The organism is Variovorax sp. J31P179, assembly GCF_030316985.1.
Classification (GTDB): Bacteria; Pseudomonadota; Gammaproteobacteria; order Burkholderiales; family Burkholderiaceae_C; genus Variovorax; species Variovorax ginsengisoli_B.
Genome location: NZ_JASZYL010000023.1, coordinates 1 through 57003 on the forward strand (window position 1 = coordinate 1; position 57003 = coordinate 57003).

At 61.6% G+C, this 57003-nt stretch carries 53 protein-coding genes (1 of these 53 only partly in view); 26 read left to right on the forward strand and 27 right to left on the reverse strand.

The window, feature by feature from the left end; translation table 11 throughout:
- Positions 1 to 839 precede the first annotated feature (839 nt).
- The 4 genes from QTI17_RS32745 to QTI17_RS32760 all read left to right on the forward strand — a co-directional run bounded on the left by QTI17_RS32745 (position 840) and on the right by QTI17_RS32760 (position 4897).
- Positions 840 to 1811: a Bug family tripartite tricarboxylate transporter substrate binding protein gene (locus QTI17_RS32745; RefSeq protein WP_286538164.1), complete on the forward strand. Its 972-nt coding sequence runs from the start codon at positions 840 to 842 to the stop codon at positions 1809 to 1811.
- Complete coding sequence (locus tag QTI17_RS32750; protein WP_286538165.1) at positions 1808 to 3037, forward strand: CaiB/BaiF CoA transferase family protein; 1230 nt, start codon at positions 1808 to 1810, stop codon at positions 3035 to 3037. The genes QTI17_RS32745 and QTI17_RS32750 overlap by 4 nt, the downstream gene beginning before the upstream one ends.
- 69 nt (positions 3038 to 3106) lie before the next feature.
- Positions 3107 to 3916, forward strand: a complete 810-nt coding sequence (locus QTI17_RS32755; RefSeq protein ID WP_286538167.1) for an enoyl-CoA hydratase-related protein — start codon at positions 3107 to 3109, stop codon at positions 3914 to 3916.
- Positions 3917 to 3997: 81 nt separating this feature from the next.
- Positions 3998 to 4897 carry a LysR family transcriptional regulator gene (locus QTI17_RS32760; protein ID WP_286538168.1) on the forward strand — a complete coding sequence of 300 codons (900 nt, stop codon included), beginning with the start codon at positions 3998 to 4000 and terminating at the stop codon, positions 4895 to 4897.
- Between the two features lie 365 nt (positions 4898 to 5262).
- Here the strand turns inward: QTI17_RS32760 and QTI17_RS32765 are convergent, their stop codons facing one another.
- The 10 genes from QTI17_RS32765 to QTI17_RS32810 form a co-directional block, all read right to left on the reverse strand.
- Complete coding sequence (locus QTI17_RS32765; RefSeq protein WP_286538170.1) at positions 5263 to 6591, reverse strand: sulfatase family protein; 1329 nt, start codon at positions 6589 to 6591, stop codon at positions 5263 to 5265.
- Complete coding sequence (locus tag QTI17_RS32770; RefSeq protein ID WP_286538171.1) at positions 6592 to 7572, reverse strand: Bug family tripartite tricarboxylate transporter substrate binding protein; 981 nt, start codon at positions 7570 to 7572, stop codon at positions 6592 to 6594.
- Between the two features lie 28 nt (positions 7573 to 7600).
- The gene (gene iaaH / locus QTI17_RS32775; RefSeq protein ID WP_286538173.1) at positions 7601 to 9073 is read right to left on the reverse strand and encodes an indoleacetamide hydrolase; all 1473 of its coding nucleotides are present in this window, start codon (positions 9071 to 9073) and stop codon (positions 7601 to 7603) included.
- Positions 9064 to 10284 carry an alpha-hydroxy-acid oxidizing protein gene (locus tag QTI17_RS32780; protein WP_286538175.1) on the reverse strand — a complete coding sequence of 407 codons (1221 nt, stop codon included), beginning with the start codon at positions 10282 to 10284 and terminating at the stop codon, positions 9064 to 9066. Before QTI17_RS32780 ends, iaaH begins: the two co-directional genes overlap by 10 nt.
- Positions 10284 to 11207, reverse strand: a complete 924-nt coding sequence (locus tag QTI17_RS32785) for a carbon-nitrogen hydrolase family protein (RefSeq protein WP_286538177.1) — start codon at positions 11205 to 11207, stop codon at positions 10284 to 10286. The genes QTI17_RS32780 and QTI17_RS32785 overlap by 1 nt, the downstream gene beginning before the upstream one ends.
- 9 nt (positions 11208 to 11216) lie before the next feature.
- Positions 11217 to 12203, reverse strand: a complete 987-nt coding sequence (locus QTI17_RS32790; protein WP_286538179.1) for a Bug family tripartite tricarboxylate transporter substrate binding protein — start codon at positions 12201 to 12203, stop codon at positions 11217 to 11219.
- Positions 12204 to 12756: 553 nt separating this feature from the next.
- Positions 12757 to 13713, reverse strand: coding sequence for a Bug family tripartite tricarboxylate transporter substrate binding protein (locus QTI17_RS32795; protein WP_286538180.1), 957 nt, complete (start codon positions 13711 to 13713; stop codon positions 12757 to 12759).
- A gap of 48 nt (positions 13714 to 13761) precedes the next feature.
- Complete coding sequence (locus QTI17_RS32800; RefSeq protein ID WP_286538181.1) at positions 13762 to 15726, reverse strand: alkyl/aryl-sulfatase; 1965 nt, start codon at positions 15724 to 15726, stop codon at positions 13762 to 13764.
- 81 nt (positions 15727 to 15807) lie between these two features.
- Positions 15808 to 17250 (reverse strand): NAD-dependent succinate-semialdehyde dehydrogenase, encoded by a 1443-nt coding sequence (locus QTI17_RS32805; protein WP_286538182.1) that lies wholly within the window; start codon positions 17248 to 17250, stop codon positions 15808 to 15810.
- On the reverse strand, positions 17247 to 18005 hold the full coding sequence (locus QTI17_RS32810) for an SDR family oxidoreductase (RefSeq protein WP_286538183.1): 759 nt from the start codon (positions 18003 to 18005) through the stop codon (positions 17247 to 17249). The genes QTI17_RS32805 and QTI17_RS32810 overlap by 4 nt, the downstream gene beginning before the upstream one ends.
- Before the next feature lie 159 nt (positions 18006 to 18164).
- On the opposite strand from QTI17_RS32810, the gene QTI17_RS32815 reads away from it, so the two are divergent.
- Positions 18165 to 19061 carry a LysR substrate-binding domain-containing protein gene (locus tag QTI17_RS32815; RefSeq protein ID WP_286538184.1) on the forward strand — a complete coding sequence of 299 codons (897 nt, stop codon included), beginning with the start codon at positions 18165 to 18167 and terminating at the stop codon, positions 19059 to 19061.
- 462 nt (positions 19062 to 19523) lie between these two features.
- On the forward strand, positions 19524 to 20450 hold the full coding sequence (locus tag QTI17_RS32820) for a LysR family transcriptional regulator (RefSeq protein ID WP_286538186.1): 927 nt from the start codon (positions 19524 to 19526) through the stop codon (positions 20448 to 20450).
- Here QTI17_RS32820 and QTI17_RS35175 read toward each other — a convergent pair.
- From QTI17_RS35175 to QTI17_RS32840, 5 genes are all read right to left on the reverse strand, one after another.
- Complete coding sequence (locus QTI17_RS35175; protein ID WP_353506752.1) at positions 20333 to 20620, reverse strand: hypothetical protein; 288 nt, start codon at positions 20618 to 20620, stop codon at positions 20333 to 20335. The genes QTI17_RS32820 and QTI17_RS35175 overlap by 118 nt on opposite strands.
- A 324-nt stretch (positions 20621 to 20944) precedes the next feature.
- Positions 20945 to 21745: an enoyl-CoA hydratase/isomerase family protein gene (locus QTI17_RS32825; protein ID WP_286538188.1), complete on the reverse strand. Its 801-nt coding sequence runs from the start codon at positions 21743 to 21745 to the stop codon at positions 20945 to 20947.
- Between the two features lie 20 nt (positions 21746 to 21765).
- Entirely contained in the window at positions 21766 to 22983 is a 1218-nt protein-coding gene (locus QTI17_RS32830) for a CaiB/BaiF CoA transferase family protein (protein WP_286538191.1), read from the reverse strand.
- A gap of 6 nt (positions 22984 to 22989) precedes the next feature.
- Complete coding sequence (locus tag QTI17_RS32835; RefSeq protein WP_286538193.1) at positions 22990 to 23952, reverse strand: Bug family tripartite tricarboxylate transporter substrate binding protein; 963 nt, start codon at positions 23950 to 23952, stop codon at positions 22990 to 22992.
- A gap of 14 nt (positions 23953 to 23966) precedes the next feature.
- Positions 23967 to 24884, reverse strand: coding sequence for an alpha/beta hydrolase (locus QTI17_RS32840; RefSeq protein ID WP_286538195.1), 918 nt, complete (start codon positions 24882 to 24884; stop codon positions 23967 to 23969).
- Positions 24885 to 25137: 253 nt separating this feature from the next.
- On the opposite strand from QTI17_RS32840, the gene QTI17_RS32845 reads away from it, so the two are divergent.
- Entirely contained in the window at positions 25138 to 27477 is a 2340-nt protein-coding gene (locus QTI17_RS32845; RefSeq protein WP_286538197.1) for an acyl-CoA dehydrogenase family protein, read from the forward strand.
- A gap of 12 nt (positions 27478 to 27489) precedes the next feature.
- Here the strand turns inward: QTI17_RS32845 and QTI17_RS32850 are convergent, their stop codons facing one another.
- From QTI17_RS32850 to QTI17_RS32870, 5 genes are all read right to left on the reverse strand, one after another.
- Positions 27490 to 28425, reverse strand: coding sequence for a LysR family transcriptional regulator (locus QTI17_RS32850; RefSeq protein WP_286538199.1), 936 nt, complete (start codon positions 28423 to 28425; stop codon positions 27490 to 27492).
- A gap of 398 nt (positions 28426 to 28823) precedes the next feature.
- A complete protein-coding gene (locus QTI17_RS32855) occupies positions 28824 to 29573 on the reverse strand; it encodes an SDR family NAD(P)-dependent oxidoreductase (protein ID WP_286538200.1) in 750 nt (249 codons plus the stop codon).
- Between the two features lie 32 nt (positions 29574 to 29605).
- On the reverse strand, positions 29606 to 30277 hold the full coding sequence (locus QTI17_RS32860; protein WP_286538201.1) for an EthD domain-containing protein: 672 nt from the start codon (positions 30275 to 30277) through the stop codon (positions 29606 to 29608).
- A 52-nt stretch (positions 30278 to 30329) separates the two neighbouring features.
- Positions 30330 to 30998, reverse strand: coding sequence for a hypothetical protein (locus QTI17_RS32865; protein WP_286538203.1), 669 nt, complete (start codon positions 30996 to 30998; stop codon positions 30330 to 30332).
- Between the two features lie 3 nt (positions 30999 to 31001).
- Positions 31002 to 31760 carry an SDR family NAD(P)-dependent oxidoreductase gene (locus tag QTI17_RS32870; protein WP_286538206.1) on the reverse strand — a complete coding sequence of 253 codons (759 nt, stop codon included), beginning with the start codon at positions 31758 to 31760 and terminating at the stop codon, positions 31002 to 31004.
- 238 nt (positions 31761 to 31998) lie between these two features.
- Here QTI17_RS32870 and QTI17_RS32875 point away from each other — a divergent pair, with 238 nt between their 5' ends.
- From QTI17_RS32875 to QTI17_RS32935, 13 genes are all read left to right on the forward strand, one after another.
- Positions 31999 to 32853: an IclR family transcriptional regulator gene (locus QTI17_RS32875; protein ID WP_286538208.1), complete on the forward strand. Its 855-nt coding sequence runs from the start codon at positions 31999 to 32001 to the stop codon at positions 32851 to 32853.
- A gap of 416 nt (positions 32854 to 33269) precedes the next feature.
- Entirely contained in the window at positions 33270 to 35018 is a 1749-nt protein-coding gene (locus QTI17_RS32880; RefSeq protein ID WP_286538210.1) for an FAD-dependent oxidoreductase, read from the forward strand.
- Positions 35019 to 35037: 19 nt separating this feature from the next.
- Complete coding sequence (locus tag QTI17_RS32885) at positions 35038 to 35799, forward strand: SDR family NAD(P)-dependent oxidoreductase (RefSeq protein WP_286538212.1); 762 nt, start codon at positions 35038 to 35040, stop codon at positions 35797 to 35799.
- Between the two features lie 72 nt (positions 35800 to 35871).
- Positions 35872 to 37065, forward strand: a complete 1194-nt coding sequence (locus QTI17_RS32890; protein ID WP_286538214.1) for an ABC transporter substrate-binding protein — start codon at positions 35872 to 35874, stop codon at positions 37063 to 37065.
- A gap of 54 nt (positions 37066 to 37119) precedes the next feature.
- A complete protein-coding gene (locus QTI17_RS32895) occupies positions 37120 to 38043 on the forward strand; it encodes a branched-chain amino acid ABC transporter permease (protein ID WP_286538216.1) in 924 nt (307 codons plus the stop codon).
- Entirely contained in the window at positions 38040 to 39842 is a 1803-nt protein-coding gene (locus QTI17_RS32900; RefSeq protein ID WP_286538217.1) for a branched-chain amino acid ABC transporter ATP-binding protein/permease, read from the forward strand. The genes QTI17_RS32895 and QTI17_RS32900 overlap by 4 nt, the downstream gene beginning before the upstream one ends.
- 12 nt (positions 39843 to 39854) lie before the next feature.
- Positions 39855 to 40565: an ABC transporter ATP-binding protein gene (locus tag QTI17_RS32905; RefSeq protein WP_286538218.1), complete on the forward strand. Its 711-nt coding sequence runs from the start codon at positions 39855 to 39857 to the stop codon at positions 40563 to 40565.
- 34 nt (positions 40566 to 40599) lie between these two features.
- Positions 40600 to 41559, forward strand: coding sequence for an MBL fold metallo-hydrolase (locus QTI17_RS32910; RefSeq protein ID WP_286538219.1), 960 nt, complete (start codon positions 40600 to 40602; stop codon positions 41557 to 41559).
- A gap of 32 nt (positions 41560 to 41591) precedes the next feature.
- Positions 41592 to 43262 carry an FAD-dependent oxidoreductase gene (locus QTI17_RS32915; RefSeq protein WP_286538221.1) on the forward strand — a complete coding sequence of 557 codons (1671 nt, stop codon included), beginning with the start codon at positions 41592 to 41594 and terminating at the stop codon, positions 43260 to 43262.
- A gap of 10 nt (positions 43263 to 43272) precedes the next feature.
- On the forward strand, positions 43273 to 43476 hold the full coding sequence (locus QTI17_RS32920) for a DUF2783 domain-containing protein (protein ID WP_286538222.1): 204 nt from the start codon (positions 43273 to 43275) through the stop codon (positions 43474 to 43476).
- A gap of 109 nt (positions 43477 to 43585) precedes the next feature.
- A complete protein-coding gene (locus QTI17_RS32925; protein WP_286538223.1) occupies positions 43586 to 43768 on the forward strand; it encodes a CoA-transferase in 183 nt (60 codons plus the stop codon).
- On the forward strand, positions 43765 to 44964 hold the full coding sequence (locus QTI17_RS32930; protein ID WP_503011157.1) for an MFS transporter: 1200 nt from the start codon (positions 43765 to 43767) through the stop codon (positions 44962 to 44964). The genes QTI17_RS32925 and QTI17_RS32930 overlap by 4 nt, the downstream gene beginning before the upstream one ends.
- Entirely contained in the window at positions 44961 to 45878 is a 918-nt protein-coding gene (locus QTI17_RS32935) for a DMT family transporter (protein ID WP_286538225.1), read from the forward strand. The genes QTI17_RS32930 and QTI17_RS32935 overlap by 4 nt, the downstream gene beginning before the upstream one ends.
- A 128-nt stretch (positions 45879 to 46006) precedes the next feature.
- Here the strand turns inward: QTI17_RS32935 and QTI17_RS32940 are convergent, their stop codons facing one another.
- Positions 46007 to 46957, reverse strand: coding sequence for a LysR family transcriptional regulator (locus tag QTI17_RS32940; protein WP_286538226.1), 951 nt, complete (start codon positions 46955 to 46957; stop codon positions 46007 to 46009).
- 97 nt (positions 46958 to 47054) lie between these two features.
- Here QTI17_RS32940 and QTI17_RS32945 point away from each other — a divergent pair, with 97 nt between their 5' ends.
- From QTI17_RS32945 to QTI17_RS32960, 4 genes are read left to right on the forward strand one after another with little or no spacing between them, the layout of a single operon-like run.
- Positions 47055 to 47669, forward strand: a complete 615-nt coding sequence (locus tag QTI17_RS32945; protein WP_286538228.1) for an NAD(P)-dependent oxidoreductase — start codon at positions 47055 to 47057, stop codon at positions 47667 to 47669.
- Between the two features lie 2 nt (positions 47670 to 47671).
- Entirely contained in the window at positions 47672 to 48376 is a 705-nt protein-coding gene (locus tag QTI17_RS32950; RefSeq protein WP_286538229.1) for a flavin reductase family protein, read from the forward strand.
- 11 nt (positions 48377 to 48387) lie between these two features.
- Positions 48388 to 48567 carry a hypothetical protein gene (locus tag QTI17_RS32955; protein ID WP_286538230.1) on the forward strand — a complete coding sequence of 60 codons (180 nt, stop codon included), beginning with the start codon at positions 48388 to 48390 and terminating at the stop codon, positions 48565 to 48567.
- A gap of 2 nt (positions 48568 to 48569) precedes the next feature.
- Entirely contained in the window at positions 48570 to 49556 is a 987-nt protein-coding gene (locus tag QTI17_RS32960; RefSeq protein ID WP_286538231.1) for an NAD(P)H-quinone oxidoreductase, read from the forward strand.
- A 107-nt stretch (positions 49557 to 49663) separates the two neighbouring features.
- On the opposite strand, the gene QTI17_RS32965 is transcribed toward QTI17_RS32960, so the two are convergent.
- From QTI17_RS32965 to QTI17_RS32990, 6 genes are read right to left on the reverse strand one after another with little or no spacing between them, the layout of a single operon-like run.
- Positions 49664 to 50674 carry a carbon-nitrogen hydrolase family protein gene (locus tag QTI17_RS32965; protein ID WP_286538233.1) on the reverse strand — a complete coding sequence of 337 codons (1011 nt, stop codon included), beginning with the start codon at positions 50672 to 50674 and terminating at the stop codon, positions 49664 to 49666.
- A 6-nt stretch (positions 50675 to 50680) separates the two neighbouring features.
- Positions 50681 to 51709 (reverse strand): branched-chain amino acid ABC transporter permease, encoded by a 1029-nt coding sequence (locus QTI17_RS32970; protein ID WP_286538235.1) that lies wholly within the window; start codon positions 51707 to 51709, stop codon positions 50681 to 50683.
- Positions 51709 to 52578: a branched-chain amino acid ABC transporter permease gene (locus QTI17_RS32975; protein ID WP_286538236.1), complete on the reverse strand. Its 870-nt coding sequence runs from the start codon at positions 52576 to 52578 to the stop codon at positions 51709 to 51711. Before QTI17_RS32975 ends, QTI17_RS32970 begins: the two co-directional genes overlap by 1 nt.
- 2 nt (positions 52579 to 52580) lie before the next feature.
- Positions 52581 to 53273 carry an ABC transporter ATP-binding protein gene (locus QTI17_RS32980; RefSeq protein ID WP_286538237.1) on the reverse strand — a complete coding sequence of 231 codons (693 nt, stop codon included), beginning with the start codon at positions 53271 to 53273 and terminating at the stop codon, positions 52581 to 52583.
- Positions 53260 to 54003, reverse strand: a complete 744-nt coding sequence (locus tag QTI17_RS32985; RefSeq protein WP_286538239.1) for an ABC transporter ATP-binding protein — start codon at positions 54001 to 54003, stop codon at positions 53260 to 53262. Before QTI17_RS32985 ends, QTI17_RS32980 begins: the two co-directional genes overlap by 14 nt.
- Positions 54004 to 54007: 4 nt before the next feature.
- Positions 54008 to 55327: an ABC transporter substrate-binding protein gene (locus QTI17_RS32990; protein ID WP_286538241.1), complete on the reverse strand. Its 1320-nt coding sequence runs from the start codon at positions 55325 to 55327 to the stop codon at positions 54008 to 54010.
- Positions 55328 to 55561: 234 nt separating this feature from the next.
- Between QTI17_RS32990 and QTI17_RS32995 the strand changes: the two genes are divergently transcribed.
- Together QTI17_RS32995 and QTI17_RS33000 are read left to right on the forward strand one after the other, a co-directional pair.
- A complete protein-coding gene (locus tag QTI17_RS32995; RefSeq protein WP_286538242.1) occupies positions 55562 to 56563 on the forward strand; it encodes an AraC-like ligand-binding domain-containing protein in 1002 nt (333 codons plus the stop codon).
- A gap of 317 nt (positions 56564 to 56880) precedes the next feature.
- Positions 56881 to 57003 carry the 5' end (the start) of a fumarylacetoacetate hydrolase family protein gene (locus QTI17_RS33000; protein ID WP_286538244.1) on the forward strand. Its footprint extends 858 nt past the window's final position, so the window shows 123 of its 981 coding nt (coding positions 1-123); the start codon lies at positions 56881 to 56883; its stop codon lies off the right edge, out of view.

Below are 57003 nucleotides of genomic sequence, written 5' to 3' on the forward strand. Positions count from 1 at the left end.
GCCGCATCGACGAACTGCTTCCGCACAACTGGCACCCCGCGCGCTGAGCACGTCGCCGCTACCGCGGCGATCCTCGTCCGCCCGTCAACTATGGGACGGCCAGCCGCTTACGGTGTGCCCGAGGAGCGCCGATTCGAATGCCTCCCTGAATACCTGGATCTCTCGACCTTCCTCCCACCCCGAATCTCCCCGCGATAAAACCACGACGGGGCGTTGGCGTGCTGCGGTAGCGCGCGCGGCCGCCGCATTGGCCAGGTCGGCGTGTGCCGGATCCCAAACAAGCAGCGGCGCATTGCGAGCCATGCACCGCCCAGCGGCCATCGATGTTCAGGAACCGCGTGTAGTTGCCCGCGGCCCCGCCGTTCCTGTCAAGCTCCAAGGCAGCTGAACGGTGATCAGAAAGGGTGAGCAGAAGGTACTGGCGCGGAGGCATCGGATCGCATGGGCAAGACAGTGAAGACTCGATTGTCCACGCTCATTGGCCGCTACCCGCCCTTCTCAGTTCCGGCGGGCTCCCCCGTTCAAAGATTTCAAGAATCGACAGACCGCGACTCCACGGCCGCGCGTTTGCCTTCAAACCTGTCTACAAGCTGTGCAAATTGGCGATTGCGATATGGCCCTGTCGGCGGCCCTATGAATCCTTCTGCCTTCCGCCGCTGAGCAGACAGAACTGCGTTGAGCGCATCGGCCGCTGGCGACCCAGCTATGCAGCTGGCGAGGCAACCATTCGCAAATGCTTCCGACGCAGCAAGGATTTTGAATTGGACTCCCGGGCTATGGGCATCCTACAGTGCCTATGCCGGCATCCCTTATCCAACAAGCAGACAGGAGACAGTCACATGAAGCATTTCGCCCGCATGGCAACAGCCGTCGCGGCATTTTCTGTCGCGGTCGCCGCAATCGCAGAAACATACCCAAGCCGGCCCATAACGATCGTCGTTCCGTTCGCGGCAGGAAGTGCCACAGATGCGCTCACGCGCGTCATAGGTAAAAGATTGTCGGAACGTCTCAACCAACCCATCGTGGTGGAGAACCGCGCAGGAGCGAATGCTCAAGTTGGAGCTCAATACGTCGCTCAAGCGAAGCCTGACGGCTACACACTGCTCATGGCGACGAACACTTCACATGCAGCAAATTCAAGCTTGTACGCGAAGCTTCGATATGACCCGGTAAACGATTTCTCGCCAATCGCTCGAGTGGCCCAGTGCCCATTTGCGCTTGCAGTGAACCTGGATGTGCCGGCGAAGACGGTCAAGGAGTTCATCGAGTACGCGAAAGCGAACCCTGGTCGGCTTTCCTATGCGACGCCGAATAGCACATCCCAGGTGGCTTCGGAGACGTTTCGAACCATGGCGAACCTGAACATCACTGGCATACCATACAAGTCCAGTCCGCAGGCCATGATCGACCTGATGCGTGGAGACGTGCAGATGTACATTGCAGATGTATCCAGCGGCATGTCGATGTTCAAGGCTGGCAAGGTCCGCGTCCTCGGCATGACCACCTCTGAAGCATTTGCGCAGTTGCCAGGCGTTCCCCCGATCTCCGAGACTTTGCCAGGCTTTAACCTAACCTCTTGGCACGGGCTGCTTGGGCCGGCGAAGCTGCCCGCAGACGTGGTTAGGAAGCTTAGTGCGGAAGTCTCGAGCGTGTTGGCAGAAGCCGAAGTTCAAACTGCGATCGCCCAGATCAACTACAAGCCTTGGCCCACGCAATCTCCCGAGGAATTCGGCAACTTTATCCGTGAGCAAATCGTTTACTGGAACGGACTGGTGAAACGGGCCAACATCAAGCCGGAGGGCGAGCAGTGAGCAGCGAACGAACCGCGGGCCGCGGACCACTTGATGGAGTTCGCGTCTTGGACTTCACCTCTGTCGTCATGGGACCTTACGCAACACAGCTGCTCGCTTCCCTCGGTGCGATCGTTACGAAGGTCGAACCTCCTGGCGGTGACACCATGCGACACGTGGCCCCGATGCGCAACGCCGGGATGGGGCAGATCTTTCTTCAGGCGAATCAAGGTAAGCGGAGCATTGTTCTCGACCTTAAGCAGAAGGCGGCGCAGAGCGTAGCGCTGCGGCTGGCTTCTGAGACTGACATCCTGATAAGCAACGTCAGGCCGCTGGCGATGGCGCGACTCGGGCTGGACTACGAAACGGTGCGAGCGACCAATCCTCGTCTGATCTACATCAGCTGCGTAGGCTTCGGCCAAGATGGCCCGTACTCTGCACGTCCGGCGTACGACGACCTCATACAAAGCGCTGTTGGTATCCCTGGGCTTATGAAGCAATATGGCGCTGAAGCGCCATGCTACGTTCCCCTTACGATCTCCGATCGAGTTGCGGGTCTGCACGCGGTCTATGCAGCCACAGCCGCCCTTTATGAAAGAGAACGTGACGGCGGGATCGGGCAACAGATCACGGTGCCAATGTTCGAGGTCATGACACAGTTCGTCTTGGGCGACCATCTTGGTGGCCACACCTTTGTGCCATCCGAGGGAGATGTTGGCTACGCCCGTCTGTTGACGCCCAACCGTCGCCCCTATCAGACGAAGGATGGACTACTTGCCGTAATCATCTACAACGACAAGCAGTGGAGCAAGTTTTTCGAAGCTATTGGGCAACCAGGAAGAATCGAAAGCGACGCAAGATTTTCATCGCATCGCGCCCGTTCTGAAAACATCGACGAGGTCTACCTAGAGGTTTCCAGGCTGATGGCCACGCGCTCGACCGCCGAGTGGCAAAAGTTGCTGGACTTGGCAGACATCCCGAACATGCGCGTCAACACTCTGTACGATGTTCTTGAGGACCCTCACCACAAGGCGACCGGATTCATCAAGCAAGTGCGGCATCCCACTGAAGGCGACATCCGGGTGGTATCACCACCTGTCAAATGGAGCAAGAGTTCGGTTGCCGCTGAGGCCATCCCCGCGCCACGACTCGGCGAGCATTCGGTCGATATCCTTCGGGAAGTCGGCTACTCCGCCTTGGAGATCGCCACCATGCAAGAGCTAGGGGTGTGCTATGCCGCAAAGTAGGATTTGCCTTGTCGTTCGCCTCACGAGCGAGAGGGCGGTGGCCATCTACGAAACTGATGAACGAGTGGAATGAATATGCATCGATACATACAGCTGGACACAGTGCAGTGCGATACGGGAACCGTAGCAAGGGTGACCATATGTAATGCCGCAGAGCACAATTCGCTTCCGGCGGAGGGGCGGGCCGAGCTTGCCGATCTGTTCGGTGAGGTGTCGCGCCTGGCCAATCTGCGCTGCGTGGTGTTGACCGGCGACGGAAATAAGGCATTCATCGGTGGGTCCAACATCAACCAGATGGCCGCGTTCAAGACGCCCGCTGAAGCGCAAGCGGCAAGCTACAACACCCATTTGGCATGCGAGGCGATCAGGCGTTGTCCTGTCCCTGTTATTGCACGTATCGATGGCTACTGTCTCGGCGCTGGGATGATCATTGCAGCATCGTGTGATCTACGTATCGCGAGCGTGAAATCCAAGTTTGGGATGCCAGAAGTCAAGTATGGAATTCCGTCAGCGATGGAGACATGCCTCCTTCCACGGTTGGTCGGGTGGGGGAAAACGATGGAGATGATCTATACCGCGAACTTCATGGACCACGAGGATGCGCATCGGCTTGGCTTTGTGCAGCGCGTCGTGCCTGTGGAGAGCCTGGACGAATGCGTCGATCAATGGGTCCAGTCAATCTTGGCGGTGGCACCGAACGCAGTGCGGCTGCAGAAGAAACTGGTCCACGATTGGGAGCGTATGAGTCTCTCCGATTCCGTGCAGGCAGGCGTGCTGGCAATCGGAGCGGCTCACGAGTCAGGTGAGCCTAAGGAGCGAATTCGAGCCTATCTCGAAGAAAAAAAGCAACGCGTGCGGTTGCCCGTGGCCTTGGGTTAGCAATCTGGTCCACGCCTAATACCACCCTTCGCGCCAAGAGCCCAGTGAGGTCGGCAAGATGGATCGACTATCGTTGGCAACATGATCAAGACCCACCTGCTGAGATACTTCATCGTGCTGGCCGAAGAGATGCACTTCGGGCGGGCTGCAGCACGCCTCTCGATTTCTCAACCGCCTTTGAGTTCGGCGATCAAAGCGCTGGAAGAGGAGCTGCAAGTCCGGCTCATCGAGCGCGACAGCAAGCGATTTTTCTTGACCCCGGCGGGAGCGTCTTTTCTGAGCGATGCACGCGAGATTTTGGAAAGGGTGCACAAAGCCAAGCTCTCGACGCAGGCCGTCGCATCAGGCTCAAAGGGGAGCCTCGACATCGGGTTTACGGCATCAAGCATCTACCGCCTCATTCCTGAGATAGTCCGGAGCTTCAGCCAATTTGCGCCGCAGATCGAGGTAACGCTCAAAGAGGTCTCTTCGACCGATCAACTCCATCAGCTGCTAGCTGGGCAACTGGACCTCGGCGTGGTGAACGTTCCAACAGTACGATTGGATCTCGATTACTTGCCATTAATCAAGGACCAGATGATTATCTGTCTGCCTGCGGACCATCCCCAAGCTGGTCAGTCGGAGGTCGAACTCCCGCTCCTGCGGGAGGAGACCTTTATTATGCCGGCGCGAGACGTCTCGCCAACCCATTACGACAACGTGGTCTCGATCTTCAACGGCTGCGAGATTCATCCACGGGTTCGTCATGCAACCCGACAGTGGATGAGCACGATCGCATTAGTATCCAAAGGTATGGGCGTTGCCATAATGCCTTCCTCGCTTCGTCAGTCGGGCCTAGCCGGCACCAAATTCCTGCCGATCAAAGGTGTTGACGTCGATGCGCCGGCCGGTTTCGTCTGGAACAAGCAAGTGCGCAAGCCGGCGGTGACTATGTTCGTTGCTCACGCGAAGCTGATGCTGAGCCCGATCCAGACCAACTGAAAAACCAAGGTTGACGGATCTCCCTATTCGCGGTTCGAATGCTTTCGGCGAGCTGAGTCCTACTTTTCAAGGTCTCGCGCGGTTCAGCTTGCGAAGGCGACGGCGAGCCTGCCAACCATTCCGAGATCAAGTTTCCGTCGGCGCAGTGCGTCATGCAGTGTGTCGCCGGCAACCGCACCGGCCGTCGGCGAAGAATCATATGCGACCGTGAAATGTTTCTCGCCTCTACTGAGTCTGATGGACACGCGCACAGTAAGTCTCCACATCCGTGACCTTCGAATCGGCTCGACGATCTTCCGACCCATCCTCACCGAATCGCCTGTCGTAGGTCAGCCTTTGGACGAATGCGCCCTGCGAGCCCATGCTCACCGAGATGGCATGTCCTTCTTTGCATAGCCAACACTGACCCCGGCATCCTCGGGAATGGCAGGGATGGTCTGACTCCACTCAAGCCACTCCTCGCGCATGGCCGCGAGGCGCTCGGGGTGACGGTGCACCAGGTTCGCCCGTTCCCGTTCGTCTGCACTGAGATCGAAAAGGTATTCGAATTCGTCGACCTTGAGATACTTCCAGACACCCCTGCGGAGGGCACGTTGCTGACGGTGGTTCATCCGCCAGTACAAGGGTCGATCGAAGGTGTCCGATGGGGTGCGAAGTACCGATGCGAGCGAGACTCCATCCAAAGGAAAGTCGACGCTGGGCGAACCACCGCCGAGTTCCAGCATCGTCGCGGACCAATCCATCGTCATGCAGAGCTGCGAGCTCAATTGGCCGGGCGCGATCACCGATGGCCAATGGGCAATCCACGGAACGCGGATGCCGCCCTCCGTCAGGTCCATCTTCCCGCCTACGAGGGGCCAATTGTCCGAGAATCGCTCGCCGCCGTTGTCGCTGGTGAAGACGATCAACGTGTCGTCCAGCAAGCCCTCCCGCCGCAATGCATCGACTACCCAACCGATCCCTTCGTCCATGTGGTGAATCATCTTGCGATAGGTCTCAACGTTGCCGCCGTCCAGATGGAAGAGATTCTTTGCTACGTCCGAGGCGATTGCAGCGTCCTCACGCGTCTCCCAAGGCCAGTGCGGAGCGGTGTAGTGCAGACTCACGAAGAAAGGATGTCCGCTCCTGCTCGCCGCAGCGTTCTTTTCGACATAGTCGACGCAACGCCGTGAGATCAGATCGGTAAGATAACCCTCTTCCCGATGCTCCTCTTCGCCAAGGAAGAGATCGTGGTCTCCGCGACCGGAGCAATGCGAGAAGTAGTCGACGCCGCCGGCCATGATTCCGTAAAACTCGTCATAACCCGAGCGCAACGGACCAGATGCCGGCGGATAGCCGAGATGCCACTTGCCTATGAGCGCGGTCGCATAGCCAGCCTGTCGCAGGAGCCCAGGCAACGTGGGGACTTCGGGTGCCAGGCCGAGTGTGGTATTCCCCTTGCTTGCGGTGCTGATGGGTTCTTCCATGCCTCCGCGTGTTCGGTACTGGTATCGCATCGTCATCATGGCGAAGCGCGTGGGAGAACAAACTGGGGCGTTGGCGTAGCCCTGGGTGAAACGCAGACCCCCGTCTGCGAGTGCGTCCAAGTTTGGGGAAACCGCTCCGAAATCGGCTGGACGACCCCCGTAGCATCCGAGGTCTGCGTAACCCAGATCGTCGGCAACGATATAGATGATGTTTGGTTGCTTCACCATTCACTCCGCTTTCAGCTCCAGACGCCGAACGATCGGTTCCCAGCGGGTCATTGCCACGCGTAGCTCTCGCTGCGCCTGTGCTGAGGTCCCACCGACAGCCACTAAGTCGAAACTCTTTAGCCGCTCTTCCACTTTAGGGTCCTTCATGATCTCTTCAGCTGCTCTCTCGATCTGTTGAAGAATTCCCGCTGGGGTGCGGCTCGGGGCCTGCAACACGAGCCGAAAGGTCGCATCGAGCTGTGGCTGCTTCAGCGCGGACGCGAGAGTTGGTACCGTAGGTGCCAACGGAGACGGCGTTACAGACGATACAGCCAAGGCGCGTAGCTTGTCAGCATTGACGTGGGGGATCACGGTCGGGGCTGCAAGAAACCCGCAATCCACTTCGCCGGCAAGGACGGCTTGTGTCGCCGGTGCGGGACCGCGGTACGGAACATGCTGCATCTTGACTCTTGTGGCATCCAGGAACATCTCTGCGGCAAGGTGACCAGGCACGCCCGATCCACCCGATGCATATGTGAGTTGGGAGCTGCCTGCCTTCCCTACCAGCTCTTGCACTGTCCGCACACCGACCTTGGGGTGACAGACAAGCATCTGGCTGAAGCTCGCGAGAATCGACACGTTCACGAGATCACTTCGCACATCAAAGCCCGTGTTTCGGTAAACGTGCGGATTCACGGTCAGCACGGTATCTGGGCTGAGAACGAGCACGTGACCGTCCGCATCTGCCTTCGCGACAATGCCTGCGGCGAGGTTGTTGCCGGCCCCCGAGCGATTTTCGACGACCACAGGTTGCCCGGTTCGCTTGCTCAGCGCGTCGCCAAAGAGGCGCGCCGTAATGTCGGAAGGCGCTCCTGGAGGTGAGCCCACGACGATCCGGACCGGCTTTGACGGCCAGGCCCCTTGTGTCCAAGCGGGGTTCGGAAGAAAGCACGCCCCGCAGATCAGGGCCGCAGTGACGTGGCGTTGAGGTAGTAGGCGCATTTTTTGTCTCCGTCTAAGTCTATGAACTTCACTGGCGTGGCCATTTGGGGGGCGGCATCTCGCACTTCACGGTGTTCTGCTTCGAAGGAAGGCTCCCTCGTAGACGCGCCGGTGCAGGCAGCACCGACTGAATGGACGCGGCAGCAGCCAGGAGCTTCTTGTCGCTGCCCGGAAGACCGTCCAATGCTAGGCCGACCGGCAGTCCACTATCCAATCCCGCAGGAAGGGAGATCCCCGGCAGTCCCGCGATGCTTCCAGGTTCGGTCTGCCGGATGAAGGTGGGGAAAGTGGGAACTGCCCGACCATTGAGCATCATGGTGCGGTCCTCGCCGATCGACGAGGCTGTTCGCACTGTCGTGGGAAACACAAGCGCTTCGACGCCGTGCCTTTGGAATGCCACTTGATACAGCGCCCGGAGCTCCGCTCGATCCGCAAGCGCTTTGTGATAGTCGGATTCCGATATCTGCAGATGCGATTCCGCGAACGTGCCGACGATGTCACGAACGTCTGGGCTCAGTGTTGAAGCAATCACGTCCTCAAAGGTGACCCGTCGACCTGCGGTGGCGAGATACCTTCTCATGTCGCGCGCGAATTCATACCGAGTCACCGGCGCGCTCGCTTGCGCGGCCAGTTCCAGCAGTCCGGCGATGTTGATTTCGACCAGGATGGCACCGGCGCGCGCCAGCCCCTCCAGCGTGGCCTCGAGGATGTCGGCGACGCCCGAAGCGAGGTCCTGCCACAGCGCAAACCGAGGCACGCCAAGACGCAAGCCCTTGAGGTGCACCTGCGGCGGGGTCGCGAAGTCGCCCGACATAATTTGGTCTATCAGCACGCAATCTTGGACAGCGTGCGCAAGAGGTCCCACGGTGTCTCGGGTGGACGAGATCGGGACGATGCCGTCGCCGGGGATGCGTCCTACGGTCGGTCGAAATCCGGTGACGCCGCAAAGAGCGGCCGGCACCCGCACGGAGCCACCCGTATCGGTGCCGATTGAGGTCGGGACGAGCCCAGCAGCAACGGCAACGCCCGATCCGCCGCTGCTCCCACCAGGAATGCGCAGATGATCCCAGGGATTGCGAGTCGGCCCGGTCACGGAATTGTTGTTGCTGACCCCAAACGCAAGTTCGTGCATGTTCAGCTTTCCCGCGATCACAGCCCCTGCTGCGCGCAGACGTTGCACAACCGGAGCGTCTTGGCTGGGGTAGGACGTCGAAAGTGATCGGGTCCCGGCAGCGCAAGGGTATCCCACGACATCGATGTTGTCCTTCAAACCAATGGGAATGCCCAGCAGAGGCAAGCGCTCGCCCTTGCGCAGACGGTCGTCTGCACGAGCGGCCTCTGCACGGAGGACGTCTGGAAGAAAGGAAGCGAAGGCGTTCAGGTTCGCGGCGGCAAACGTTCGGGCTATACATTCCTCTGCCAATTCCGAACTGCTCACCTCGCCGGCATCGAGCAACTCGCGCAGCCGACGCAGCGTAAGGTCCAAGTTGTTCAAATGCATGAAACAACGCCTCCAGTCTGGCATGCCGATGTCGCGCCGAGTGCCAAGGAGCGGCTTGGCCCAGCTTGCGCCGCGCCGCGCCCTAACCATGAAAGATTTTCGGGCCCGAGCGCCTGGACCGACGGCACTCCGAGATTCGCCATAGTGACCCGCACCTCCTCCTGTAGAAGCGACAGGGCACGCATGACGCCTTCCTCTCCCGCCGCAGCCAGGCCATAAAGTAGCGCTCGCCCAAGCATGACGCCGCCAGCGCCGGCGGCGACGGCCTTGACAATATCGCTGCCTCGACGAACTCCACCATCCAACATGAGGCGCGGCTTCCAGTCCTTTGGCATTGCGTGCAGAGCTTCGATTGGCGCGATCGCATCGTCAAGCTGACGGGCGCCGTGATTTGAAAGCACGACGCCGTTCACACCAAGATCGAAGCATCGCTGCACGTCGACGACATGCAAGACGCCTTTCACCACCAAGTCATGGGGCCAGAGGTCGCGCAGCCAGGCAAGGGAATTCCAGTCGAAGGAGGCATCCATTCGCCTCCGAAGTAGCGCTCCCTGCTTCTCAACGGAACCGGCGACAGAATCGACGAAGTTTGCCAGTTGCGGTGTGCCTCCCCGCAACAGGCCCAGGCTCCATCGAGGATGAAGCAGGCCGTCGACGAGCGTTCCCGGCGAGTATCGGATCGGCAGCCCGAAGCCATTGCGTAGATCTCGTTCCCGCTTGCCGTTGACCGGGACGTCCACCGTTAGCACCAGTTTGCGGTAGCCAGCAGCAAGCACTCGGCGGACAAGCTGGGCGCTCGATTCACGCGTCAGTACGTACAGCTGAAACCATAGGTCGCCCCCTGCCTGCTCCGCCACAGCCTCGATTGTCTGGTTGGACGCCGAAGACAGAACGAACGGGATCCCCACGGAGCTCGCGCACCGCGCGAGAACGACGTCCCCCAGCGGCCACAGCAGGCCATTCAAACCCGTGGGTGCGACTACCGCCGGCAAGGAGGCCTTGCTCCCCAGGATACAAGTACCAGGGTCCACTCGCGACACGTCCACGAGGCGACGGGGGTGAAAGCCGATCCGAGACCAGGCGGCACGGTTACGCGCCAGTCCGCGTTCGTCCTCCGCGCCACCGTCTAGGTAATCGAACACCATCTGTGGCAATCGTCGTCGTGCCGCTTGGCGAAGCTCAGCAATCGAGTGCATCTTGTCGAGGTTCATCAAGAAGCTCGCACGGAGAACTCGAAAAGATCCTTGCGTCCATAGTGGCCTGCCACATCGCATGCCACCTTCGCTGCGCGAAGCAACTCGGGGTCACATTCCGCAGTCAGGATCGTCTCCCCCACCCCGGGGCCGACGATGACCTCTCCGCGCGGGTCAATGATGTAGCTGTCCCCCGTCGTATCGCGAATTTGGAGGTCGACGAACTCCTCAGGCACGTCCTGTTTAGTGCGAAGGCCACCGACACACACGACGTAGCTCGCGGCCTGCGAGGCAAAGGCGCGGGAAAGTAGCAACTGGCGCGAGTAGAGCGCCTCAGGTGCGGCGGGCGCCGTCGCCTGCTCTCGTCCGGGCCAGAGGGCGAAGTGCACCTGCGTCCCCTGTGCCATCAGCGCGTAGCCGGGCAAGACGCTGTTGTGCTCCCAACAGTTCAACGCGCTGATGCGCCCGTAGGATCGCTCGTGCACAACGAGACCGCGTGCATCCCCGTCGGCCCAGATCGCGCGTTCCACCAGCGTCGGGCGAGTCTTGCGATGGCGCCCGAGAATCTTCCCTTCGCGACCGATGAAAAGGATGGTGCAGTATGCCGATCCTTGCGTGGTCGAATCGCGCTCCACGACGCCGATCACGACGTCGATGCCTGCATCACGGGCAGCCGCACACAACGCATCCGTTTCCGGACCTGGTACTTCGATCGTGGCTTCGAGGTATCGTGCCGCGGCGCGCCACCATTGCCGGTCGAGTGCGGAAAATAGAAAGAACGGAAAGCCGGGCAGCCACGCTTCGGAGAATGCGGCCACGACGGCACCAGTTTGCGCAGCGCTCTTGATCAGCGCGCACGCCTTATCCAAAGACGCTTGAACGTCCATGTAGCAAGGCGCCGCCTGGATGGCCGCGACACGAAAGGAAGTAGAGGGGGCCATCGGTTCGCTTCAGTCGGCCTTGAGGGAAATCGTGCGACCGAACTGCACGAGCGTGGCTTGCTCGGACACGAGCAGTGCCTTGCTCTCCGCAATGGACATCGGCTTCGGTTCGAGCGACACGCCGGCAAGCTTTTCCTGCACGCTGGGCGAGGCAAGTGCCTTGTTCAGCTCTGCATTCAGGCGCTGCACAATGTCCGGCGGCGTGCCGGTCTTCGTTGTCAACATTTCAAAGGCTCGCACTACGAAGCCAGGGTAGCCCTGTTCCACCATCGTCGGCACATCAGGGAGCGCGGGTAGCCGGCGTGGGCCGCTCGTCGCGAGCGCGCGCAGCTTTCCTCCTGCGATTTGCGGGACCGCGGCCGATGCCGTGAGGAACATGAAGTCGACCCGGCCGGCCATGACGTCCGACAACGCCATGCCAATCTGGTTGTACGGTACGTGCATAGCTTGCGAGTTCAAGTGCCGAGAGAGCATCTCGCCCGCCAGATGAGCCGGGGTTCCGTTGCCAGCCGAGGAAAAACTGATTTGACCGGGGCTGTTCTTCACAGCGGCCGCCAGGTCTTTCGCGTTCTTATACGGCTTCGACGGGGACGTGACGAGGACGTTGTAGCTGAACACGACCGTTCCAACGGGTGTGAGGCTACTCTGCAGATCCACCTTTATGGCGGGGTAGAGCAATGGCATGAGCAAAGCGCCAGGGGCGCCGAGCATGAAGAGCGTGTAGCCATCCGCGGGCTGTCGCAACAATTCGCTCAGCCCGACAGTGCCGCCCGCCCCTGGCCGGTTGTCGACGACGATCGGCTGGCCGAGGGCAGTAGCCATGCTTTCCGCAATCAATCGTCCGGCGACGTCTCCCGGAGTGCCGGGCGCCCACGCCACGATCATGCGAATGGGCCGAGACGGGAACGTCTCGGCAGGTGCCGAGGTCGCTGCAAAGACCATGGCAGACAGAGCGAAGAAGCCGACAAGTCTGCGGCGCCATGAGAACGTGATCATCGTTTCCTCCGAGGTTTGTGAACGAGTCCATTATTCGGAGACGCGGGCGCTCGCAACAAATCAGGAAGTTGCAGTTGCCCATACCGCCGCTGGTATGAACCGCAGTGGTGCCTCAGATGGCTACGAGATCGTGCGGGGAACGCACCAAAGTCAGGCACGCAAGGTGCCCGAAGTTGGCCGAGATTGGTTGAGTTACGGAACTCAGCGACTACACAAGCCTTGCAAACTCCATGTGTGGTCTGCGCTTGCGCGATGACACTGCCGTGAGACGTGCCTCGGCACTCCGTAAAGCATGCCGCAGTGCTTTGCCCGTTCCAGCGCCAACAGGAAAAAGTCGGCTTCAACGTCTCTTGCATACTTGTCCGCCCTGTTTATGGATCGCAAGTACCGGTTGCGTCGCGAGAAGCACCTCTGACGCTGCGACTCAGGTTGAGCCCTCTGCTCAGCGCGATCATGAGCCGCAGGTGTCGCAGCGATAGGCTGCGATGCAGTGGGCCCGACGGCATGGTCACGGCTGCTGGAGACGAGGCCTAGTGGCTTGGGGTTCGACGCATCAATCGGCCTTGAAGCCCGACTTGGCCACGATGGGCGCCCACCTCAGCGAGTCATCCTTCATGGTCTGGACCAGGTCCTTAGGCGATCCTCCGCCCACTTCCAATCCCAGCGCCAGAAAGCGCTCTTTGATCTCGGGTAGCCCCAAGACCTTGTTGAGGGCCTTGTTGAAGGTCTCGACCTGCTCAGCGCTGGTCTTCGGCGGCGCGTACATCGCCATCCAACTCAGCCCGACGACCTGGGGATAGCCCTGTTCTTTGAACGTCGGCACGTCGGGCATCACAGGACTGCGGGTGGCGCCCGAAGTGGCGAGCACCCGTACCTTGCCGGCTTTGGCATTCTGAAGCCACTCGAAGACGACATCGATGCCGGCCGGAACATGATTGCCCAACACCGCCGACTGGAGTGCAGCACCGCCGTTGAATGGCGCATGCACCATCTGGACTCCAAGGGCGTCTCCGATCATCACGCCAAAGAAATGCGGCAGGCTGCCGGCGGCTGGCGAGCCGAAGCTGGCCTGCTGCGGATTGGCTTTCAGCCACGCCGCGTATTCCTTGAGGTTTTTCACCGGCGAGTCGCCCGGCACCGCGAGCGCAAACCCGAAGTCGCAGATTCGCCCGACGGGGGTGAAATCCGTATTCGGGTCGTAGTTCAGCTTGTTGAACACCAGAGGCGCGAGCACCGGCACAACAATCGGCGCGATCATCAATGTATTGCCGTCGGGAGGCGCATTCTTCAGCAGCTCGGCGGCAAGACGGCCGCCAGCGCCGGGCCGGTTTTCAACGATGACGGTGCGCTTGAGCTCTTCGCGCATCTTCTCGGCGATGATGCGCGACACGACATCGACGGCCACGCCCGCCGGAAACCCGACAAGAATTCGCAGCGGCCGATCACTTTGCGCGTGGGCCATGAAGGGATGAAGCAGACCGGCGAGGGCGACGCTTGAGGCGCCCTTCAAGAGTTGTCGTCTGTGGGTCACTGTCGATGTCTCCTACTGTTGGAATGACTAAGGAACCGAGGGGTCGGCGGGCGCCACGATCGGAAAAACGCTCGGGAAGGTATCCAGCGCATCGACGATGCCAAGGAAGGAACCTTGCCCCCTGGTGATGCGAATGCCTCCGGACTCGACCGCTGAACGGAAACTGGCGCGGCCCATGGAGATCTCGTCGAGGACCCCGCGGGTGAGCGTCAGATCAATCTCGGCGTCAGGGTTCGCGGCGCCTGGGTGAGCGCTCAGGGTTCGATTTGACAGTTCGACGACCCAGTTCACTGCGAGGTCCGTGAATCGCCAGTTCGCAAGCAGCGCTTCGTCTCCCACTTTGCTCGAATCCAGCCTCACTCCGAGATAGTCGAAATACAACTCGAGCGGCATAGCGCGGACAATGTCGGGTCGCCCACCCGGGCCCGCAGGCAGCTTGGGCATTCCCAGCCGCAGCTCTCTCGCCCCCTGGAGGTAGGAATTGCGCACTGTTGGGCTTTCTGCCTGGTAGCCCAGTTGCTCGAGAGCGTCTGCGCCAAGAACCCGCGCAGCGGCGTTGCCGGGGTCAAATAGAAGAACTTGATGGGCCACCTTGGCGATCCAACGATATTCCTCACGCGCAAAGTCCGACCGGGCCCTCGCCAGCACCGCGTCAACGCCACCCATGTAGTCGACGGCCTTGCGGGCCTCCTCGACGGGAGGCAGCGGGTCGAGGTGAACAGGATTTCCGTCGTACCAGCCGACGTAACGCTGGTAGATGGCCTTCACATTGTGTTTGACGCTGCCGTAGAAGTCGTGGGTGGACCAATCAGCCCGTAGCGTAGCGGGGAGCACGATGCGCTGCGCGATGTCGTCAGGCCCCAGCCCGTGGTTCATCAGCCGCAGAGTCTGGTCGTGCACGAACTTGTACATATCGCGCTGATGCCCGAGGAATCTCGAGACGTTCTTGCGACCCCGGACGGGCCAGTGGTGCTGCATGATCACAACTTCTGCAACCCCGCCGTAGTCACGAAGCGCCTGACCGATGTGCCGGGACCAGTTCCGTGCGTCGCGCACCATCGCTCCGCGAACGGGCAAGAGGTTGTGCATATGCCGGCTAGCCACCTCGGCCGTGTTGAGGACGGCGAACTGGGGGTAGAACATGATCATCTCGGAGGGCGCCTCCGAATCCGGCACGAGTTGGAAGACCATGTCGATTCCGTCGATTCGGTGCTTCTCCTGCTCACGCTCGATTGAGCGCGTCGGCGCGATCAGGGTAACGGTGCCCCTGGAAATTGACTTTCCGAGGCCCGCATCGACATGTTCCCGCTCGCTCCTCGGCAGCAGGCCGCCAAACTGGTAGTGTCCACGCCGTAGCATCACCGGGCCCGCCATGACGTTCTCGGAAAGTGCAGCCGCCATGAAGCCGGCCGGCGCGATCACCTGGACCTTGCCTGCAAGCACGTCCGCTTCGTCGACCACGCCGCGCACACCGCCAAAGCGGTCCGCGTGACTGTGTGTGTAAACGACGGCAACGACCGGTCTGTCTGGACGATGGCGCCGGTAAAGGTCCATGGCAGCACGGGCGGTTTCAACCGAGAGCAAGGGATCGATGACGATGAGCCCAGTGTCACCTTCCAAAATGGTCATGTTCGAAATGTCCAGGCCCCGGACCTGGTACACGCGGTCAGATACTTTGAAGAGGCCATTGCGCAAGTTCAGGCGTGCGTGCTGCCAGAGGCCGGGATGTACCGAGTTGGGAACGTCGGCGGCGGCAAGGAATTCGTACCCTCCGAGCGACCAGATCGGCTGTTGGGCCGCGTTCAAAATGGGCGCGACGCCAAACTCTGCGACCAGCCCCCACTCGGCGTCCGCGATCGCCTCTTCGGACAGAGGAGGCAGTTCTGAAGCCGCTCCGCGTTGAATTGCTCGAGTTACCTCGGTGGCCGGTTGAGGTAGCCGCGAAGGGTCCGGGCCTTGCGCAGTCGCGGGGGTCGTCGATGTCAGCGCCATGATTGCCATCCCGAATGTCGCAATTCCGAAGCGAAAGAGTGCCTTTCGAGCTGTCTCGTGGTTTCGGGTGCGCATGCTGCCCTATGACCAGTGCATGAACTTCGTTTCAAGATAGCTCTCCATTCCTTCAATTCCGGATTCCTTCCCAAACCCGCTGTCCTTCACGCCGCCGAAGGGTGCCTCCGGCACGGATACTCCGATGCCATTGACGGCGAGACTGCCTACCTCCAGTCGTTCGGATACGGCGCGAATCGCGCGCGCCGAATCGGTGAAAAGGTAGCCCGCCAATCCGTAGGGGTTGGCGTTCGCACGCGTGATCGCCTCGTCAAGTGAGTCGAACGGGGCGATCAGGGCCAGTGGTCCGAACGGCTCTTCGAGCAAGGCCGGGGCGTCTGTGGGCAGGTCCGAGATAACCGTGGGTGCCATGAAGAAGCCGACGTCCGGGGCTCGTCCCACAGATAGGCGAGTAGCCGGCGTCATCGACCGTTCGACCAGATCCCGCACCGCACTCAGGCGGCGCCCACTGGCCAGTGGGCCCATGCCTACGTCGGGTTCCAATCCGCAACCGACCCGAATCGAGCTGGCAAATGCTTCGAAGGCTTCAACGAAATCACGGTACAGCGGGCGTGCGACAAAGAAGCGGGTGGGAGCCAGACAAGCTTGCCCCGCATTGCGAAACTTGTGTGCGGCCAGGAGCGGGACGGCCGTTTGTAGATCTGCGTCCTCGCACAAAAGAACTGGCGCGTGACCGCCCAGTTCTAGCGTGATCGGCTTGAGGTACCGCCCCGCGAGTTGCGCCAGCGCGCGCCCAACCGCCACTGAGCCCGTGAAGGTGACCTTGCGAATTACCGGCGACGCGATGAGCGTGGCTGACACCTGGGCCGGGTCTCCGTAGACCAACTGGACGGCGCCCGGGGGAAGCTCCTGCGCCAGGCAGTCGACCATCGCCGCGACGCTTGCCGGCGTCTCCTCCGCCCCCTTTAGGATGATTGAGCATCCTGCGGCGAGCGCGCCACCCAGCTTTCGGGCAGATAGGACGAGCGGGAAATTCCAGGGTGTGAACGCGGCCACTGGCCCCACAGGCCCCTTGAGCACATCCATGCGGCTCCCGCGGGTGCGCGCCGGAACGATACGTCCATAGGTTCGCCTCGCCTCCTCCGCATACCACTTGATAAGGTCGGCGGCCATGTGGCACTCGGCCCTCGCTTCGGCCAGCGGCTTGCCCTGCTCGAGCGTCAGCAGATGGGCGATCACGTCAGCCTGCTCGCGCATCCGTGCCACTGCAGCCTCCATTCGACTACAACGATCATGAGCCGGGACCCATCTCCAACGCTCGAATCCGGCTTCCGCCGCCCGCAATGCGTCGTCGAGGTCCTCGGCGCTGGCGAGGGCGAGTTCATCGAGAGGTTGTTCGTCAGCGGGATTGACCACCGCGACCACCTCTCCTGACCTGCCCTTTCGCCACTGTCCGTCGATCAACAGACCTGGCGCCCGATAGGCAGTGACATGCTGGCGAGGGCTCATATGTGTCGTCCCCCGTCCACGTCGAGGCAAACGCCCGTGAGGTAATCGGCCTCGTCGGAGGCCAGGAAGGCGACGGCCGATGCAACGTCCTGCGGTCGAGTAAAGCGGCCGAGGGGGATTCGCGCAAGAAAGCGTTGGCGGTTCTCCGGCGTGTCCGGCATTCCCATGAAGTCAGCCAGCATCGCAGTCTCGCCGATCATCGGATTCACCGCGTTTACGCGCACCCCATGGCGGGCAAACTCCAGCGCCAAGCCCTTGGTCATGTTGAGCATGGCCGCCTTGCTCGCGCTGTACCAAGTCAGACCAGGTCCCGGCCGGTGGCCCGTGGCAGACGCGACGTTCACGATGCAACCGCTGCCTTGCTCGACAAACCCGGGCATGGCGGCGTGCACCGACCAGTAAACGCTCTTCAGATTCACACGGAACACCCGGTCGAAGTCTTGCTCGCTCACTTCCAAGGCGGGCTGGTTTCGGTGGGTCGTGCCTGCGTTATTGACAACGATGTGAAGACCACCCCACTCACGCTTGGCAGCGTCGACCGCAGCCTGAAAGTCAGCTTGCTTCGAGACATCGCATTTCATGGCCATGGCCCGTAACCCCGTTGACGTGAGTTCATCCGCGACTGATTGAGCGCCTTCGACATTGATGTCAGCCAGCAGCACAGCCACGCCGCGCTGACAGAGAGTGCGTCCGATCTGCGCTCCGAAGCCGGATGCGCCGCCGGTCACGATGGCCACTTTGTTGTCCTGCACCATGGAACTCCTCATCCTGGCGCTCCGCCGCCGCCCGGATGGGCTCGCGAGGCGGAACGCATGTCATGCTAAGTTCCGCCTGTGCACCGCCGCGAGCGCTTAATCACGGGGGTGATCGGCTCCGGCGTTCTCCGGGAAAACCCGCAAAGACTGCAACCGTCCATGAAGCTTCAGACCCTCCAAGCCCTCATCGCGGTTGAAAACCTGGGCAGCATTCGGGCAGCGGCGACCCATCTTCATGTGTCCCAGTCGTCGCTGACGGCGGCGATTCAAGCGCTAGAGGAAGAGCTCGGGGCCCCGCTTCTGGCACGTTCCCAGCAGGGGGTGTCCCTCACAAACTTCGGGCAGGCCTTCATGCGGCATGCTCGGGTGATCGTCGCCGAAAGCCAACGTGCCCAAGAAGAGATTGCTCAGATGCGTGGCCGTTGGGAAGGGAGCGTTCGTTTCTCGACATCGCCCGCTGTTGCGCTCGACGTGCTTCCGCGTGCCCTGCGCTTCTTCACTCAAAAGTACCCGGATGTGAGAATCGAATGCCGCGACGGGCTCTATCCGGGCGTCAGTCCTGCCCTAAGAGACGGCTCGCTCGACTTTGCGATAAGCCCGGTGCATCGGCGCGAAATCGATTCAGCGCTGGTCGCCGAACCTCTGTTCGTCAGTGACATCGTGGTCGTCTCGGATCGTTCACACCCCCTGTCGCGCGCGAAGTCGCTTTCGGAATTGGTCGACTGCGGGTGGGTGATGTCCAGCGCCTCACGGGGACCCGGCGCAGTCATCGAGGAGGCATTCGCAGACTGCGGGCTTCCGCCGCCCCGGGTGGGAATGGTGTGCGAGTCGTTCCTTGGCCTTCCAGGCATACTCGCGGGCTCGTCGTGGATGGCAACCATGCCGCGAGTATTGTTCGAGAAGAATCCCTATGCAGCCTCACTGTGCATCGTCGATGTGTCGGAGCGCATCCCCACCCCGACAGTCAGCGTGCTGCGGCGACAAGATCTGCCTCTTACGCCGGCGGCGCAGCACCTGGTCCGGTGGATCCAGCACTGCGCTGTAAGGTCTGACTGAGCTGGCCAAGGCGCTTGGTGCGCTCGCGCGCGAGCACGATGTTCTGCCGATAGCCGCCGACGCCGGGCATTCGCCGGACCAGTTCCCCGTGCAACCGCCACTCCCGACGAAAGTCCCCTTCGTTGGTGGTGTCGGACGCCACTTGAAAGTCGGCATCCCGAACTGCGTCTGAAGACAGGGGGATCGCGTCGCTGCCACCCGGTCAAGGTCGACCTGCCGGATTCGGAAGCCGGCGCAGGCCTCCCCTCGCGCGCCTATGTCTGCGAGACTACGGTGCCCAGTTCCGCCTGGCATTTCCGACTAGCGGAAATGGCGCGGCGCAGACCCAGCTGCGCGAGTAGCGTCTGGGCCGGGTCTGTTGGTGCTACCTCGCTTTCCGCTCTGGCGCGGACTGTGCTGCAGCGCTGTGCTGGGGGATGCCAGCTATGTTGCGCTCGAATCCCTTCGTTTTGCCCATCCACCATGCCACAGCCCCTCCAACGAACCCTTTCGCTGCGCCACCTGCGGCTGGTAAGCACGCTTGGCAAGGAACTGAACCTGAGTCGCACGGCGGAGGCGCTTTTTACGACGCAACCGGCGCTCTCCCGCTCGCTCGCCGAGTTGGAGGATCTGGTTGGCGCGCGCCTGTTCAACAGGACGACGAAGCATGTGGCCGCTACCGCGGCGGGGCTTGTCCTCATCCAGCATGCCAACCGCGTCCTGGCCGAATTGGAGAACCTTGATCAGGAACTCGCCGGGCTCCGTCACGGTGTGCGTGGCGCGTTGACGGTAGGCGTCGTCCCCGCTATCTCGACCTCCCTGTTGGCAGCCGCGGTTGCGCGGGTCCGTGCGATGCTGCCTGACGTTGCGATCACCGTGCATACCTTCCGGATCGGCGAGTTGTACGAGGCCCTCTTGGGCGGGCGAGTGGACCTGATGCTCGCACCCGCTGAACTCACCGTCGATCTCAAGCTGGTGGACGTGGAGGAGGTCTACTTTGAGACCACAGTGGTCCTGGCGGCCGCCGACCACCCGCTCGCCGGTGCCGGGGAGGTGAGCGAAGCGGAGCTGGCCCGATATCCATGGGTGTTGCCGCCCCATGGGCTCCCAGTGCGTCCACGGGTCAACAACATGCTGGCCCTGCACCGGACGGCAGACGCCGGCCATGTGCCTGACGTGGAAACGGACTCCTTCCTCTTTGCCGTGGAGCTCGTCAAGCAATGCGGAATGCTATGCGGTGTGCCGGCGAGAGTCGCAGGGCAACTGGCCAGGCTAGGAGGCGTGGTGGAACTTCAGTCCGGCCGCGTTCTGGTCTCGGGCCCGATGTGTGCTCTGAGACTGCGCGCGGCTCCGGACAACGGCGCCTCCGCCGCGTTGGTGCGTTCCCTGCACGATATTGCATCCCCCTGACGGGCATCGGCTCGGCAGCTGAAGGCGGCGGCGAGGCTATCCGCACCGGCAATCGCGCGGCGGAGCGACCTGGGGTCGGTGATGTCCCACGCCAACGGCTTCACCCCGGCCGAGGTGGGCAGCATGTCGGGCAAACGCGCGATCGCCACGACTTCGCACCCGCGCGACATCAGCTCATCGAGGATCTTGGAACCCACCCGTGCCCGGTGACGCCGATCATGCGACTTTCATGTGCTCTTTGCCTGCTGCAACGCAAAATAGGGGTCCGTGGCTACGCGCCACCGACTTCGCGGTTCAGGTAGAACTCTCCCATCGCCTGGCGAACCTCTTTGAGATCATCCGCCCTTCCAAAGACCGTGAATATCCGTGAGCCCCAGTCAGCGCATTCCTCTGTCCAATTCAGACGCGGCTGTGACTTGCGCAGGTCGGCGAGCAGGTTTCGCACGTACCAGAGCGAGCAGAGATCCACGGGAAAGTTGCAAACAGCTCCGAGCTCAGCGTCCCGAGAACACAGGCTCTCTTTTTTCCAGGAATGCACGTTGGGCCTCCTTGGCATCTTCGGTCTTCGAGATGACCGCCGTCATATCCTGCTCATAGCGGTACCCATCGCGCAGCGTCATGTCCTCGATGGCGTTGAGCGTCTGCTTCGCCATGCGGGTTGCCACTGGGCTTTTCGAGGCGATCGCTGCAGCCAATTCGATCGCGAGCGGCCTCAACGCATCGGCCGGCACACAGGCCTCCACGATTCCGAGGCGATGCAGCTCGGCACCGCCGACGCGATGCCCCGTCAGCACCATGCGGCGCAGAAGCGAATGTGAGAAGAGCCGCATCGCGTGGCTGGCGCCTCCCATAAGGCCGACGTCGATCTCGGGGAGACCGAAGGACGCCGATTCGGAGACGACGACGATGTCGCAGGATGCGACGATGGCAAGGCCGGCGCCGAGCGCTGCCCCGTTGACGGCCGCCACCACGGGCTTGGTGCACTCCCGGATCGTGTGAAAGCACTCTCGCGTCCTCCTCGAATGCGCTTGCAGGTCGCCAGGCTCCTTGAGGATTTGCTTGCGACCCTTCATATCGGCACCGGCGCAAAATACTTTGCCTGCGCCGGTCAGCACGACACTGCGGATCTCGTCGAGCTCTGAGATCAGATCGAGCGTCGCTGTCAGTTCGTCCGAAAGAGTTCGACTCAGCACGTTCACCGGCGGGCAATTCAGCTCAATCAGGGCCACGCCATCGCTCACGGCCACATTCAGTTGCGTTAACGCCGAAAGGCGCGACACGGATTCTGCAAGCATTTCGTCTCCAGCCTCTTGCATCAGATGATGCTGTGCTGTTTCAGGGTCACTGCCTCGCCCGGGCCGATGCCGAACTCCGCCAGTATTTCCTTCGTGTGCTCGCCCAGTTGAGGCGGAGGCCTATCGTGGTTGGATCCGGCGCCATCGAAGCGAAACGGACTCATGACCAGTTGCAAGGCCCCGGCAGCCGAATGTTCCACGGTCTTCACCATCTGACGATGACGAATCTGCGGTTCGTTCAACGCCTCCGGAATCGTGTTGATCGGGCCGGCAGGAACACCGGCTCGCGCCAGGCGCTCTAGCCAATAGGCGCGGGGCCGCTGCCGCAAGGCAAGCTCCAGCATCGGCTGTAGGGTCTTCTGGTTCTCGACCCGCTTGCCGTTCGTGCTGTAGCGGTCGTCGGACGACAACGAGGTCAAGCACAGCACCGTGCAAAGACTGTCGAACTGGGCATCGTTGCCGACGACCAGAACGATGTCGCCATCCAGGCAGGCGTAGACCTTCTGGGGCTGGATGTTGGGATGAGCATTTCCGGTGCGCGCCGGCGTGCGGCCCGACAACAGCGAGTTCATCGCCTGGTTGGACAGCAGGTTGACCGCAACGTCGAGCATGGCAATGTCGATGTGCCGGCCCTTGCCCGACACCTCGCGACCGGCGAGCGCGGCGTTGATCGCGGTCGATGCGTACACACCGGTGATCAGATCGATGATCGGGACGCCGACCTTCTGAGGACCCGCACCCGGCTCGCCATCGGGCAGACCGGTCACGCTCATCAATCCGCCCATGGCTTGGATCAGGAAGTCATAGGCGGGCAAGGCGGCGCGCGGCCCGGTCTGGCCGAAGCCCGTCACGGAGCAGTAGATCAACCGATCGTTCACCGCGGACAGATCCTTCCATCCGAGACCATACCGGTCGAGCGTGCCAACCTTGTAGTTCTCCAGAACAACGTCAGAGGTCGCCGCCATCTTGCGAACGATGGCCTGGCCTTGTGCGGTGCTGAGATCCAGCGTAATCGAGCGCTTTCCGCGGTTGGCAGCCAGGAAGTAGCCTGCCCCGGCCGGCGTGCCGTCCTTAGCCTTAAGAAACGGCGGCCCCCAGGCGCGGGTGTCGTCACCCACGCCGGGGCGCTCGACTTTGATGACATCTGCGCCCAGGTCCGCAAGAATCTGGCTGGCCCATGGTCCGGCGAGCACTCGACTGAGATCGAGCACCCGAACGTGCGAAAGAGGTCCCTTCATACTCACCTACTCCGGCCTAACGCCGGCAAGCTTTGCAACGCTGGCCCACCGCTCGGCCTCGCTGCGGATGAAGGCCCCGAATTCGTCCGCACTATTGGGCGCGATTGTGATTCCCAACTCCTCCCACCTCGCCTTGATAGCGGGCTGGGCTAGCGCCTTCATGATCGCCGCATTGAGCTTGTCGATGATCGGCTTAGGCACGCCGACGGGTGCCACGACACCGAACCAAGTGCTGACATCGAAGCCGGGCACGGTCTTCGCCACCGCCGGGACTTGCGGCAGCGGCTTGAATACCTCCATCGTCGAGGTCCCGAGCGCTCGCATCTGTTTTTGCCGTACATGCTCGACGACCGCCGTGGCGGTCTGGAACGAGATGTCCACCTGCCCTGCGATCTGGTCAACGATCGCCGGCCCTGCCCCCTTGTAGGGCACATGCAGGAGGTCGATGCCGGTCTCGTGCTTTAGCAGTTCCATGTAGAGGTGCGGCGAGGTTCCGATGCCGGCCGAGGCATAGCTCAACTTGCCCGGCTTCGCCTTCGCATAGGCGATGAGTTCGGCCACCGAATGAATGGGCCTGTCGGGATGAACGACCAGCAAGGCGGGCATCTTTCCGACCAACGCCACCGCAGCGAGATCCTTCACGGGATCGAAGCGCAGATCCTTGTAGACGCTAGTCGCCATCGTGCTCGAAATCGGATACATGGCCAACGTGTAGCCGTCCGCCGGCGCGCGCGCAGTGGCTTCCAGCCCGATGTTTCCGCCGGCGCCGGCCTTGGTGTCCACGATCATTCGCTGGCCGAGTTCCGCGTACAGGCTCTCGGCCAAGATGCGCGCCAGAATCTCGGTCGTTCCCCCGGAAGGGAACGGGTTGATCATCTTGATGATTCGATCGGGGTAGACACCCGATTGCGCCATGGCAGGTGCCACGGCCAGCGCCATCGATGACGACAGAAAAGTTCGGCGAAGCATGGGCGCGCCTGGTATCAACGCTTGACGAGATGCTCGCTCACAAATCGGGCGTTTCGCTTGGCAGCCTCGATCTGGAAGTCCTTCTGAGAATACAGCCCGATGTGGGTCACCTTCTGCATCACGGAAAGCTCCTTACGAACCGATCCGATCTTGTTGAACGCGTCCACTTGAAGGTCCCAGGGCGTGTGCTCGTCGCCTTCCACCACCAGCATCTGGATCGGCGTGTTCAGATTGCGCCTGAGATAGTCGTTCACCGAGTATTGCATGAGGAGCTCGGTAGATTCCATCGTGCTGCGCCCCTGATAGTTCGGCGCAAATGTTTCGGCCGCCGAAGAAAAGAACTTGTAGGAAGTCGTGAACGGCCAGGTGCACAGCGCCTGATCCGGATCCGGCACGTTATGCGGAATGAGCTGCTCGGCTTCACCGCGGGCGCGCCGTTCGCGGTCTTCCGCCAACGCCTTCTCGAGCTTCGCGAAGCGACCCTTGCCATAGCCATGCACCAGCCGCATCGACTCGTAGCCGTCTATCACCGGAATGATCGAAACGGCACAGCGAATGCGGGCATCGATGGCCGGCAGTATGAGGGCATGGCCACCTGAGTAGGAAATGCCCCACACGCCGAGGCGCTCCGAGTCGATGCCGTCGAGCGTCGCCGCGTAGCTCAACGCATTGCGGTAGTCCTCGATCTGGGCCCACGGATCGATGTGTTGACGGCGGTCGCCGTCGCTCTCGCCGAAGCCCCGGTAGTCAAAGCGCAGCGTTGCACAACCGATGGCCGCCAATTCGGCGGCGTAGGTCGGCATCACGATCTCCTTCACGTAGCACCAGCCGCCCGCCATGACCAGCAGGGGATGCGGCCCGGCTCCGTCCGGAATGTTCAGCACGCCACGAAGAGTGACGCCCTTGCTCTTGAACTCGACATTCTTTTCCATCTCAACTTGCTCCTTGGTTGTGGTTTCTTGGAAGGCTCGCAACCTTGCGAGGCTTTCACTCGGGTCGCAGTCTAAGCAGCGGGGACAAGGCGTGATAGCGACTCACACGTATTGCTGGTATGCACCGTCAACATGCGGGTTTACCCAGTCCTGCAGCTATGTACCGAACCGCATGACTGCCATATCGATCCCGAGGCTGCCATCGACGATAGGGGCATATCAAACTCTGGAAAAAGCCACATCTCATTCCAAAATGACCTCGTCAATTGCTGAAGACTTCAATTCAATCTCGGAAGTGAATCATTTCGCCGACAGTGCCCGCGAGCTGCTTCGGTCGGTCTCCCCGCTTTCCCGTTTGAGGGCAATGCGGGATCGAACCCCGCGTTTCGAAAAATCCGTCTGGCAGTCGCTGGCGGCAGCGGGATGGACATCGATCCTCGCTCCTGAGGCGTCGGGCGGGCTCGGACTCGACCTCCGATACGCTTGTGCGGTGGCTGAGCAGGTCGGGCGGCATCCGCTTCCTGAGCCATTTCTGGCCGCAGCCATCCAGAGCGTCGCCCTGCTTTCCGCCCTCCCGGAGAGTGCACAACGCACCAACCTTCTGTCCGGCTGCATCAGTGGCGACTTGGTGGTCGGCACCGCATGGCAGGAGCGCGCAGGACAGTTGGAGGCCGGGGAAGCGCTGGGGACTCGCGCCGTGCAGACGGTCGGAGGCTATGAGGTGCATGGCGAGAAGCATTGGGTGGTTCCCGGCGCAGGAGCGGATGGCTGGCTGGTGTCGGCTAACGATGGCGCCACGCCGCTGCTCCTCTGGATTCCGGCGTCGCGCGCTGGGCTTGAGGCGCATGACCTGCGACGCGTGGATGGCTCGTCCTGCGCATCGCTTTCGTTGAAACGCATCCAGGTCGGAAGCTCTGATCTTCTCGCCTGCGGCGAGCAGGCGCTCGCGGCGCTCGACCGCTCGCTTGATGTCGCCCGCGTTGCTCAGGCTGCCGAACTGCTAGGCATCGCGCGCGCCGCGTTCGACATGACGCTCGAGTACCTCCGGACCCGCGTGCAGTTCGGCAGGCCGATCGGGGCGAACCAGTCGCTGCAGCACAGGATGGTGGACGGTTATGTCCAGATCGAACTGGCGGCGGCCGCGCTTCAAGAATCCTTGTCACTGGCGCAAGGCGACTCGCGTCAACTCGCAGCCGCGGCCGGCCGGGCCAAGGCCCGCTGCTTGCGCGCTGCCTTGCATGTCACCCGCGAAGGCGTGCAGATGCACGGCGCAATCGGATTCACGGATGAATACGACCTCGGCCTGTACCTGAAGCGGGCGCTCCACCACGCGGCGTGGCTGGGCTCCGAATCGGCGATGCGGCACCGCCATCACATGAACTTCGACGTCGAAAGCCTAGACGCCACCCAGGCTGTGCCGCGGCCGCAGGCTGCCCACGGCCTCGGCCAAGACTTACATGCCATGGCCGATGCGGACTTCAGGGCGACGGTGCGATCGTTCCTGCAGGCCAACTATCCCGAAGCGCTGCGCCATCCATCGCACCGGCTCCACTGGCACGAATGCAAGGATTGGTATCTCACGCTGTCGCGCCAAGGCTGGCTTGCGCCGGCGTGGCCCCGCGAGCACGGCGGCATGGGCCTTGGCGGCGAGAAACTGCTGGCCTTCATCGAAGAAATGGAAGACTGGGGCGTCGCCCGACTGCCCGACCAGGGAATCATCAACTTGGGGCCGGTGCTCCTGCGCTTCGGTACCCCCGAGCAGCAGCAGGCGTATCTGCCCAAGATCCTTTCCGGCGAGCACATCTGGTGCCAGGGCTACTCCGAGCCCAACGCGGGATCCGACTTGGCCGCACTCCGCACGGAAGCCGTCCTCCACGGCGATCGCTTCATCGTGAACGGCCAGAAGATCTGGACCACCCTCGCCCAGGATGCGACCCACATCTTCGCCCTCGTGCGCACGGACAAGGCCATTCGCAAGCAGGAAGGCATCAGCTTTCTGCTCGTCGATCTCTCATCCCCGGGCGTGTCAGTCAGACCCATTCGCAATATCGCCGGCGAAGAGGAGTTCTGCGAGGTCTTCTTCGATGAGGTATCCGTTCCACGCAGCAATCTGGTCGGGGAGCTCAACGGCGGCTGGGCCATTGCCAAGGCCCTGCTGGGCTTCGAGCGTATCTTCGTTGGCAGCCCGAAGACCCCGCAGAACGCATTGACTTTGCTGCGCAAGGTGGCGCAGGCACGAGGACTCTTCGGCACCGACATCTTTATGGCCCGCTACGTCCAGCTGGAGCTTGATGTCGCAGATCTGAAGGCAAACTACTCGCGGTTTGCCGACCTCGTGAAGCGAGGCGTCGATCTCCCGCCTTCGGTCTCGGTCCTCAAGATCTGGGCCAGCGAGACCTACACCGCGATCACCCGATTCATGTTCGAGACCTGCGAGGAACCTGGCGCCATCATGGGCAACGCGGACATCGGTGGAAGGACGGTAAATGTGACAGCGCCGCTCATGAATGCCATGATCACCACCATCTATGCGGGATCCAACGAGATCCAGCGCAACATCCTGGCCAAGGCCGTGCTGCAGTTGCCTGTCTGACACTTCGACGCTTCAACGCAGGTGCGCGCTCCAGAAGTCATCGCTGCGATCGAAGATCTCGCGGATCGATCGCGCGACTTGGCGAGTTGCTCGCGACGCGGGGCGGGCCGTGGTGGTTCCGAGCACGATCGCACGCTCGAACTCGGGCTCCACGATCTTCGAGACCTGCAAGGTCCCCGCTTGAACTTCTTCGAATGCGACATGCGCCGGCAGCACAGTGTAGGCCCCACCGAGGCGGGTCACGGCCTTCTGGATCTGGGTCGAATCGGCCTCGACCGCCACGTTGAGCGTGATGCCGGCCTGCTTGGCCATGTGATCGAGGGTCAGCCGAACGCCGCTCGGCGCCCCAGGAAGAACCAATGGCTGACCGTGCAGGGCGGAAAATCTCACCGTGGGTTCGGCGGTCAGCGCGCTGCCAGGGGCGCCCACGACATAGGACGATACGTGCACAAGCGGATCGACCTCTGCGAGGCGCATCGTTCCATAGCGATATGGCAGGCCCAGATCAATAAACCCGTTGGCCAGCCACTGGTCAATCTGGCCGCCCGATCCTTCGAAAATCTTCAGCTTGATCGCCGGAAACGATTCGCGCAGCTCGAAGAACAGCGGCACGCAGAGTACCATGTAGAGCGAAGGCAGCGCGCCCAAACGCACCTCTCCGCTCGGCAATCGGGCGCCATCGGTCAATTGGGCCGTGAGTTCGCTGGCTTCCTGCAGGAGCGATGAAATTCGCGGCAGAATGGATTCGCCCAGCGGAGTCAAGGTCACGCCGCGTCCGTTTCGGTGAAAGAGCCGCCCACCGCACTCGCCCTCGAGCCTGGATACCTGCCGGCTGATGGCAGGCTGTGGCAAGCCAAGTGCCCCGGCTGCGCGCGTTAGGCTCCCCTGTTGAACGACCGCCAGGAAGATTCGCAGCCGCTCGAGGTCCCATTGAACGTGTTTTGTCATGTTGAGTGGAGAGTCTTGGTCCTGCGACGGGTCTCGCGCCTTTTCAACTAGACATCAAGGGGGCAGTCCCCTTGTCGAAGGCCGACTACGGATCGTGACGCGATCAGCCGACCGCTGCCGAATGCCCCGCCCATCATTGAAACCCCCTCGCTTCCCTAGCGCGGAAATGTTGCCATCATTCCGTTTCCGCGCGTCGCAAGAACCGGCTGCGAGCCCGTCACTGTTGCGATCTTGCCGCTCAAGGCTTAGAGGTCGAGTTCACAAATTCTGCTACCCAACCAATACCAGAGCAGCCACCCAAGGACAAGGACGGCAACGCAGTCCTTGTCCTCGAGGAAAAACAAGAAGGAAAGACCCAGCCTGTCAGTACCCCGCGCGATGCTCACGGCTGCCAACATTCAAAGCTCTTGCCCTCCGCTTGCATGAAGAAGTTGCCCTGTGAGCCACCCCGCGTCTTGCGACGCTAGGAAGACAACAATATTGGCGACGTCGCTCGCAGTCCCTATTCGGCCCAGCGCGACACGCGACTTCAGCATCTCGCGGATGCTGTCAGGAAGCATGTCCGTGTCCGTCGCGCCTGGCGCTACGGCGTTCACAGTAATGCCTCGGTTGCCCAAATGCTGCGCCAGCGCCAGCGTCATTCCGTTAACTGCGGCCTTGCTTGCCGCGTAGGCCACAAGGGTCGGGCGGGCACGCACGGCGCTCATTGATGACACATTGATGATTCGTCCGTCGTCTCGAATCCTGCCGACTGCATGCTGAATCACGAAGAACGGCGCCTTCACGTTTACGGCGAATATTTCGTCGAACTGGCCTTCGGTGGTCTCTTCAATGGTGAGGACGGGAGAAATCCCGGCGTTGTTTACCACGATGTCCAAACCGCGCCGCCCTGTGTGAACCTCCAACTCGCGATCGAGCGTATCGAACATCGATGCAACTTCACTCGTTTTGCTCACGTCGGCACCGATCGCAAATGCTTTGCCGCCCGCCGTGGAGATTTCGCGGACGATCTCCGCGGCCGCTGCCTCGTTGCGGTTGAAGTGCACCGCGACGGTCGCTCCCTCGCTGCCGAGGCGCAGCGCAATTTCTTTTCCGATGCCTCGACTGGCGCCGGTGACGAGGGCGACTTTGCCCTTGAATCTGTTCACTTTGATTCCTTACTTAAAAAGGGGCTGACTGCTCAGCCGACGATTTGCAAGGGGTCGGTGCGCCATACCGTTCCACGGCGGAGAACTTGCCCTGCCATGCGGCCCCACTTCGAACCGTCTGAGAAAGCAGCGCTGAGGTTGGAGCCATCCTCAAACCAGAGGTTTGCGAAGACTTGCGGCGGGTCATCCTCATATGCAAGTCGCTGCCTGTGAAACGTAGCGGACACGTAATCGATCGACCATTGGACGCAACCGCTGGCAACAAGCGCCGCTTCCAGTGCCTCAAAGTCACGGTCCTTGGAAAGACAGCCCGCCAGCATTGCCTTGGTCATACCAGGCCACATTTGACGCGCTCCTCCCTGAACCCTGCACAGAGTGATTCCATCCAGGAACCGCTCTTCGTCCTCCGGCAAAAGCGTTCGGACGGCTTCGCCCTTTCCAGCTTCGGCCATCGATTGCTCGTCGCGAAACTCGAGCTCCACAATCCCGTCGCAGTCGAAGCGCTCACCGCGAACCCAAAGCTCCTCAGACACGCGGTTCTGGGTGTAGCGGGCGATGCCCGGCATCGTCAGGGCAATCGCGGCATGTGGCCCAGCCCAATGGTTGGCGAACCTTTCAAAGGTCCAGTCCCGACGTCGCCGCAACAAGCTGCATCGTTTTGCGGCTTCGCCAGAGGGTGATGTTGGCATCATTTTTGTGATCACTTGTGATGTATGTCGGTCGCTGCAACGAATGGCCGCGCGAGTTGGATAGGCCTCAGAACACGTATTCCCGGGCAAACACGCGCTCCAATCCCCCGGCGATGAAGTGCCCAATGTCGTGAACGATCTCCTGGCGCCCTCGCTCCGAGTCGAAGTAGCGGTGCCTCATGGCATCCTCATCGGGGAAGTGCAAGTCCGAAAAGCCGCGGATCGCTGGCGCCTCTGGCGTCAGACGGGCGTCCACCCAGTGGCGGGCGTAGCGCGCCATACCCACATGCACTCGAGTAGCGAGGCCCGAATGGTGCGCCCACATGCGCTTTGCGGCTGCGTCGGGCAGATCCTCGAAAAGATACAAGCCGCGCAGGAGCTTGTAGCCCGGCGTCGGCCGGCCAGCTTCGAATCCGGCGCGATGTAGCACCGTGTGGGTCTCAACGGCGTACCCATGACCCAGCGGCACTGAAACGGGCGCATCTCGTCGCAATTCGTCGATGAAGGTCCGCAGTGCGTCGCCGTTTTCGCACGTAGTTTCGATCACGGCGTCGTATTGGTCCCCGGAGTTCGACTCTGCGGACCCGTAGAGTGCTAAGCCGGCCGGCGCGGTAGTCGCAACGTTGACGATGAGCTCGCCAGAGCCTGCTCGCGACGGCGCAAACTCGCTCACGAGCCATTCCTTAAACAGTTCCGCCTTGCCTGCAGAGGCCTGTAACAACGTCATCGTTCGCATGATTTACCTTATTGAGTAGCCGCCATCGACCAAGTAGGTCTGCCCGGTGATGAAAGAGGCGCGAGGCGAAAGCAGAAAGGCGATCATCTCGGCAATTTCCCCGGGCTGCGCCATTCGCCCGATGGGGTGCAAATCGGCGATCGCAGCGCGTTCGGCTGGATCGCGATCGCTGAGAAGCGGGGTGTCCACGTATCCGGGCGCCACCGCATTGACACGCAAATTCTGTTGCGCGTAATCCAAGGCGGCCGACTTGGTCAAGCCAACGACGCCATGCTTGGCGGCCGCATAGGCTCCACGTCCCGCCATGCCGTTCAGCCCGAGGATGGACGCTAGGTTGACGATGGCACCGCCCCCGCTTTTCAAGATCGCAGGAATCTGGAAACGCAGCGAGAGGAAAGTGCCTGTCAGGTCGACGCCGACCACGCGGTGCCAGATGTCGATGTCGAGTTCGCCCACCGGAGCTAAGGGTGACGCTATGCCGGCGTTGTTCACTGCAAGATGCAATGCGCCAAAACGCTGTACGGTCTGCGAGATCGCGGCTTCCATAGCCGTCGGGTCCGTCACATCGGCGCTTAGCGCGAGGCACTCAACCCCGTGGTCGCGAAGCGAGTCCGCGACGCGCTGCGCGCCCGGAAGGTCGAAGTCGACCACCACCACCCAAGCGCCGCGCCGGGCTAGGACATCGCATGTCTTCGCCCCAATGCCGGAAGCACCGCCGGTAACCAGCGCGATGCGGCCAGCCAGTTCCTTTTCCAAAGTCATGCAGGTCCAATCAGGTTCGCAAGCCGCTTTGCCGCGGGAAGGCCCTGGGCTTCACGCTCGGCTGTAGCAACTACAGCGTTAGTCTATGTCTAGTTTTACCGTGTGCGACCGGGTACTAACCCTATGCAACCGCGTTAGACATTAACAACAGCCCGAGAGCCGATTTGCGTTACCCCCGTGCTATTTGTCAGAAAATCAATGCATTGACTAGCGCAGTAAAACTGTTACCAGGTGAGCAATGAACCGTCCAACCAACCCACAACCCGCTCAGAAAACCGATTCGGAAGACGGCTTCGCTGAGCGAGAGCAACGCGGCATTCAGTCCATCGAAGTCGGAGGGGAAATCCTCAAGGTGCTCGCCTCCGAGCCGCGGCCGATGGCCATGCGCGAACTGGTGAAAAAGGCCCAGATGCCCTCGGGCAAGATTCATCCTTACCTGGTCAGTCTCAGCAAAGTGGGCCTCGTGTCGCAGGATCCAGTCACGGGGTACTACAAGGTAGGGCCTATGGCGATCCGACTGGGTCTTATCGGCCTCCAGTCACTGAACCCCATTCGAGAGGCCATGCCTTTCGCCGAAGCGTTGGCGAGCGAATCTACCCACAACGTGGCGATGACCATCTGGGGCGATCTGGGGCCGGTGGTTGTTCAGATGTTCGATGGCGCCTATGCGCTCCACACCAATATGCGCATCGGATCGCTCATGTCCCTCGCCGCGACCGCCACCGGAAGACTGTTCGTCGCTTTTTTGCCCCGTCAGATGGTCGATGGCATGCTTTTGGACGATCGGATGCGATTGGGTCCCAACATCGCGGAGCCGCTCGATAAGAAAATGGTGGAGGACCTGATTCAGGAGGCACGGGAGAACAGGATGTCCAGAGGCGTCAACTACCCTACGCCCGGCATCGCTGCGTTTTCCGCGCCGGTCTTCGACTACACCGGCAAGATGGTCTTGGCAGTCACCCTGTCGGGCCCAACCGGCATGTTTGATACCAACTGGGACGGTAAAGACGCTAACGCGTTGCGACTCTGTACTGACACGATCTCCGAACGGCTTGGAGCTCCTACTGCAAGGTCGGTCGCGGTCGCGGTCTGACATTCATTTCGAGTTGGCTGCGGGCGCTGCTTTCGCCGCCTCAGGATCTTCGAGCGGTCACAGCTGCCCGCGTCGCTGCGCGCTTTGTGCACCACGTTTTTTTCTTCATTGAGGCGTCGCACCGCCGACCGTGCGGTTGCCTACATCTCACTCTCTCTGCGGCATTGCTCCTTGCCCCCGACCCCTCGCCTTAAAAAAACCAACGTCGGCCTGTTGCCCTCCGTCGAGGAAGCTGCGCCCGTGTATGTGAACAACAGCCCGAATGGCGCAACCTGTTCAACCAAGCCCCGCTCCGAGCGCTTGTTTATGTCTATCGCGTTTGTATAGGGTTAGTACGAACAAGGAGTTAGCGGACTAGACATAGACTATTGCTTAAGCGGCAAGCGTCCTGCTGACCGCATAGAGCTGGAGAGTCCATGTCAAAAGCACAGGTGGTCGAGTGCGACGTTTTGGTCCTCGGATCAGGTGTCGCCGGGATGTCGGCGGCAATCACAGCCGCCTCGAGAGGTCTCAAAGTCCTCATCGCGGAAAAGGCGCCGTACTACGGCGGAACCACCGCGCGGTCGGGGGGCTGGCTGTGGGTCCCAAATACCCACCTGGCAAAGGCCTTGGGGCATAGCGAGAGGCCCGACCAAGCACTAACCTACATCCGCGATCAAGCTGGCGAAGGTTTCGACGAGCCTCGGGTACGCGCCTTCCTGCAGAACGGGCCCAAGGCCATTGAGTTCTTCACCTCGAAGACGGCCGTGCAGTTCGACATGCCGTTGATGTTTCCCGACTACCACGCCGAGGCGCCCGGCGGCGCACAAGGCGGCCGATCCATGGTCGCACGCCCGTATGACGCTCGCGAACTCGGGGATCACCTCGCGACGCTGGGACCGGTGTTGCCCGAACTGACCGTGTTCGGAGTGACCATCGGCTCGGGCAAGGACATCATCCACTTCATGCGCGCCTCGCGATCGCTCGAGTCCGCGTTGTACGTAGCGAAGCGCCTGAGTAAGCATTTTCTTGAGGTGATGAAGTACGGCCGCGGCATGCTGCTGACGAACGGAAATGCGCTCGCCGCCCGTCTGGCGAAGTCAGCGGCCGACCTCAACATCGAGTTGTGGTTGTCGGCCCCGGCAGTCGACCTTGTGCGCGACGGTACTCGGGTCTCCGGCGCTGTGGTGCAGCGGGACGGCCAACGTGTCACCGTTCACGCGAGGCGTGGCGTGGTGATGGCCACCGGTGGATTCCCGCACGATATTGCGCGTCGCAAGGCCACCTACCCCCATGTCACAAGCGGTTCAGAGCACTGGTCACCCGCGCCGCAGACAAACGTAGGCGATGGCGCTCGCATGGCAGAGGCAGTGGGCGCGCAGTTCGACGACACATTGAGCAACGCGGCCGCTTGGACCCCGATGTCGCTCGTGACTCGTAAGGACGGCACGCAGGGGATCTTCCCTCACTTCATCGACCGAGCGAAGCCCGGCGTTATCGCGGTCGACCTCGAGGGTCGTCGATTCGCCAACGAGGCAAACTCGTACCACGACTTGGTACAGGACATCGTCAGGGCCTCGACGGGAAAGCCCGAGAGCGCCTGCTGGTTGATTGCCGATCACCGCGCCATTCGTCGCTATGGCCTGGGCTTCGTCAAGCCGTTTCCCATGCCGATGGCCGCACATCTGCGCAGCGGTTATCTGAAGAAAGGTCGCACGCCCGCCGAACTGGCGCGCCAGATCGGCGTCGACCCTGCCACTCTTGAAGAGACCGTTCGCCGCTACAACGAACATGCGCAATTCGGCCGCGATCCTGAGTTTGGTCGGGGAAGCAAGGCTTACAACCGCTACCAGGGCGACGCGCTGCATAGCCCGAATCCGTGCGTTGCGCCCCTTCGCAACGCCCCTTACTACGCGCTCAAGCTAGTACCCGGTGATCTGGGCTCGTTCATGGGCCTGAAGACCAACCAACATGCGCAGGTGTTGGATGCCAGCGGGCGCGCGATCCCAGGCCTATACGCGGCCGGCAACGATGCAGCGTCCGTCATGGGCGGCGAATACACGGGCGCCGGAATCACCCTCGGTCCTGGTCTCACGTTCGGCTATATCGCCGCCAACCACCTTGCCGACCAAGCTGCCTCCACGCCCGTATCTCCGCCCGCAGAACGACTGCACGCAACCCTCTGAACCCTCTCAAGGAATTTCAATGAATCTCACCAATCTCCTCGAAAACAAACTTGCGCTCGTCACTGGCGCGGGCCAAGGCAACGGCCGCGCGATCGCAATCGGGTTGGCTAAGGCCGGTGCCCGTGTGATCGTCACGGATGTGAACGAGGACAACGCGGCCACTACTGCCCACCTTATTCACGAAGCCGGCGGGCAGGCCGAAAGCCAGCGCCTCGACATCACAGACGCCGATGCCTGCAGCTCGGTTGTGGCCGACATTGAAGGCCGGATCGGGCCGCTGGACGTGCTCATCAACAATGCCGGCATTTTGATTCGTGGCGGCATCGACAGCCCAGACGCAGCGCGCAATTCGCAGCAGGTGATGAAGGTCAACTACGAAGGCAACCTCAACGTGATCCTCGCGTGCCTGCCCGGCCTGCGTCGCTCGAAAGGCACCATCGTCAACGTCGGATCCATTGCATCGTTCATCGGCTACGTCAACACCATGGGCTACGCGCCCTCCAAAGGGGCGATCAGGCTGTTGACCCAGTCGCTGGCCGCCGAACTCGCCAAGGACGGAGTGCGAGTGAACGCTATCGCTCCGGGCGTGATCGCTACGGAAATGTCGGCTCACAGTCGCGCTGACCCCGCAAAGATTGAGCGCCTGCTTGCACGCGTGCCCATGGGGCGAGTCGCCGAACCCGAAGAACTCGTCGGGGCGGTCCTCTTCCTCGCATCTTCGATGTCCACCTACGTGACCGGTATCACTGTGCCGGTCGACGGTGGATTCCTGGCCGCATGACGCGCAAATCCAACTAGCGCGAACCCTCACCATTTCATAACGAGACATCCAGTCCAACCTCAGGAGACTTTCATGCAAGCGAACATTTTGACCCGCCGCCTGGCAATCGCTGCCGCTGCTTCGCTCTTCGCACTGGGCGCCATGGCCCAGGCGCAAGAGATCAAGCTGGGCTTCAACGGCGACCTTTCAGCTTCGCCATCTGCTCAGAGTGGCGCCGCCGGCGTGCTGGGCATCCAGGCAGCCATCGACGACATCAACGCCGCTGGTGGCGTCAACGGCCGCAAGCTCACACTGGTGATCCGCGACGATCAATCGCAGCCTCCGAAGTCGATCCAGAACATGAGCGACCTGATCGACAACGAGAAGGTGGTGGCAGTTTTCGGCCCGACCAACTCGGGGAACGCCATGGCGTGGAAACACATCGCCAACCAAAAGAAGATCGTTTCGATGGGCATGATCGGTGGGGGTACCGATATCACGAAGTCCACGGGTGGTGACAACTACATGTTCCGTGTTTCGATGGTTGATCGCGAGCAGGTAGCCGGTCTCATGGCCTACGCAAAAAAAGCGGGCTACAAGAAGGTAGGCCTCATGGCAGAGACAACAGGCTTTGGATCCGGTGGCCTGAAGGATATGCAGGAAATCGGGAAGCTGCAGGATCTAGACGTGTCGGCTGCCGAGCGCTTTGCAGTTACCGACACCGACATGACCTCCCAGTTGAACAAGCTCAAGGCCTCCGGCGCCGAAGTGGTATTCATCTGGGCCCAGGGGACCCCCACGGCGCAGGTAATTCGGTCCATGGAGAAGATCAACTGGTTCCCGCCCGTGATGTCGTCATGGTCCGCAGACAACGTAACTTTCTACGATGCCGCCGGGAAGACGCTGGCCGAAAAGCCAGTCTTCATGCGTACGATGCTCGATCCGAGCACGCCCAAGCAAAAAGAACTGTTTGAGCGAACCAAATCCAAGATGGCGGCGCCTAGCGCCTTTCCTTTCGTCGTGCACGGTTACGACGCGGTGCAACTGATTGCAGCGTCGATCAAGCAAGCAGGCGGAACCGATGGCGAGAAGATGCGCGTGGCTCTGGAAGATCTGAAGGAACCGGTCCAAGGCGCTATGAAGACTTACACCAAGCCGTTCTCAAAGTCCCAGCACGAAGCACTGACAGCTGCAGATTTCAGCTTCATCAGGTGGACTGGCGGCAAGCTGAGCCTGGCCGCAGACAGCACGGCGAAGCAAATCTCCGCAGCCGACATCAAGCGCTAAGCGCCTGCCCAGGAGAGTGGTCGCACGGCTGCAATCCACATTTAGGAGACTCTGATGGAAACTGCACTCTTGCAGGCGTTGCTCAGCGGCCTAGCCGTGGGCGGTGCCTATGCGTTGGTGGCGCTGGGTTTCAGCATCACCTTCACGACCACCAAAACTTTGAACTTTTCGCACGGGGAGTTTGTCTCCGCAGGAGCCTTCATCGGGATGAGTGCGCTCTTCCTGATGCTAGGCCTACCGGTGACCTCGACGACTTTCGGAGCTGCCCTGCCCGACTTCGGTGCGCAACTAGTGGCTCTGGTCGCGGCGCTCGTGGTGATGGGTCTCCTGGGCTGGTTGCTCTATATGGTCGGGGTGCGCCCCTTCGCCGGGCGGCCGGGCATGGCATGGGTCATGAGCACGCTGGGCTTCGGCGTCATACTCCAGAGCATTGGACTTGCAATCTGGGGACCTAAGCCGGTTGTAGTGCCGGGCCCCGTCGGCGATGAGGTGATTCGGATTCTGGGCATCGGCGTGCGCCCACAGGAGCTGCTTACGCTGGGCGTCGCGATCGCAGTCATGATTGTGTTCGACTGGGTGATGAATCGAACGATGGTCGGCAAAGCGATGCGTGCTGTGGCGGCAAACGGCAACGTCGCCAGCCTCATGGGCATCAACACCAACGCCGTGATGATCGGCGCATTCCTGGTCAGTTCGGCCCTCGCCGGCCTGTCCGGCTTCTTGTTGGCGCCGATCGCCCAAGCTTCCCTGTTCATGGGTCTGACGGTGGGCTTGAAGGGCTTCTCCGCCGCAATGGTCGGCGGCCTCAGCAATCCTCGCGGCTGCGTCATCGGGGGCTTTGCCCTGGGTGTCCTCGAGTCCCTCGTGAACCTCTGGCAGGCGCAGTGGCGCGAAGTCGCGATCTTTGCCCTCGTCATCGTGGTGCTGGCATTTAGGCCAACCGGCCTTTTCGGCAAGCCTTTCGTGGAGAAGGTATGAAATCCGCAAAGCACCTCGTCGGCGTAGTGCTCGTCACCGCCGGGCTGATCGGCGCCACCTCGCTGCTCGGCAACGATTTCTACCTGCGCATCGTCTTCATGATGTGCGTGTACTACCTCTGTGCGGCAGGCATGAATGTCCTGGTGGGCTACGCCGGGCAGAAATCGCTAGGTCAAGCCGGGTTGTTTGCAGCGGGTGCCTACGCCGTCGCGCTGCTGACGACACGAACCGAGATGGATCCTTGGCTCGCACTGTTGGCGGCAGCGGTAATTTCAGGCCTCTGCGGTGTATTGATCGCATTGCCGTCGCTTCGCGTTAAAGGTCCGTACCTGGCCATGGTGACCCTGGCGTTCGGCATCGTCGTCGAGAAGCTCGTAGGCGAATGGACCGATGTATTTGGCGGCGCTCAGGGAATCTACGGCATCAGACCGGTGACCTGGAACGGCCAGCCGCTGTCGTCAGTTCAATGGGTGTGGTTCGCGCTTGCGCTGTGCGCGATCACTCACCTGCTGCTTCGAAACCTAATTCGAGGCCGTTTCGGTCGGGCGCTGCTTTCATTGCAAGCAGACGAGATTGCGTCCTCATCGGTCGGGGTTCGCGTATATCGCGCAAAGGTCATTGCCTTCGTCATTGCGGCGGTGACCTGCGGGATCGCCGGAGCACTGGTCGCGCAGCAAAACCAGTACATCAACTCAGACTTCATCACGTTCAATCTGTCCGTCTTTATTCTGCTTCTGGTTCTTTTCGGCGGCTCGGGATCAATGTACGGGCCACTCGTAGGAACGGTGATCTTGACCACGATTGACGCCCTGCTCTCGCGCTGGCCCTCCGCACAGCACTTTCTTTATGGGTTCCTGCTACTGTTCGCGCTATACGTGATGCCCGGCGGGGTGACCGGCATGGTTGGCTCCTGGTTCAAACGGCGGGAGAAGGAGGAGGTGCCCAAACGACCCGTAGCCGAACACGCCACACGCATAGGCCCGGCCGCAAGCGGAGAACTTCTGGTCGTGGAAGGTGTCACCAAGGCATATGGCGGCGTGAAGCCTGCGCAGAACGTGTCATTCCGCCTCCAGCGCGGTCATATCCATGCGCTGATCGGGCCCAACGGTGCCGGAAAGAGCACGATGATCAACATGCTGACGGGCGTGGTGGAGCCAACCTCGGGATCGATCAAGTTCTTAAACGTCGAGATCTCTGGAAAGCCCGCTCATTCGATCTGCTGCATGGGTATGGGACGCACGTTCCAGAATCTGCGCCTGTTCGCGGATCTGTCCGTGCTGGACAACGTGATGCTCGGCCGGCACACCCGAATGAAGAACGGCTTCTTCGCTTCACTGTTGTCTCTTCCGGGAGCCAGGAAACAGGAAGCGGCGACCCGTGAACGAGCCTTGCAGCTGCTTGAGTTGGTCGATCTGGTGCACCTCGCGCACCAGCCGGCGGGAAGCCTGCCCTACGGCCTGCAGAGGCGCGCGGAGCTGGCACGTGCGCTGGCGACCGAGCCGCAACTTCTCCTGCTCGACGAACCGGCCGCGGGTCTCAATCCGCAGGAAACCGCAGAGCTCGGTCAGCTGCTGTTGCGCATCGGCAAGTGTGGCGTGAGCATCCTGATGGTCGAACACCACATGGACCTGGTGATGTCCGTTTCGGACCACGTCATCGTACTGGACTACGGCATCAAGATTGCGGAGGGTAAGCCCACGGATGTGCAGCACAACCCTCGTGTCATCGAGGCGTATCTGGGAGTCGACGATGCCGAACCTGAACCTGAACATGAACCTGCACAGGCTGTTGCCGCCTAAGGGGCCAATGCAATGCTGAAACTTGAATCAGTCAAAGTCTCGTACGGCGCTATCCAGGCAGTCAAGGGCGTTAGCCTCGAAGTTTGCTCCGGCGAGGTGGTGACCATCATCGGTGCGAACGGCGCCGGCAAGAGCACGCTTCTCAAGAGTATCGTCGGCCTCGAACCTGTTTCAGAGGGCCGTGTCTTCATCGACGGCAAGGACTGCACGCATGTTCCGGCGCACCAGCGTGTCGGGATCGGGGTCGCCATGTCGCCAGAGGGCCGCGGCGTTTTCGCTGACCAGACGGTGCGCGAAAACCTGATGCTTGGCGCATATACGCGCAAAAAGGACGCTGGCGGAACGGAAGCCGCGATAGAGCGGGAATTCAAGCGATTCCCGCGGTTAAAGGAACGTCAGAATCAGATGTCCGGCACGTTGTCTGGCGGGGAGCAGCAGATGCTTGCGATCGCCCGGGCACTGATGAGCGAGCCGAGGTTGCTATTGCTGGATGAACCCTCTCTCGGTCTGGCGCCCTTGATCATCAAGGACATCTTCGAAGCCATTCGCCAGCTGCGCCAATCAGGCTTGACCATCCTGCTCGTAGAGCAAATGGCCAAGCAGGCACTGGGTGTGGCCGATCGAGCCTACGTGCTTGAAACCGGGCGAATCACCCTAGAGGGCTCCGGTCGCGAGCTCCTCAATGACCCGAAGGTCAAGGCTGCCTATCTGGGCTCGCACTGACCAACTTACTTACAAATCATCGACGGGACACCCCATGACACAAGCCAAGAAGTTCGCGAGCCAGGCCGACCTAGAGGAAAAGAAAGTCACGTTCAGTCAGATCTCCGAGCATGCCTGGGCCTACACGGCCGAAGGCGACCCGAACACCGGCATCATCATCGGCGATGACGCGGTGCTGGTGGCTGACACGCAGGCCACGCCAGCCATGGCCGCCGACGTCATCCGCCGCATCCGCGAGATCACCGACAAGCCCATCAAGTACGTGGTGCTGACGCACTACCACGCGGTGCGGGTGCTGGGTGCCAGTGCCTACAAGCCACAACAGATCATCTCGAGCCAGGACACCTTTGACCTGATCGTCGAGCGGGGCGAACAGGACAAGGCCAGCGAGATCGGCCGCTTCCCGCGTCTGTTCAGCAACGTGGAGACGGTGCCTCCCGGCATGACTTGGCCAACCATGACCTTCACCGGCAGAATGACCCTGTGGCTGGGCAAGCTTGAAGTGCAGTTGTTGCAGCTCGGTCGCGGCCACACCAAGGGCGACACGGTGGTCTGGCTGCCGGGCGAGAAGACCCTGTTGTCAGGCGACCTCGTCGAGTTCGGCGCAACGCCCTACGCCGGCGACGCCTACTTCAAGGATTGGCCAAAGACACTGGACAACCTGGCCGCGCTTCAACCCAAGGCGCTGGTCCCAGGCCGCGGCGCCGCGCTCACCACGCCGGATGACGTCGCCAAGGGTCTGAGCGAGACACGCGACTTCATCGCCGATGTGTACGCTAGTGTGAACGAGGGCGCCCAGGCCGGCAAAGACCTGAACACCGTCTACAAGGAGACCTTCGCCAAGCTCAAGCCGAAGTACGGCCACTGGGTGATCTTCGACCACTGCATGCCGTTCGACGTCACGCGCTGCTACGACGAGGCCACGAAGTACACAGACCCTCGCATCTGGACCGCCGAGCGCGACGTCGAGATGTGGAAGACGCTCGAAGGCTGACCGGCCGCACGCCCAGACTCAGGAGAAAGCCAATGAAGCTGAACGACCTTGCGTCGGTCGGCGGGGAACCGCTCGACTATCAGAAAGTCACGTTCGACTACGTGCACCATGCCGATCAGGACGCCGCAACGCCAGTGCGTCATCCGGTAGTTGTGGTCGGTGCGGGGCCGGTCGGGCTCGCGCTGGCCATCGATCTGGCTCAGCATCAGATTCCGGTCGTGCTGCTGGACAACGACAACACGCTCTCCAGCGGCTCGCGCGCCATCTGCTTCGCCAAGCGGACGCTCGAGATCTTTGACCGCCTGGGATGCGGCGACCGAATGGTTGACAAGGGTGTGTCATGGAACCTGGGCAAGGTTTTCTTCAAGGACGAACAGGTCTACGAATTCAATCTGCAGCCCGAACAGGGCCATGAGCGCCCGGCCTTCATCAATCTGCAGCAGTACTATGTCGAAGGCTATCTGGCCGAACGCGCCGCGCAGCTTCCACTGATCGACATGCGCTGGAACAACAAGGTGTCCGGCGTTGAGCAGCATGGTGATTACGCACTCTTGACCGTGGAGACACCTGATGGGAGCTATCGCCTGTCGGCCCAGTACGTCGCCGCCTGCGACGGCGCACGCTCCAGCCTGCGCCAACAGCTGGGCCAGGAAAGCAAGGGGCGCGTCTTCCGTGATCGCTTCCTGATCGCAGACGTGAAGTTGAAGCTCGACTACCCAGCGGAGCGATGGTTCTGGTTCGACCCCGCGTTCCACCCAAACCAGAGCGTGCTGCTGCACAGCCAGCCGGACAATGTGTGGCGCATTGATTTTCAGCTCGGGTGGGACGCGGATCCGGAAGAAGAGAAGAAGCCCGAGAACATTGTTCCGCGCGTCAAGGCGCTGTTGGCCGACTCGCCTTTCAAGGATGCAGGCTTTGAGCTGGAATGGGCCAGCGTCTACACGTTCGCTTGCCTTCGCATGGACGCGTTTCGCCACGAGCGCGTGCTGTTCGCCGGAGACTCGGCGCACGGTGTTTCGCCGTTCGGTGCGCGCGGAGCCAACTCGGGGGTGCAGGACGCCGAGAACATGGCATGGAAGCTCGCCGCGGTCCTGCGAGCCGAGGCGCCTGACGCATTGCTCGACTCCTATGCGAGCGAGCGTGAGTACGCCGCCGACGAGAACATCCGCAACTCCACACGCGCGACCGACTTCATCACGCCCAAGAGCGAGGTGAGCCGGCTGTTCCGTGACGCGGTCTTGCAGTTGTCGAAGTCCCAACCTTTCGCTCGCACGCTGGTCAACAGCGGCCGCCTGTCGGTGCCGGCCACCCTGTACGGCTCGGCGCTCAACACACCCGACAGGGATGCTTTCGAGGGACGAATGGTGCCCGGCGCTGCAGCCGCAGATGCCCCGATCGTCGATGCCGATAGCCGGTCTCGGTGGCTGCTGCGGGCATTGAGCCCCACCGAGTTCACAGCCCTTGTGTTTGGCGAAGGTGAAGCAGCCGAACGCAGCCTGCGCGCGCTAGCCGACACCGACCTGCCGTTGAAGATGCTCCGCTTGCCATTGGACCCTTCGCACGACCTGGCCGCTCGACGCTACGACGCGCGACCCGGCACCGTGTTTCTTCTTCGTCCTGATCAGCACGTGTGCGCGCGCTGGCGCCAGCCCACGACTCAAGATATCCGCGAGGCCTACGACCGCGCTTTGGCCAAAGCCTAAGGAGCCCTGCATGATCACATCGCCAAAACTCGTCACCAGCACAAACCTGGATGCGCCCGACGACTTCTACGAAGCCCTTATTGAAGCTCATCAAGATCTTTCAACCGACGAAAGCCACGCCTTCAACGCACGACTGATTCTGGTGCTGGCCAATCACATCGGTTCGCTGCCTGTGTTGCGCGAGGCATTTGCGGCCGCAGAGCGGTCTACTTGAATCTCGCAAGGATGGCTCTCGCCGCGTGGTATTGTCACCAGCCGAATATGCTTGGCTGTTCCATGGTGGCGCCGTGAGTAAGCCTAGCCCCGTCGTTCAAGCAGGTGCCATGGTCCCCGAGGGAGCCGTAGTGATGGTGGGTGGGTTCATGGGCGTAGGCAGTCCTTTGCGTCTGATTGACGAATTGGTTCGCCAGTGCCGACGTGCTCTACCCGACAGTTGCAGCCCTCATAGTCGGCGCAGGGTTGACAGCGTGACGGGCGCAAGACGTGGGATGGCCGCCAGGTGCTGACATCGCACGCGACCCCTACCGGCCGCGAGTGGGCAGCGAGTTTATGGCTGGTCAGTTGCTGCGCGTTCGCCAGTATGGCTTCTATGCGCATTTGCGATTCGATGCTGCCGGCGTTGGCAGCCGACTTCGCGACAACTACCGGCCGGTCTGCGCAGTCGATCTCTGCCTTCGCTCTGGCCTACGGCATCCTCCAGTTGCTCTACGGCCCATTCGGAGACAGATACGGGAAGGTCAGGGTGATCGCGTGTGCCACCCTGGCATGTACCGTCGGCAGCGTCGCGGCTGCCCTGTCGCCAAGCCTCCAATGGCTCGTTGTGAGTCGTGCGCTTTCTGGCGCCGCCGCAGCAGGGATTATCCCGCTGACGATGGCTTGGATCGGTGACAGCGTCGCCTATGAAGGTCGCCAAGCTGTTTTGGCGCGACTGCTCGGGGCGACCGTGTTCGGAATGATCGCGGGGCAATGGATGGGCGGACTCCTCGCGGAGACGCTTGGATGGCGTTCTGCCTTCATGATGTTGGCCATTGTCTTCGCGGCGTGCGGCGCACTGCTCCTAGCCCGCGAAGCCAAAGCACGTCGCGGGGAGGCCTTACATCTCCCCATCAAAGCGGGGAGCCTGACGATGCGTCTTGCGGCAGTCGTGAGCGCGCCCTGGGCCAGGACGGTGTTGGTGGTCACCGCAATCGAGGGCGCGCTGGCGTTCAGCACCTTAGCATTCATACCCAGCGATCTTCACTTGCGTTTTGGGCTTTCGATGACGAGCGCTGGCGCCCTGGTGGCCCTCTACGGCGTCGGCGGCCTCGCTTACAGCCGCGCCGCAAAACCCCTTGTGCAGCGGATGGGAGAGGCCGGCCTGGCGAGGCTCGGCGCCCTTCTTATGGCAGTAGCTTTCGCCACGATCGCTTACGCGACGTCTTGGGGCTGGGTCGCAGCCGCATGCCTGGTTGCTGGCTTTGGCTTCTATGCCTTACACAACACGCTACAGGCCAACGCTACACAGATGGCCCCCGAAGCTCGGGGCACCGCGGTTTCGCTATTCGCCACCTGCCTCTTCCTGGGCCAGTCGATCGGGGTAGTCGGCGCGGCATGGATGGTAGATCGGTTTTCCGCTCCAGCCGTCTTCATCGTGTCGGCAGTCGGTGTGCTACTTCTGGGATTTGCATTTGCGACGCTTATCCAAAGGCGACGTTCCCAATGAAGACGCTCAAAGCCATAGACGGTCCGGCTCGACAGACCCTGGCAGTCCAAGCCACGCTCATTGGCGCCATGGCGGTCTGGGGTCTGAACGTCACGGCCGTGAAGCTGCTGACCCAAAGTTTCGACTCGGCTCTGCTTGCTGCGGTGCGAATGGTGGTCGCGGTAGCGGTCCTCACCGTCATCCTATTTTGGAAGCATCGCGCCTTTGCAGCCCTGACGATGAAGCAGGTTTGCGCGCTGCTTCTTTGCGGAGCGTTGATGGTCTACATGAATCAACTGCTATTCTCTGAAGGCCTCCTGAGGTCGACGGCGACAAACGGCGCCCTCATCATGGCGCTCAGTCCACTTGTTTCCGCACTGTTGGCGGCTTTACTCTTCCGGGATAAGTTGACGCCGAAACGCATGGCTGGCGTGGCGCTCGGTTTAGGCGGCGTCGCGGCCGTAGTGCTGAGCCATCCGGGCGCCGGCCTATCCCGCGCGAGCACGGGTGACTTCATGCTGGTCGCCGCAGTCATCAGCTTTGCGTCCGGCGGCGCTCTTGTTCAAAGACTGGCCCGGCGCCTCGACCCACTCGTGATCAGCTGGGCCGTCCACCTTGTCGGCACAGGGATGCTACTCGCGCAGGTGGTCGGGCGGGACAACGCGCTGGATATGGCCGCCCTCTTCCCTGGCTGGTGGCAATGGGCACTTATCCTCTTCTCCGGCGTGTTCGCAACCGCCATCGCCAGCATCGTATGGAACCGTGCCATCGCCACCATCGGCGTTGCTCGAACTGCGGTGTTCCTTTACTGGGTGCCGGTCTTTGGCGTGTTATTCGCCGCAATGCTGCTTGGGGAACGATTGACGCTTTGGCATCTGGCAGGATTCATCGCGGTGGTGGCAGGCACCTATTTGGGAACGGGGCGCCAAGCTTGACAGCACGCTGAGGCGTGATGGCGGGATTGGAAGCCTTCGCGGCCGCGCGCTGGGTTCGACCAGGCTTGACGCCGAAGCGGGACCTGATGTTGACCATGCCCCGTCCAGGGCCGGCGCCTCGCAGGTGGCTAGGTACGTTTACTTCTCACGGGTTTCTCGCTTCGGGAAGCGGCAGGTACGGCAGTGACCCAGCGCGAGGGGTCTTGGAACCAACTTGCCAGAAAATCGATCATTGCCCTCAATGCTGCGCTCACCTGCCGGCGCGACGCAAGGATTCCGTACACACCTAGCGTCTGTGGCGCAAAGCCAGGGAGCAGCGGTACGAGCTTGCCTTCGGTGATGAGGCGAGATACCGCATACAGGGGCTGCATTGTGATTCCAACACCCTCAAGTGCGGCAGCAAGCAGCACCTGTGGTTCGTTCGCACTCAGGTTGCCGCCTACCGGCACTGCAATACGCTCGTTCGCATGGCTAAATTCCCAGAGGCTTTTCCCGAAGTGGGAATAGGTCAAGCAATTCCGAGCTGACAGGTCGTGCGGGCGCCGGGGCAAACCGTGCTTAGCGACCCAAGCTGGTGATGCGCAGATCGCAGACGCACATTGCGCGAGCGGCCGCGCAATCAGATTGGGGTCGATGTCGTTGGTAATGCGTATCGCTAGATCGATACGTTCCTCGACTAGATTCACGGCGCGCGCACCGATGGAAAAATCGACTGTGACCAGCGGGAAGACGCGTAGGTACTCGGCAACCGCGACAGAAAGAACTTCCTGCGCAAGTGATTGCGAACATGCAATGCGCAGCACGCCCCTCGGTCCCTCCTCGCTTCTGGAGGACAAGGACACCATATCCGCTGCCACGTCGAGAATACGTTGGCAATGAACCAGCATTTCTTCGCCGGCCGGTGTGAGACTCAACTTTCGCGTTGTGCGATGGAGAAGGCGTGACCCCACCCATCCCTCAAGCTCAGCCAGGTAGCGGGTGACCATCGGTCGCGACATGGAGAGGGCATCAGCCGTAGCGCTGAGGCTGCCCCGGGCAGCAATCGTAAGGAAGACCTCGGCAGCAGTAATGCGGTCCATGGATCTGCTCGATTTATGAAATGAAGAAGCATATTTTCGGGGCTTTTTCGCTCCGACCTTGAAACGTACGATGAAGGGTCATCAAATGGAGCCAGATATGAAGATCGCCCTAATCGGAGCAACCGGCAGCGTCGGTTCAAGAATCTTGACGGAAGCGTTGGCGCGTGGGCATACGGTGACAGCCCTTTCGCGTCATCCTGAGAAAGTCGCGCCACGGAACGGCGTGCAGGCCAAGGTCGCTGACCTCGGCCAGCCATCCCGCACGGCCGAGGTGCTCAAAGGGCATGACGTGGTCGTCAGCTCGGTTCGGTTTAAAGATTTTGATGTCGCCGATCTACTCACCGCGGTACGGGAATCCGGTGTAGGACGCCTAGTTGTCGTCGGAGGTGCTGGTTCGCTCCGGTCTGCGTCCGGGCAGTTTCTGGTTGACGCCCCGACGTTTCCCGAGATGGCGAAGCCAGAGGCCCAAGCGGGCGGCAAGGTGCTTGACACGCTTCGAAGCGTCGACGACTCGCTGAACTGGACCTTCTTGTCACCCTCGGCAACGTTCACGCCCGGCGAGCGGACAGGCAGTTATCGCAAGGGCAAGGACGACCTGCTCGTCGGCTCGGACGGAAAGAGCGGGATCTCTCAAGAGGACTACGCGCTGGCCTTAGTTGATGAACTAGAAGCTGGGGCGCATCCGCGCGAGCGGTTCACGGTGGGATACTGAGCATGTCTGAGAAGATGCGAAAGCCCAAGCCTCCGCTGATCGTGGTGCCCGAGACTGACGAGTTCGGATCAGTCGGCTTCGACACCCGCGCCTTGCCGTGGGACCAGCAGTACAAGCTCATCTCCAGTACCGTAATACCTCGGCCGATCGCCTTGGTCTCGACGGACGGTCCTGCAGGCGTGAACGCAGCACCGTTTAGCTTTTTCAATGCGGTCGCGCTAGGCCCGCCGATGGTCATGTTCTCCATCGGTCCGGCGATGTTCGCTAAGCGTGGAGAAGAGAAGGACACGCTCGTGAACGTACGTGCCACAGGCGAATTCGTGGTCCAGCTTGTGGACGATGCGAACAAGGAAAAGATGAACAACTGTTCGCCCGAGTACGGCGCCGACATCAATGAGGCTCACGTCGCAGGCTTTCGGATGGCACCTTCGCAGCGGGTCCGGGCTCCCCGGCTTGTGGATTGCCCTGTGCAACTCGAGTGCGTTTTGACCGATATACACGTTCTGGGCAACACCCCATACCACATGGTCATTGGGGAAGTGGTTTTCGCTCACTATCGAGAAGGCATCGTGGATGATCGCCTCCGCGTCGACATGATGAAGATGAATCCTATCGGTCGCCTGGCCAATCCCGGCATGTACGCGCGCATCACGGACAACTTCCAGTTGATGCCTCCTGCACAACCCGCCGCCGAACCAAAGCCCTGATTCGGACCATGATGACATTCACCATCCGCCAATGTGCTTTGCTTGTCGCCTTTGCTAACTTGGCCCTCGTCGCGATCTCCGGCGGCGAGGCCGCGCGACCGAATCCGATTTACGCAACGGTGGCTCTTATATTGGCCGGGGTGGCCTGGATTCTCTGCGTCGATGAGTTTGACGCGGGAGACCAGGGATGAGGATGCAGCGGGTGTCCCATGGGGACGGCGGAGGCATAGACGTCCTGCATCTGATCGACGATGATGTGCCAGCGCCTGGGCCCGGCCAGGTCCTCATCAAAGTCCATGCTGCCGGGGTGAACCGCCCTGATGTGATGCAGCGCTCCGGAACATACCCGCCGCCACCAGGAGCATCTCCATACCTTGGCCTTGAAGTGGCGGGGGTAGTCGAGTCGCTCGGCGAAGGCGTAACGACGTGGGTGCCAGGCGATCGCGTCTGTGCCCTGACCGCGGGTGGCGGCTATTCCGAGTACTGTGTAGCCGATGCCAGCCATTGCCTGCCTGTTCCCACTACGCTCAGTTTGGCGCAGGCGGCTGCACTCCCCGAGACTTACTTCACCGTGTGGGCCAACCTATTCGACCCACTCCGGGTTGGTGAAGGCAAACGACTTCTCGTTCACGGCGGCTCCAGTGGCATCGGCTTGACGGCGATACAGCTTGCACGCGAGGCAGGCGCCCTCGTTTTCACGACGGTAGGTAGCGATGAGAAGGCCCGTGCGTGCCAAGACGCCGGCGCCCATCGCGCGATCAACTATCGCAAGGAGAACTTCTCGGCGGTCATTGCTGATGAAACTGCTGGACGTGGGATCGATGTTGTTTTGGATATGGTCGGAGCGACCTATGTCGAACGAAACATTCAGAGCTTGGCGATCGACGGCTGCCTCGTCCAAATTGGCACGCTAGAGGGAAGCCGATTTGAATTCGACGTTTCGCCGATCATCATGCGGCGTTTGACCATCACGGGTTCAGCGCTGCGCCCGCGTTCGATCGCGCAGAAGGCATCCATCGCGAAGGGCCTGCATGACAGATTCTGGCCGGTGCTCAACGAAAGACGGTGCCTGCCAGTGGTGAACGCGATCTTCCCCATGAATCGAGTGAGGGAAGCCCATGAATTGATGGAAAGCAATCGCCACATTGGCAAGATCGTTCTGCAAGTCGACACACGGTAGTCAACGGCACCATACTGGCGCAAGAGTGGATCCGCCTCCTAGCGGACCACTCCGCGCCACGTTCCCTCCTCGGAGCCACTCTCGTCGGAGCCTGCAACTACCAACTCCTAAGAGGCGGCGATGTCCTCGGGAGTCGCGTCCTTGGAAGGAAGCGAGAAATGCTCAACGCGTCGGGCGCGTGTCTTGTTGAAGAAGAGACGGGTTACGTCTGGCCTTGAGTAGTGGCCGGCCGGATCTGCCGCCCCCTTGGCGACACCGATGAGGCCGAGATCGAGTTCGGCGAACATCAGGCCTTCCTCGTTTTCGCCGAGGCGGTGCCCGAGAGGGCTGCCGTCCGGCCCAAAAATCACCGAATGCCCTCCGCCGGCGTGCAGCAAGGTCCGTTTGTCATCGGTGTCGCAGAGCAGGTCGACCGCGTCCTGGGTGATGACGGACGAGGACGCCAGGACGAAACATGACCCTTCGACTGCGTATACCTTGCTCATCGCATTGCTGACTTCGGCGCTGAGCGCATGCGCGAACGGTTCGTACAAGGAGAACGTGGGCCAGGAGGCGCAGTGCACCTGCTCATTCTGTGCATACATTGCGTATTTCGTGAGTGGCTGGAGGTGCTCCCAGCAGCAAAGCGCTCCGAGGCGCCCGAGTCCCGGCAAATCGTGCACGGCGAGGTCACTTCCATCACCTTCTCCAAAGACCGTGCGCTCGGCATGGGTCGCGCGCAGCTTTCGACGCTGCGCTATGGTCTCCCCGTCAGGGCCGATCAGCCATTGCGCGATGTAGAGACTGCCACCATCCCGCTCCGAGAGTCCCAGCACCACGGTGATCCGGGCTTCTCGCGCGGCGGCAGACAAGCGCCGAGCCTCCGGACTGTCGTAGGCAAGTGAATTGTCGAAGTAGCGCTGTACAAACCCTTTGGCGATTGTCCACGCCGGCGTGCCCAGCCAGATGTGGAAGGGATAGCCCGGCAGCCAGGTTTCCGGAAACACGATCAGCTTCGCGCCGCCCGCGCTCGCCTCCTTGATGAGGCAAATCGTCTTATCGATCGTGGCGTCGAGGTCGAGCCAAATAGGAGCCGCCTGGACGACGGCAACGGAATACTTCGGGTGAGTGAGGGCCATGGAGATCTATTTCCTTGTGAGTGAGGATGAAGCGGGCGGGGGCGTGCGACGCACACGAAAGGGGTCGACGGACACGCGCTGGGTCACGAGGCTCCATGCCCCTCCCGGGGCGATCACCATGGTGAGCATGGCCAGCATGCCGAGGCCGACGAAATACCAGGCCCCGTACTGGGCGAAGCTTTCGCGGAGTGCGAAATAGATCAGCGTCCCGAGGATCGGCCCTTCGAAAGTACCGATGCCGCCCAACACTGCGATGAAGATCGCCGCCGCCGTCCAGTTCAGCGAGAACGATGCATCGGGAGTGACCTGGAGCGTGTTCATGTAGGCCACCGCACCGGCCACGCCGGTCATCGACCCGGCGATGACCCATACCGCCAGCTTGGCCCTTCTCACGTCGACACCGCTGGCGGCTGCGGCCGCCTCGCTGTCACGCACGCTCATCAGTGCCAGTCCGACGCGCCCCCGCAAGAGACCACGCGCGGTTGCAAAGGCGGCGACGCCTAAAGCAAGGGCGGCCCAGTAGACGCCGGCATTGCGCGTCCACCGGTCATATTGGGCCATGGCCTCCAGAGGCATGCCCGCGCCCGCGCCGAGCCATTCGCTGTTGAGCGCCAGAACCCTCAGCATCTCCGCCACCACCCATGTGCCGACGGCGAAGTAAGCGCCGGACAACCGAAACATCGGCCACTCACTTAACCATGCGAACCCTGCACTGACTAGCAATGCGAGCGGCAGCGCTAGCCAAGGGTTTAGGCCCGTGCGATTCGCGATGGCAAAGAGCGCGTAAGCTCCGATGCCGACGAACATGTGCTGGCCGACGGCGACCAGCCCGCCGTACCCCGCTAGCAGATTCCAAGCGAGCGCGACGGTGAATACCGTGAGCATCTCGACCAGCAGACGCTGAGTTGCAAAGCTGGTGAGCCATGGCAAGGCAGCACCGACGGCGATAAACGCAACGGGGGCAAGCGCGGCCTTCCAGGCGGGCCGGCCTAGGGAGCGCAATCGCTGGTGCGGCGCCACAACGGTGGAAGCCATCAGGCACCCCCTTTCTTGAAAATGCCCGAAGGACGGATGAGAAGCGCGATCAGGAACACCAAGTGTCCGAAGAAGGGGCCCAGCCCGGACGACAGCTTGGCGCCAAACAGTTGCGCCACTCCGATGATCAAACCTCCGGCGAAGGTGCCCCAGATGTTGCCGAGGCCGCCGAGCACGACCGCCTCGAACGAGTAGAGCAAGCGCTCCGGTCCTGCGGTCGGTGAGAAGGGTGTACGGATGCCGTAGAGCGCAGCGCCGATCGCGATGACCGCGAAGATGAAGCCGGTGACGAGCGCGAAGAAGCGGCGATCGTTGACGCCGACTAGACGCGCGGTGGAGGGGTCATCGGCCACTGCACGCGCCTGCCGTCCCCAATGCGTCTTCCCAATCGTCCAGCTCGTGGCCGCGAAAACGATCACGCTGACCGCCGTGCCTAGCAGGGGCAGAACGCCGATCGAGAGGTCCCCAATCACGAGGCCCTGCAGGGCCACGGCCCCGGCGGGAAGGCTTCGCGTATCGGCGGTAAAGCCTTCCTGTAGCAGGTTCTGCAAGGCGATGGAGAGGCCGAATGTCAACAGAAGTGGCGCGAGAGGGTCTCGACCCACGACACGGTTGAGCAGCGAAAGTTGCAGCGTCCATCCGATCACGAACATCGCAGGGACCACCGCGAGTAGAGAGGCACCGGCGCTGACGCCCGCGCTTTGCATCACGACGCTACACAGGTAGGCGCCTAAGACGATCAGATCACCATGCGCAATGTTGATCATTTTCATCACACCGAGGCTCAAGCTCAGGCCCAGGCCGAATAGGGCATAGAGCGATCCCAGCATGAGGCCGGACAGCAGTGTTTCGACAAATCCAGTCAGCATGCTCAGACTCCGAAATAGGCTTTCGCCACCGCGGCCCGGTCGGCCTCATCCGAGCGACCGCTCAGGACAGTCCGACCCTTCTGGATGCAGTAGTAGCGGTCAGATTCCGCCAGCGCACGCTGGACGTTCTGTTCCACCAACACTACGGCCAAACCATCCTTGCGAGCCCCCGCGAGCAGGTCGTACACCTCGTTCACAGCGAGCGGCGAGAGGCCGAGCGAGATCTCGTCGCACAGCAGCAGACGCGGGTTGCACACCAGCGCGCGAGAAATGGCGACGAGCTGCTGCTGCCCACCCGACAGCGCCGTCGCAGGCCTGTCCAGAAAGCTCGCAAGCACCGGAAATTCCCGGACCACGCGCTCGACCGTCCATGGACCTCGCCGACCGTTGCGCGCGGCGAGTTGCAGGTTCTCCTTCACCGTCAGACTTGGGAACAGGCGCCTACCCTCCGGGACCAAGGCCACACCACGCGACAGCTGGAGACGCTCGGCATCACCACCGACCGGCTGGCGGTCGAGGAGAACACCATCGCGACGCACACGGATGGCGCCGACGATCGCCTTGAGCAGCGTGGATTTCCCCGCGCCGTTCGCTCCGATCAGGGCGACCGTTTCACCGGCGCCGATCTCGAAGCTCAGTCCGAACAGCGCTTGAAACAAACCATAGTGCGCGTCAAGCCGATCAACGGACAGCATGGTCAACCCCTTCGTCCGGATCGGCGCCCAGATACGTGGCACGGACCTCCGGACTACTCAGGACGGTTGCAGGATCACCGTCCGAGAGCACTTTTCCTTCGACCAGCACCACCAGTCGGTCCGCGGCCGATACAAGTGCATGGACCAAGTGCTCGATCCATACGACGGTGACGCCACTTTGATGGATGGAGACGATCAACGCGAGGAGTTGACCGACTTCGGCGTCGGTCAACCCGCCGGCCACCTCGTCGAGCAGGAGCAATCGTGGATTCGTGGCCAGCGCACGGGCAAGTTCGAGGCGCTTGCGCTGCAACAACGACAAATCCGCGGCACGATGGTTTGCAACGCCGAGCAGGCCGCAGTCCTCCAGGGCCGCTTGTGCCAGATCGCTAGCCTCGCGGCCTCGCAGGCTAGCGCCGAAGGTCGCGGCCACGAGCGCGTTCTCGTAGACGGACATGCCTGAAAACGGCTGGGGAATCTGGAACGTACGCCCGATGCCCGCCCGGCACCGCTCGTCAGCACGCATGGCAGTGACATCTTCGCCGTCGAGGAACACTTGGCCTCCGTCGCAGGCGTGGCTGCCCGCCATCAGGCCAAAGGCGGTGCTCTTGCCAGCTCCGTTCGGGCCAATGACCCCCAGCAGTTCCCCTTCCCGCACGGCAAGGTCCAACTCAGGGATGACCAGCATGTCCCCATAGCGCTTGCTGGCCTTGCGCAGTTCGAGCAACATGGCTTCACCCCTGCCGAAGCAGTTCGAACTTGCGTTGTACCGGGATCTCCGGTGCGGTCTTGTTGTTCGTAATGAAGAGTTCGGGTTTGCCCGCAGAGCTCAGATGCCACTGTCCACCGACCACGCGCATCTTTGAGACGTTTTTGATGCCACTGTCGGCGAAATCGAGCCGACCGATCACCGTGTCGAGCTTGAGCGTTCGAATGGCGTCGGCGACCTTCGCGGGATTCTTGGGCTCTCCACTCGCTTTCAACGACTGGATGCCCACTTCGAACAGCGCATGCACGACCCCTACGGGCTGCGTCCACTCCTTCTTGCTAAAGGCCTGGTACGCGTCCGCGAGCTGCTGCGCGCTCTGACCGGTGAGGCTGGATTTAAAGGGATAGGCGGGCGTCCACCACACTTCTGTAGACATGCCTTCGGCGCTAGGTCCCAGCGCCGCCACGGCGCCTGGAAACAGCAACGCCTTCGCGACCGTGGCGACCTTCGGCCGGAAGCCCATCTGCCCCGCCTGCTTCAAGAAGCTCGCCCACTCAGGCGGGTTGCACAGACCGGTGACGATCTCAACGTTCTCTTTCTTGAACGCCTGAATAAACGACGAGAAATCGTCGGCCCCGACGGGATAGCGGCCGATGTCGACCACCTTGAATCCCCCCTTGGCGAAGAAGGCCGGCAACCCGTTCTTCGCATCGCCAAACGCATTGCCGGGTACGTCGTTGGTGAACAGGCCCCCCACCACCTTGTTCGTCGATGCGTTGCTCCAGAGGTCCTGGTACACGGCCGCGACATCCTCGATGCCCCAAAAGAAGTGGAAGACGCTCTTGAATCCCTTGGCGGGATCGCCCCGCTGCGGAAACATCCAAGCTTGCCAAGGCCCCTGAGTCGAGATACACGGCACCCCATTGAGTTCGCATTGCTGCGAGACGTTGGGACCGATCGCGACCTGCGCCAGCATCAGGTCCACGTTCTCCTTGTTGATGAGTTCCGCTGCCAAGTTGGACTGCCGATCTGGGCTGCTCTGGTCGTCGCGCGCGAGGATTTCCACGGCGTAGGTCTTTCCGCCGATGTTCAAACCGCTGGCGACGCTCTTGCGCACCTGATCCAGGATGAAGTCGTCGGACTCGCCGAAGGGCGCGAAGGGCCCCGTCTTGGAGCTGATGTATCCAATGCGGAGAATGTCTTTTCCCGCGGCGAGCGCATGGGTGCCCCACCCCAACGTCGAGGCGATCGTCGCGGCCGCGGCCGACTTGAGAAAGGCGCGCTTGGCGGCGACGGGATCAGGGTTTTCGCGAGACAGGTCAGGCAGTTGCACGTGGAACTCCAAGTCAATGGTCCGGAATGGACCGCATGGAGGGCAACTTTGCCGGGTGATGCGATTGCCGACTTGGCCGAGACGGCGCACAAAGTGGGCTGGAACGGAACTAGGGTTACCACTGCGTCGAAGCCTTACTGGGCCACTTGCCTGGCACCCTGCTTGCTTTGCACACTATGTCACCGCCCTTCCCTGCGGGCTGCTTCGCCAATCTCGCACCGATCGGAGGCAACCCGCACCACCTCGATGAGTCCCGCCACCGATACATTCGCCTCACCGCCGACTCACCGCTTTGCCTTCGCGACGCCCGAAGGTATGGCGGAGCAGGACCGGTTGGACTACTGGCGGCAGGCGGTGTGCGAAAACATCGTAGATCTTGACTTCGCACCCCACGCAGACAGCACCTTCCACGCCTCCGCGGCCGTCATCCGTCTCACCGAGGTGGCGGTGTCCCGTATTCGGGCGTCGGCGCACGATGTCACCCATGTGGCGCCACGTTCCTCAAACAATTTGGAAGAGCGGCTGGTGCTGAACTTCATACTGTCAGGCCATGTGCTGGTACAGCAGGACGGACGGGAGGTTCTCATTGGCGCAGGGGACGGTGCGCTGTGTCAGGCCGCCCACCCCTATGCGTTGCGCTCCGATCAGCCGTTCGAACTGGCCTGCATCACCCTGACGCGTGACGCGGTGCTCAGCCGCGCCGCGAACGTGAGCCGACTGACCGCGACCAGCTTGGCGCGAGCGAGCGAACTCTCGGGAATTGTTTTCGGCTACGTGTCGGGCTTGGCCACGAGCACGATCGCGCTGAACCCCCTCAACACGGCAAAGATCGGCCACCACTTCAAGGATCTGCTGGCCGCCATGCTGAACGAGGCGCTTCCGAATTCGCCGCTGCCGCTCTCCGAATACCGCATGGCGGCGCTCATTCGGGTGAAGGACTTCGTAGAACGGCACCAGACGGACCCCTCTCTCGACACTGCCTCGATCGCGGCCGCGCTGAAGCTTTCGCCACGCTATATCAACCAGTTGCTGGAAGCAGAAGGAACCTCGCTGTCGAGGTACATCTGGCGCCGCCGCGTGGAACGAGCCGCTGCCGACCTGCGAAACCCTGCGCTACAGGGCCGCAACGTCACCCTGATCGCCATGGCGAACGGCTTCAACGACTTGGGACATTTCAGCCGATCCTTTCGTCAACGCTTTGACGTGTCGCCCCGCGCGTACCGCGACGCCTCCACCGCGCCGCGTTGAGACTCGACGTGAACCCACCCCGGTCTTACCCACCGAGAGTGGCGCCCGGTCTCTGACCTGATCCGGCACTGACGCGCGCCACGCAATTCCAGGGCTTCTGGGAAGGGCCCAACACGACCCCCGGGCGCTCGCTGCCTCTAACCCCGTCGCGGATAGCAGCAGCCCGACGAGGCGCGGTCACATGCAGGATCTTCCACCCGCAAACTGATTTCCGATGAGCGGAAATTGTCGATCAGCGGGCGCAGCCGATTCCCACAATCCGATGCATCGACAAGCGACGCGACCCGCGTCGCGCGTGGCACCACAAGGAGATCAACATGAAACTCGCGAGTCTCAAGCAAGGTGGCCGTGACGGCACCCTCATCGTCGTCAGCCGCGACCTCAGGCGGGGCGTTAAGGTTCCCCACATCGCCACTACGCTGCAGCAGGCCATCGAGCAA

What these genes read in the sequence shown, in the direction of transcription:
- QTI17_RS32745 (WP_286538164.1), top strand. Translation starts at nt 840, where the DNA reads ATGAAGCATTTCGCCCGCATGGCAACAGCCGTCGCGGCATTTTCTGTC.
- QTI17_RS32755 (WP_286538167.1), top strand. Translation starts at nt 3,107, where the DNA reads ATGAATATGCATCGATACATACAGCTGGACACAGTGCAGTGCGATACG.
- QTI17_RS32760 (WP_286538168.1), top strand. Translation starts at nt 3,998, where the DNA reads ATGATCAAGACCCACCTGCTGAGATACTTCATCGTGCTGGCCGAAGAG.
- QTI17_RS32765 (WP_286538170.1), bottom strand. Translation starts at nt 6,591, where the DNA reads ATGGTGAAGCAACCAAACATCATCTATATCGTTGCCGACGATCTGGGT.
- QTI17_RS32770 (WP_286538171.1), bottom strand. Translation starts at nt 7,572, where the DNA reads ATGCGCCTACTACCTCAACGCCACGTCACTGCGGCCCTGATCTGCGGG.
- iaaH (WP_286538173.1), bottom strand. Translation starts at nt 9,073, where the DNA reads ATGCATTTGAACAACTTGGACCTTACGCTGCGTCGGCTGCGCGAGTTG.
- QTI17_RS32780 (WP_286538175.1), bottom strand. Translation starts at nt 10,284, where the DNA reads ATGAACCTCGACAAGATGCACTCGATTGCTGAGCTTCGCCAAGCGGCA.
- QTI17_RS32785 (WP_286538177.1), bottom strand. Translation starts at nt 11,207, where the DNA reads ATGGCCCCCTCTACTTCCTTTCGTGTCGCGGCCATCCAGGCGGCGCCT.
- QTI17_RS32790 (WP_286538179.1), bottom strand. Translation starts at nt 12,203, where the DNA reads ATGATCACGTTCTCATGGCGCCGCAGACTTGTCGGCTTCTTCGCTCTG.
- QTI17_RS32800 (WP_286538181.1), bottom strand. Translation starts at nt 15,726, where the DNA reads ATGGCGCTGACATCGACGACCCCCGCGACTGCGCAAGGCCCGGACCCT.
- QTI17_RS32805 (WP_286538182.1), bottom strand. Translation starts at nt 17,250, where the DNA reads ATGAGCCCTCGCCAGCATGTCACTGCCTATCGGGCGCCAGGTCTGTTG.
- QTI17_RS32810 (WP_286538183.1), bottom strand. Translation starts at nt 18,005, where the DNA reads ATGGTGCAGGACAACAAAGTGGCCATCGTGACCGGCGGCGCATCCGGC.
- QTI17_RS32815 (WP_286538184.1), top strand. Translation starts at nt 18,165, where the DNA reads ATGAAGCTTCAGACCCTCCAAGCCCTCATCGCGGTTGAAAACCTGGGC.
- QTI17_RS32820 (WP_286538186.1), top strand. Translation starts at nt 19,524, where the DNA reads ATGCCACAGCCCCTCCAACGAACCCTTTCGCTGCGCCACCTGCGGCTG.
- QTI17_RS35175 (WP_353506752.1), bottom strand. Translation starts at nt 20,620, where the DNA reads ATGTCGCGCGGGTGCGAAGTCGTGGCGATCGCGCGTTTGCCCGACATG.
- QTI17_RS32825 (WP_286538188.1), bottom strand. Translation starts at nt 21,745, where the DNA reads ATGCTTGCAGAATCCGTGTCGCGCCTTTCGGCGTTAACGCAACTGAAT.
- QTI17_RS32830 (WP_286538191.1), bottom strand. Translation starts at nt 22,983, where the DNA reads ATGAAGGGACCTCTTTCGCACGTTCGGGTGCTCGATCTCAGTCGAGTG.
- QTI17_RS32835 (WP_286538193.1), bottom strand. Translation starts at nt 23,952, where the DNA reads ATGCTTCGCCGAACTTTTCTGTCGTCATCGATGGCGCTGGCCGTGGCA.
- QTI17_RS32840 (WP_286538195.1), bottom strand. Translation starts at nt 24,884, where the DNA reads ATGGAAAAGAATGTCGAGTTCAAGAGCAAGGGCGTCACTCTTCGTGGC.
- QTI17_RS32845 (WP_286538197.1), top strand. Translation starts at nt 25,138, where the DNA reads ATGACCTCGTCAATTGCTGAAGACTTCAATTCAATCTCGGAAGTGAAT.
- QTI17_RS32850 (WP_286538199.1), bottom strand. Translation starts at nt 28,425, where the DNA reads ATGACAAAACACGTTCAATGGGACCTCGAGCGGCTGCGAATCTTCCTG.
- QTI17_RS32865 (WP_286538203.1), bottom strand. Translation starts at nt 30,998, where the DNA reads ATGCGAACGATGACGTTGTTACAGGCCTCTGCAGGCAAGGCGGAACTG.
- QTI17_RS32870 (WP_286538206.1), bottom strand. Translation starts at nt 31,760, where the DNA reads ATGACTTTGGAAAAGGAACTGGCTGGCCGCATCGCGCTGGTTACCGGC.
- QTI17_RS32875 (WP_286538208.1), top strand. Translation starts at nt 31,999, where the DNA reads ATGAACCGTCCAACCAACCCACAACCCGCTCAGAAAACCGATTCGGAA.
- QTI17_RS32880 (WP_286538210.1), top strand. Translation starts at nt 33,270, where the DNA reads ATGTCAAAAGCACAGGTGGTCGAGTGCGACGTTTTGGTCCTCGGATCA.
- QTI17_RS32885 (WP_286538212.1), top strand. Translation starts at nt 35,038, where the DNA reads ATGAATCTCACCAATCTCCTCGAAAACAAACTTGCGCTCGTCACTGGC.
- QTI17_RS32890 (WP_286538214.1), top strand. Translation starts at nt 35,872, where the DNA reads ATGCAAGCGAACATTTTGACCCGCCGCCTGGCAATCGCTGCCGCTGCT.
- QTI17_RS32895 (WP_286538216.1), top strand. Translation starts at nt 37,120, where the DNA reads ATGGAAACTGCACTCTTGCAGGCGTTGCTCAGCGGCCTAGCCGTGGGC.
- QTI17_RS32900 (WP_286538217.1), top strand. Translation starts at nt 38,040, where the DNA reads ATGAAATCCGCAAAGCACCTCGTCGGCGTAGTGCTCGTCACCGCCGGG.
- QTI17_RS32905 (WP_286538218.1), top strand. Translation starts at nt 39,855, where the DNA reads ATGCTGAAACTTGAATCAGTCAAAGTCTCGTACGGCGCTATCCAGGCA.
- QTI17_RS32910 (WP_286538219.1), top strand. Translation starts at nt 40,600, where the DNA reads ATGACACAAGCCAAGAAGTTCGCGAGCCAGGCCGACCTAGAGGAAAAG.
- QTI17_RS32915 (WP_286538221.1), top strand. Translation starts at nt 41,592, where the DNA reads ATGAAGCTGAACGACCTTGCGTCGGTCGGCGGGGAACCGCTCGACTAT.
- QTI17_RS32920 (WP_286538222.1), top strand. Translation starts at nt 43,273, where the DNA reads ATGATCACATCGCCAAAACTCGTCACCAGCACAAACCTGGATGCGCCC.
- QTI17_RS32925 (WP_286538223.1), top strand. Translation starts at nt 43,586, where the DNA reads ATGGTCCCCGAGGGAGCCGTAGTGATGGTGGGTGGGTTCATGGGCGTA.
- QTI17_RS32935 (WP_286538225.1), top strand. Translation starts at nt 44,961, where the DNA reads ATGAAGACGCTCAAAGCCATAGACGGTCCGGCTCGACAGACCCTGGCA.
- QTI17_RS32940 (WP_286538226.1), bottom strand. Translation starts at nt 46,957, where the DNA reads ATGGACCGCATTACTGCTGCCGAGGTCTTCCTTACGATTGCTGCCCGG.
- QTI17_RS32945 (WP_286538228.1), top strand. Translation starts at nt 47,055, where the DNA reads ATGAAGATCGCCCTAATCGGAGCAACCGGCAGCGTCGGTTCAAGAATC.
- QTI17_RS32950 (WP_286538229.1), top strand. Translation starts at nt 47,672, where the DNA reads ATGTCTGAGAAGATGCGAAAGCCCAAGCCTCCGCTGATCGTGGTGCCC.
- QTI17_RS32955 (WP_286538230.1), top strand. Translation starts at nt 48,388, where the DNA reads ATGACATTCACCATCCGCCAATGTGCTTTGCTTGTCGCCTTTGCTAAC.
- QTI17_RS32960 (WP_286538231.1), top strand. Translation starts at nt 48,570, where the DNA reads ATGCAGCGGGTGTCCCATGGGGACGGCGGAGGCATAGACGTCCTGCAT.
- QTI17_RS32965 (WP_286538233.1), bottom strand. Translation starts at nt 50,674, where the DNA reads ATGGCCCTCACTCACCCGAAGTATTCCGTTGCCGTCGTCCAGGCGGCT.
- QTI17_RS32970 (WP_286538235.1), bottom strand. Translation starts at nt 51,709, where the DNA reads ATGGCTTCCACCGTTGTGGCGCCGCACCAGCGATTGCGCTCCCTAGGC.
- QTI17_RS32975 (WP_286538236.1), bottom strand. Translation starts at nt 52,578, where the DNA reads ATGCTGACTGGATTTGTCGAAACACTGCTGTCCGGCCTCATGCTGGGA.
- QTI17_RS32980 (WP_286538237.1), bottom strand. Translation starts at nt 53,273, where the DNA reads ATGCTGTCCGTTGATCGGCTTGACGCGCACTATGGTTTGTTTCAAGCG.
- QTI17_RS32985 (WP_286538239.1), bottom strand. Translation starts at nt 54,003, where the DNA reads ATGTTGCTCGAACTGCGCAAGGCCAGCAAGCGCTATGGGGACATGCTG.
- QTI17_RS32995 (WP_286538242.1), top strand. Translation starts at nt 55,562, where the DNA reads ATGAGTCCCGCCACCGATACATTCGCCTCACCGCCGACTCACCGCTTT.